The 56618-nt window shown below is 71.9% G+C and carries 48 protein-coding genes and 3 tRNA genes (1 of these 51 only partly in view); 32 read left to right on the forward strand and 19 right to left on the reverse strand.

The features are described 5' to 3' along the window. The first annotated feature begins 1172 nt into the window (after positions 1–1172). From dnaN to ACGFS9_RS10010, 8 genes are all read left to right on the forward strand, one after another. Positions 1173–2303, forward strand: coding sequence for a DNA polymerase III subunit beta (gene dnaN / locus ACGFS9_RS09975; RefSeq protein ID WP_393251895.1), 1131 nt, complete (start codon positions 1173–1175; stop codon positions 2301–2303). Positions 2304–2499: 196 nt separating this feature from the next. Further along, positions 2500–3375 carry a phosphogluconate dehydrogenase (NAD(+)-dependent, decarboxylating) gene (gene gnd / locus ACGFS9_RS09980; protein WP_393251896.1) on the forward strand — a complete coding sequence of 292 codons (876 nt, stop codon included), beginning with the start codon at positions 2500–2502 and terminating at the stop codon, positions 3373–3375. Between the two features lie 129 nt (positions 3376–3504). Next, entirely contained in the window at positions 3505–4629 is a 1125-nt protein-coding gene (gene recF / locus ACGFS9_RS09985) for a DNA replication/repair protein RecF (RefSeq protein WP_393251898.1), read from the forward strand. Continuing rightward, on the forward strand, positions 4626–5201 hold the full coding sequence (locus ACGFS9_RS09990; RefSeq protein ID WP_393251899.1) for a DUF721 domain-containing protein: 576 nt from the start codon (positions 4626–4628) through the stop codon (positions 5199–5201). Before recF ends, ACGFS9_RS09990 begins: the two co-directional genes overlap by 4 nt. A 596-nt stretch (positions 5202–5797) precedes the next feature. Next, positions 5798–7861, forward strand: coding sequence for a DNA topoisomerase (ATP-hydrolyzing) subunit B (gyrB, locus tag ACGFS9_RS09995; RefSeq protein ID WP_393251901.1), 2064 nt, complete (start codon positions 5798–5800; stop codon positions 7859–7861). A gap of 42 nt (positions 7862–7903) precedes the next feature. Beyond that, positions 7904–10498, forward strand: a complete 2595-nt coding sequence (gyrA, locus tag ACGFS9_RS10000) for a DNA gyrase subunit A (RefSeq protein ID WP_393251902.1) — start codon at positions 7904–7906, stop codon at positions 10496–10498. 19 nt (positions 10499–10517) lie between these two features. Next, entirely contained in the window at positions 10518–11237 is a 720-nt protein-coding gene (locus ACGFS9_RS10005) for a DUF3566 domain-containing protein (protein ID WP_393251904.1), read from the forward strand. Positions 11238–11337: 100 nt separating this feature from the next. Further along, a tRNA-Ile gene (locus ACGFS9_RS10010) sits at positions 11338–11411 on the forward strand. Between the two features lie 941 nt (positions 11412–12352). On the opposite strand, the gene ACGFS9_RS10015 is transcribed toward ACGFS9_RS10010, so the two are convergent. Continuing rightward, the gene (locus ACGFS9_RS10015; RefSeq protein ID WP_393251906.1) at positions 12353–12772 is read right to left on the reverse strand and encodes a DUF6344 domain-containing protein; all 420 of its coding nucleotides are present in this window, start codon (positions 12770–12772) and stop codon (positions 12353–12355) included. A 327-nt stretch (positions 12773–13099) separates the two neighbouring features. Between ACGFS9_RS10015 and ACGFS9_RS10020 the strand changes: the two genes are divergently transcribed. Both ACGFS9_RS10020 and ACGFS9_RS10025 read left to right on the forward strand, forming a co-directional pair. Next, entirely contained in the window at positions 13100–13228 is a 129-nt protein-coding gene (locus ACGFS9_RS10020) for a DLW-39 family protein (RefSeq protein ID WP_003999697.1), read from the forward strand. Between the two features lie 183 nt (positions 13229–13411). Next, on the forward strand, positions 13412–14917 hold the full coding sequence (locus ACGFS9_RS10025; protein WP_393251907.1) for a hypothetical protein: 1506 nt from the start codon (positions 13412–13414) through the stop codon (positions 14915–14917). A 214-nt stretch (positions 14918–15131) separates the two neighbouring features. On the opposite strand, the gene ACGFS9_RS10030 is transcribed toward ACGFS9_RS10025, so the two are convergent. Both ACGFS9_RS10030 and ACGFS9_RS10035 read right to left on the reverse strand, forming a co-directional pair. Beyond that, entirely contained in the window at positions 15132–16973 is a 1842-nt protein-coding gene (locus ACGFS9_RS10030; protein WP_393251909.1) for a protein kinase, read from the reverse strand. A 129-nt stretch (positions 16974–17102) separates the two neighbouring features. Then, a complete protein-coding gene (locus tag ACGFS9_RS10035; protein ID WP_393251911.1) occupies positions 17103–17651 on the reverse strand; it encodes a helix-turn-helix domain-containing protein in 549 nt (182 codons plus the stop codon). 181 nt (positions 17652–17832) lie between these two features. On the opposite strand from ACGFS9_RS10035, the gene ACGFS9_RS10040 reads away from it, so the two are divergent. Continuing rightward, a tRNA-Ala gene (locus ACGFS9_RS10040) sits at positions 17833–17905 on the forward strand. 600 nt (positions 17906–18505) lie between these two features. Here ACGFS9_RS10040 and ACGFS9_RS10045 read toward each other — a convergent pair. Beyond that, positions 18506–19207 carry a DUF5324 family protein gene (locus ACGFS9_RS10045; RefSeq protein ID WP_393252099.1) on the reverse strand — a complete coding sequence of 234 codons (702 nt, stop codon included), beginning with the start codon at positions 19205–19207 and terminating at the stop codon, positions 18506–18508. Positions 19208–19599: 392 nt separating this feature from the next. Here ACGFS9_RS10045 and ACGFS9_RS10050 point away from each other — a divergent pair, with 392 nt between their 5' ends. Together ACGFS9_RS10050 and ACGFS9_RS10055 are read left to right on the forward strand one after the other, a co-directional pair. Further along, positions 19600–20133 (forward strand): peptidylprolyl isomerase, encoded by a 534-nt coding sequence (locus tag ACGFS9_RS10050; protein WP_393251913.1) that lies wholly within the window; start codon positions 19600–19602, stop codon positions 20131–20133. Between the two features lie 212 nt (positions 20134–20345). After that, positions 20346–21254 (forward strand): rhomboid family intramembrane serine protease, encoded by a 909-nt coding sequence (locus ACGFS9_RS10055; protein WP_393251914.1) that lies wholly within the window; start codon positions 20346–20348, stop codon positions 21252–21254. 286 nt (positions 21255–21540) lie between these two features. Here ACGFS9_RS10055 and crgA read toward each other — a convergent pair whose 3' ends face one another. After that, entirely contained in the window at positions 21541–21795 is a 255-nt protein-coding gene (gene crgA / locus ACGFS9_RS10060; protein WP_393251915.1) for a cell division protein CrgA, read from the reverse strand. A 142-nt stretch (positions 21796–21937) separates the two neighbouring features. Here crgA and ACGFS9_RS10065 point away from each other — a divergent pair, with 142 nt between their 5' ends. From ACGFS9_RS10065 to ACGFS9_RS10090, 6 genes are all read left to right on the forward strand, one after another. Next, positions 21938–22717, forward strand: a complete 780-nt coding sequence (locus ACGFS9_RS10065) for a DUF881 domain-containing protein (RefSeq protein ID WP_393251916.1) — start codon at positions 21938–21940, stop codon at positions 22715–22717. A gap of 68 nt (positions 22718–22785) precedes the next feature. Further along, a complete protein-coding gene (locus ACGFS9_RS10070; RefSeq protein ID WP_393252101.1) occupies positions 22786–23547 on the forward strand; it encodes a class E sortase in 762 nt (253 codons plus the stop codon). Positions 23548–23578: 31 nt separating this feature from the next. Beyond that, positions 23579–23740 carry a hypothetical protein gene (locus tag ACGFS9_RS10075; protein ID WP_393251918.1) on the forward strand — a complete coding sequence of 54 codons (162 nt, stop codon included), beginning with the start codon at positions 23579–23581 and terminating at the stop codon, positions 23738–23740. Beyond that, positions 23737–24375 (forward strand): aminodeoxychorismate/anthranilate synthase component II, encoded by a 639-nt coding sequence (locus ACGFS9_RS10080; RefSeq protein WP_393251919.1) that lies wholly within the window; start codon positions 23737–23739, stop codon positions 24373–24375. The genes ACGFS9_RS10075 and ACGFS9_RS10080 overlap by 4 nt, the downstream gene beginning before the upstream one ends. Next, positions 24372–25658 (forward strand): class E sortase, encoded by a 1287-nt coding sequence (locus ACGFS9_RS10085; RefSeq protein ID WP_393251920.1) that lies wholly within the window; start codon positions 24372–24374, stop codon positions 25656–25658. The genes ACGFS9_RS10080 and ACGFS9_RS10085 overlap by 4 nt, the downstream gene beginning before the upstream one ends. A gap of 148 nt (positions 25659–25806) precedes the next feature. Then, positions 25807–26577, forward strand: coding sequence for a class E sortase (locus ACGFS9_RS10090; RefSeq protein WP_393251922.1), 771 nt, complete (start codon positions 25807–25809; stop codon positions 26575–26577). Between the two features lie 147 nt (positions 26578–26724). On the opposite strand, the gene pknB is transcribed toward ACGFS9_RS10090, so the two are convergent. From pknB to ACGFS9_RS10120, 6 genes are all read right to left on the reverse strand, one after another. After that, positions 26725–28719 carry a Stk1 family PASTA domain-containing Ser/Thr kinase gene (gene pknB, locus ACGFS9_RS10095; RefSeq protein ID WP_393251923.1) on the reverse strand — a complete coding sequence of 665 codons (1995 nt, stop codon included), beginning with the start codon at positions 28717–28719 and terminating at the stop codon, positions 26725–26727. A 170-nt stretch (positions 28720–28889) separates the two neighbouring features. Beyond that, positions 28890–30365 (reverse strand): peptidoglycan D,D-transpeptidase FtsI family protein, encoded by a 1476-nt coding sequence (locus ACGFS9_RS10100; protein WP_393251925.1) that lies wholly within the window; start codon positions 30363–30365, stop codon positions 28890–28892. Then, entirely contained in the window at positions 30362–31801 is a 1440-nt protein-coding gene (locus ACGFS9_RS10105; RefSeq protein ID WP_393251926.1) for an FtsW/RodA/SpoVE family cell cycle protein, read from the reverse strand. The genes ACGFS9_RS10100 and ACGFS9_RS10105 overlap by 4 nt, the downstream gene beginning before the upstream one ends. 26 nt (positions 31802–31827) lie before the next feature. Then, positions 31828–33351 carry a Stp1/IreP family PP2C-type Ser/Thr phosphatase gene (locus ACGFS9_RS10110; protein ID WP_393251928.1) on the reverse strand — a complete coding sequence of 508 codons (1524 nt, stop codon included), beginning with the start codon at positions 33349–33351 and terminating at the stop codon, positions 31828–31830. A 128-nt stretch (positions 33352–33479) separates the two neighbouring features. Beyond that, a complete protein-coding gene (locus ACGFS9_RS10115) occupies positions 33480–34007 on the reverse strand; it encodes an FHA domain-containing protein (protein ID WP_393251930.1) in 528 nt (175 codons plus the stop codon). Between the two features lie 10 nt (positions 34008–34017). After that, positions 34018–34860 (reverse strand): FhaA domain-containing protein, encoded by an 843-nt coding sequence (locus ACGFS9_RS10120; RefSeq protein WP_393251931.1) that lies wholly within the window; start codon positions 34858–34860, stop codon positions 34018–34020. Between the two features lie 578 nt (positions 34861–35438). Here ACGFS9_RS10120 and ACGFS9_RS10125 point away from each other — a divergent pair. Beyond that, positions 35439–35522 (forward strand) — tRNA-Leu (locus ACGFS9_RS10125). 501 nt (positions 35523–36023) lie between these two features. Here the strand turns inward: ACGFS9_RS10125 and ACGFS9_RS10130 are convergent. Beyond that, positions 36024–36677 (reverse strand): FMN-dependent NADH-azoreductase, encoded by a 654-nt coding sequence (locus ACGFS9_RS10130; RefSeq protein WP_393251932.1) that lies wholly within the window; start codon positions 36675–36677, stop codon positions 36024–36026. A 300-nt stretch (positions 36678–36977) separates the two neighbouring features. Between ACGFS9_RS10130 and ACGFS9_RS10135 the strand changes: the two genes are divergently transcribed. The 4 genes from ACGFS9_RS10135 (at position 36978) to ACGFS9_RS10150 (ending at position 41084) form a co-directional block, all read left to right on the forward strand. After that, the gene (locus tag ACGFS9_RS10135) at positions 36978–37373 is read left to right on the forward strand and encodes a winged helix-turn-helix transcriptional regulator (protein ID WP_393251933.1); all 396 of its coding nucleotides are present in this window, start codon (positions 36978–36980) and stop codon (positions 37371–37373) included. Between the two features lie 536 nt (positions 37374–37909). Further along, a complete protein-coding gene (locus ACGFS9_RS10140; protein ID WP_393252103.1) occupies positions 37910–39331 on the forward strand; it encodes a DUF2252 domain-containing protein in 1422 nt (473 codons plus the stop codon). A gap of 148 nt (positions 39332–39479) precedes the next feature. Continuing rightward, entirely contained in the window at positions 39480–40544 is a 1065-nt protein-coding gene (locus ACGFS9_RS10145) for a hypothetical protein (protein ID WP_393251935.1), read from the forward strand. Positions 40545–40736: 192 nt separating this feature from the next. Continuing rightward, positions 40737–41084: a rhodanese-like domain-containing protein gene (locus tag ACGFS9_RS10150; protein ID WP_393251936.1), complete on the forward strand. Its 348-nt coding sequence runs from the start codon at positions 40737–40739 to the stop codon at positions 41082–41084. Between the two features lie 1018 nt (positions 41085–42102). On the opposite strand, the gene ACGFS9_RS10155 is transcribed toward ACGFS9_RS10150, so the two are convergent. From ACGFS9_RS10155 to paaA, 5 genes are read right to left on the reverse strand one after another with little or no spacing between them, the layout of a single operon-like run. After that, positions 42103–43167 (reverse strand): 2Fe-2S iron-sulfur cluster-binding protein, encoded by a 1065-nt coding sequence (locus ACGFS9_RS10155; protein ID WP_393251938.1) that lies wholly within the window; start codon positions 43165–43167, stop codon positions 42103–42105. Continuing rightward, positions 43167–43700, reverse strand: coding sequence for a 1,2-phenylacetyl-CoA epoxidase subunit PaaD (gene paaD, locus ACGFS9_RS10160; RefSeq protein WP_393251939.1), 534 nt, complete (start codon positions 43698–43700; stop codon positions 43167–43169). Before paaD ends, ACGFS9_RS10155 begins: the two co-directional genes overlap by 1 nt. Then, positions 43694–44413, reverse strand: a complete 720-nt coding sequence (paaC, locus tag ACGFS9_RS10165; RefSeq protein ID WP_393251940.1) for a 1,2-phenylacetyl-CoA epoxidase subunit PaaC — start codon at positions 44411–44413, stop codon at positions 43694–43696. Before paaC ends, paaD begins: the two co-directional genes overlap by 7 nt. Further along, positions 44410–44697, reverse strand: coding sequence for a 1,2-phenylacetyl-CoA epoxidase subunit PaaB (gene paaB / locus ACGFS9_RS10170; RefSeq protein ID WP_339130486.1), 288 nt, complete (start codon positions 44695–44697; stop codon positions 44410–44412). The genes paaC and paaB overlap by 4 nt, the downstream gene beginning before the upstream one ends. Beyond that, complete coding sequence (gene paaA / locus ACGFS9_RS10175; protein ID WP_393251942.1) at positions 44694–45734, reverse strand: 1,2-phenylacetyl-CoA epoxidase subunit PaaA; 1041 nt, start codon at positions 45732–45734, stop codon at positions 44694–44696. Before paaA ends, paaB begins: the two co-directional genes overlap by 4 nt. Before the next feature lie 263 nt (positions 45735–45997). On the opposite strand from paaA, the gene ACGFS9_RS10180 reads away from it, so the two are divergent. Genes ACGFS9_RS10180 through ACGFS9_RS10190 form a run of 3 tightly spaced genes read left to right on the forward strand, consistent with a single transcriptional unit; the run spans position 45998 to position 49091 of the window. Continuing rightward, positions 45998–47116 carry a DUF5819 family protein gene (locus ACGFS9_RS10180; RefSeq protein ID WP_393251944.1) on the forward strand — a complete coding sequence of 373 codons (1119 nt, stop codon included), beginning with the start codon at positions 45998–46000 and terminating at the stop codon, positions 47114–47116. Continuing rightward, on the forward strand, positions 47113–48345 hold the full coding sequence (locus tag ACGFS9_RS10185; protein ID WP_393251945.1) for an HTTM domain-containing protein: 1233 nt from the start codon (positions 47113–47115) through the stop codon (positions 48343–48345). The genes ACGFS9_RS10180 and ACGFS9_RS10185 overlap by 4 nt, the downstream gene beginning before the upstream one ends. After that, positions 48342–49091 (forward strand): TrmH family RNA methyltransferase, encoded by a 750-nt coding sequence (locus tag ACGFS9_RS10190; RefSeq protein ID WP_393251948.1) that lies wholly within the window; start codon positions 48342–48344, stop codon positions 49089–49091. Before ACGFS9_RS10185 ends, ACGFS9_RS10190 begins: the two co-directional genes overlap by 4 nt. A gap of 220 nt (positions 49092–49311) precedes the next feature. Here the strand turns inward: ACGFS9_RS10190 and paaN are convergent, their stop codons facing one another. Then, positions 49312–51024 (reverse strand): phenylacetic acid degradation protein PaaN, encoded by a 1713-nt coding sequence (gene paaN, locus ACGFS9_RS10195; protein ID WP_393251950.1) that lies wholly within the window; start codon positions 51022–51024, stop codon positions 49312–49314. Positions 51025–51172: 148 nt separating this feature from the next. On the opposite strand from paaN, the gene ACGFS9_RS10200 reads away from it, so the two are divergent. Further along, a complete protein-coding gene (locus tag ACGFS9_RS10200) occupies positions 51173–52687 on the forward strand; it encodes a 3-hydroxyacyl-CoA dehydrogenase (RefSeq protein WP_393251952.1) in 1515 nt (504 codons plus the stop codon). Further along, entirely contained in the window at positions 52684–53271 is a 588-nt protein-coding gene (locus ACGFS9_RS10205) for a TetR/AcrR family transcriptional regulator (protein WP_393251953.1), read from the forward strand. Before ACGFS9_RS10200 ends, ACGFS9_RS10205 begins: the two co-directional genes overlap by 4 nt. Positions 53272–53299: 28 nt before the next feature. On the opposite strand, the gene ACGFS9_RS10210 is transcribed toward ACGFS9_RS10205, so the two are convergent. Then, positions 53300–53800 carry an Lrp/AsnC family transcriptional regulator gene (locus ACGFS9_RS10210; protein ID WP_393251954.1) on the reverse strand — a complete coding sequence of 167 codons (501 nt, stop codon included), beginning with the start codon at positions 53798–53800 and terminating at the stop codon, positions 53300–53302. A 171-nt stretch (positions 53801–53971) separates the two neighbouring features. On the opposite strand from ACGFS9_RS10210, the gene pdhA reads away from it, so the two are divergent. The 3 genes in view from pdhA to ACGFS9_RS10225 are tightly spaced (each overlapping or abutting the next) and all read left to right on the forward strand, a layout consistent with a single transcriptional unit that may run on beyond the window. Beyond that, positions 53972–55141, forward strand: a complete 1170-nt coding sequence (pdhA, locus tag ACGFS9_RS10215) for a pyruvate dehydrogenase (acetyl-transferring) E1 component subunit alpha (RefSeq protein ID WP_393251956.1) — start codon at positions 53972–53974, stop codon at positions 55139–55141. Continuing rightward, complete coding sequence (locus tag ACGFS9_RS10220; RefSeq protein ID WP_393251958.1) at positions 55138–56142, forward strand: alpha-ketoacid dehydrogenase subunit beta; 1005 nt, start codon at positions 55138–55140, stop codon at positions 56140–56142. Before pdhA ends, ACGFS9_RS10220 begins: the two co-directional genes overlap by 4 nt. Further along, positions 56142–56618 carry the 5' portion of a dihydrolipoamide acetyltransferase family protein gene (locus ACGFS9_RS10225; RefSeq protein ID WP_393251960.1) on the forward strand. 1062 nt of this gene lie beyond the right edge of the window, so 477 of the gene's 1539 nt are visible here — the first part of the coding sequence; the start codon lies at positions 56142–56144; its stop codon lies beyond the right edge, outside the window. The genes ACGFS9_RS10220 and ACGFS9_RS10225 overlap by 1 nt, the downstream gene beginning before the upstream one ends.

Below are 56618 nucleotides of genomic sequence, written 5' to 3' on the forward strand. Positions count from 1 at the left end.
CACCCGGGGAGGACGGGGGGGGGGGGGCGGGCCCCGCGCCCGCCGGGGGGGCCCCCCGGGGGGGGGCCCGGCCCCCCCCCCCCCCACCCCTCGGTGCTCGGCGGCTCGCTCAGGCGGGCCGGCGTCGCCGTTCCCCGCCCGCCCCTCGTTCGCCGCGTCCGGCAGAGGGCGCGGCCCCCGTGCGTCCGGGCGCCCGGGTCCCCGTCCGGGTGGGCGGCCCCGCCGACCGCGTCGCCTCCGACCGGTCCCGCCGGGCGTCCCGGGACCGTGCCACGGCGCGAGTGACGGTTCCCCACGTGCCGCGGAAGCGCTCTCGTGTGCGGCCGGAAGCGCCCTGAAGCCGCTTCCGAAGGCGCCTCACCCCTCGATCACCGCTACCGGGGCGACACCTTCTGTTCGAATCTTCGCGGGGTTACGGCCACTCTCCACAGATTCGGTGACTTTCTGGCGTCCACATCCTGGGGACCGGGAAGTTGTCCCTATCGTGTCCACAGGCGGGCCTGTTGAAGGACCATCAGACCAGGTCAGCCACCTGTGGATTCGTGGACAAAGACTTTCCACAGACTGTGGACGACGAATGGATCCACAGGGTGTGCATCGAGTTGTCCACCGGCGGCCCACAGATGCGAGCCTGTTGTCCCCAGCGATCTCCAACTTCTCCACACCTCTGTCCACTGTTCGGCAAGGTGACGCGACATCTCACCGGGTCGAGTGAAAGGCGTCACACCAAGGTGCCGGATTGGGCTGTGGGGAACGGGGGTAAAGCTGGGGACGACGCTGGGGAGAAGTGGCCCCCGGCTGTGCATCGTGTGTGCAGAACTTTTCCCCGTCCACAGAGACGCCGGGTTGTCCACCGCCCCCACCCACAGGGCCGGTGGACAAAAAACCGCCTCTGAGCTGCGAAAACGGGGTTATCCACGGTATCCACAGGGCCTACTACTAAGACCAACTAGAGAGAGCCTGGGAACCGTTTCGAAGACGGGGCTGTGCACAACTCGCTCTCCGAGGCTCGACTGCCGCTCGGCACGACTTGACCCCGAGGGGCACCGACTGTCAGCGCGGTGCGTCAGACTGGTCCCCGGTGTCCTTCCCCTCACAGGACCGAACGACACCGAGTCAGACGACGAAGGCCAGCAGGGCGAGAGCGCCGGCAACAGACGGAGGCGGCAACGGTGAAGATCCGGGTGGAACGCGACGTACTCGCGGAGGCAGTGGCCTGGGCGGCACGCAGCCTCCCGGCCCGTCCGCCGGCGCCTGTGCTCGCCGGCCTCCTTCTGAAGGCCGAGGAGGGCGCGCTGAGCCTCTCCAGCTTCGACTACGAGGTCTCGGCGCGGGTCTCGGTGGACGCCGAGGTCGACGAGGAGGGCACCGTCCTCGTCTCCGGCCGGCTCCTCGCCGACATCTGCCGCGCCCTGCCCAACCGGCCGGTGGAGATCTCCACAGACGGTGTACGGGCGACCGTGGTCTGCGGCTCGTCGCGCTTCACCCTCCACACACTGCCTGTGGAGGAGTACCCGGCCCTTCCGCAGATGCCGTCGGCGACGGGCACCGTCCCGGGCGAGGTCTTCGCCTCCGCCGCCGCCCAGGTGGCCATCGCCGCGGGCCGCGACGACACGCTCCCCGTGCTCACCGGTGTGCGGATCGAGATCGAGGGCGACACGGTCACCCTGGCGTCCACCGACCGGTACCGCTTCGCCGTCCGCGAGTTCCTGTGGAAGCCCGAGAACCCCGAGGCGTCCGCGGTGGCCCTGGTGCCCGCCAAGACCCTGCTCGACACCGCCAAGGCCCTCACCAGCGGCGACAGCGTCATCCTGGCGCTCTCCGGCTCCGGCGCCGGCGAGGGGCTCATCGGCTTCGAGGGGGCCGGGCGGCGGACGACCACCCGGCTGCTCGAGGGCGATCTGCCGAAGTACCGCTCGCTGTTCCCGACGGAGTTCAACTCGATCGCCGTCATCGAGACCGCGCCGTTCGTGGAGGCCGTCAAGCGCGTCGCCCTGGTGGCCGAGCGGAACACCCCGGTGCGCCTCAGCTTCGAGCAGGGCGTGCTGATCCTGGAGGCCGGCTCCAGCGACGACGCACAGGCTGTGGAAAGGGTCGACGCCCAGCTGGAGGGCGACGACGTCTCGATCGCCTTCAACCCGACGTTCCTGCTCGACGGCCTGAGCGCCATCGACTCCCCGGTCGCCCAGCTGTCCTTCACCACCTCCACCAAGCCCGCCCTGCTGAGCGGCAAGCCGGCCCTGGACGCCGAGGCGGACGAGGCCTACAAGTACCTGATCATGCCGGTCCGCCTCTCGGGCTGACGGCCCCGGCCCGCCGGTCCCACCGGACCGGCGGGGCGCGCACCACGGACGGAGTACACGTCTGAGCGGCTCTGCCCCCAAATGCGCAGGTGTTCCCCGGGTGCCCGAAAGGCGTGGGTGCTACCCCCGGGTCTAGGCTCGGACCCGGGTACGAGAGTGCCCCCACGCCACGTCGCAACCCCTAAGGAACCAACTGATGGAGCTCGGTCTCGTCGGCCTCGGCAAGATGGGCGGCAACATGCGCGAGCGGATCCGCCGCGCCGGCCACACCGTCATCGGATACGACCGCAACCCGGACCTCGCGGACGTCAACAGCCTGGAAGACCTGGTGGGCAGGCTCAAGGGCCCGCGTGTGGTGTGGGTGATGGTCCCCGCCGGCGCCGCGACCCAGTCCACCATCGACGAACTCGCGGCCCTGCTGGAGCCGGGCGACGTCGTCGTGGACGGCGGCAACTCGCGCTGGACGGACGACGAGAAGCACGCCGTCGAGCTGGGCATCAAGGGTATCGGCTTCGTCGACTGCGGTGTCTCCGGCGGCGTCTGGGGCCTGGAGAACGGCTACGCCCTGATGTACGGGGGCACCCCCGAGAACGTCGCCAAGGTGCAGCCCGTCTTCGACGCGCTCAAGCCGGAGGGCGACTTCGGCGCGGTGCACGCGGGCAAGGTCGGCGCGGGCCACTTCGCGAAGATGGTCCACAACGGCATCGAGTACGCCATGATGCAGGCGTACGCCGAGGGCTGGGAGCTGCTGGAGAAGGCCGACTCCGTGACGGACGTGCGGGAGGTCTTCCGCTCCTGGCAGGAGGGCACGGTCATCCGCTCCTGGCTGCTCGACCTCGCCGTGAACGCGCTGGACGAGGACGAGCACCTGGAGAAGCTCAAGGGCTACGCACAGGACTCCGGCGAGGGCCGGTGGACGGTGGAGGCCGCCATCGACCACGCGGTGCCGCTCCCCGCGATCACCGCGTCGCTCTTCGCCCGCTTCGCCTCGCGGCAGGACGACTCGCCGCAGATGAAGATGATCGCGGCGCTGCGCAACCAGTTCGGCGGCCACGCGGTCGAGAAGGCCTGATCGACGCCCCGGGCCGCGCGCCCGGGGCGGCCCGGCTGTCCACGGCCGGGGATGGACCCGGGGTCCGGGGCGACCCGGCCCCGGGAGGGAAACCGGAAACACCACGCTGGGGGAGGTCGGCGAACGACCATGCACGTCACGCACCTGTCGCTGGCCGACTTCCGCTCGTACGCCCGGGTCGAGGTTCCGCTCGATCCGGGCGTCACCGCGTTCGTCGGCCCCAACGGCCAGGGCAAGACGAACCTGGTCGAGGCCGTCGGCTACCTCGCCACCCTCGGCAGCCACCGCGTCTCCTCGGACGCCCCCCTGGTCCGGATGGGGGCCGAGCGCGCGATCGTCCGGGCCGACGTCCGCCAGGGAGAGCGCCGGCAGCTCGTCGAACTGGAGCTGAACCCGGGCAAGGCCAACCGCGCCCGGATCAACCGGTCCTCGCAGGTCAGGCCGCGCGACGTGCTCGGCATCGTGCGGACCGTGCTGTTCGCGCCCGAGGACCTCGCCCTGGTCAAGGGCGATCCCGGCGAGCGGCGCCGCTTCCTCGACGAGCTGATCACCGCGCGCTCCCCGCGCATGGCGGGCGTCCGCTCCGACTACGACCGCGTGCTCAAGCAGCGCAACACCCTGCTGAAGTCGGCCGCGCTGGCCCGCCGGCACGGCGGACGCACCCTGGACCTGTCGACGCTCGACGTCTGGGACCAGCACCTCGCACGCGTGGGTGCCGAACTGCTCGCCCGGCGCCTGGACCTGGTCGCGGCCCTCCAGCCGCTGGCCGACAAGGCCTACGAGCAGCTCGCGCCCGGCGGCGGGCCTCTGTCCCTGGAGTACAAGGCATCCTCGCCCGGCATGACGGGCCACACGCGCGAGGAACTCCACGCCCAGCTCGTCACCGCCCTGGAGGAGTCCCGCCCGTCCGAGATCGAGCGCGGGGTGACCCTCGTGGGACCGCACCGCGACGACCTGGTGCTCAAGCTCGGCCGGCTCCCCGCCAAGGGGTACGCCTCCCACGGCGAGTCCTGGTCCTACGCGCTCGCGCTCCGCCTCGCCTCCTACGACCTGCTGCGGGCCGAGGGCAACGAACCGGTGCTGGTCCTCGACGACGTGTTCGCCGAACTCGACAGCCGGCGCCGGGAGCGGCTCGCGGAACTCGTCGCCGACGGCGAGCAGGTGCTGGTGACGGCCGCGGTGGACGACGACGTGCCCGGGGTCCTGGCCGGCACGCGGTACGCGGTGTCCGAGGGCACGGTCGAGCGCGTATGACGGAGAACACACCGGGAACGGGTGCCGGGGGCGGGTCCGGCGACGGCACGCGCGCGAGGGCGCCCGAACCCTCCGGCGTCGACCTCGCGCGGGTGGCGCTGCGCGCCGCCAAGGAGCAGGCCCGCGCGCGCGGGGACGCGGCACAGCAGCGGAAGCAGGCCCGCCGCGGTGGTGGCCTGCGCTCCGGCGCGGCGGCCGACGGCCGTGACCCCATGGCGCTCGGCGCGGCCATCAACCGGCTGCTCACCGAGCGCGGCTGGGAGACCCCCGCCGCCGTGGGCGGTGTGATGGGGCGCTGGCCGCAGATCGTCGGCGAGGACCTGGCCAAGCACTGCGTCCCGCTGCGCTACGACGAGGACCCGGCCGAGCGGGTGCTGACCGTGCAGTGCGACTCCACCGCCTGGGCGACGCAGTTGCGGCTGCTGGCCCCCCAGCTCGTCGCGCGGCTGAACCAGGACCTCGGCCACGGCGCCGTGCGGCTGATCAAGGTGCTGGGGCCGGGAGGCCCCGAGCGCCGGTACGGCCCGCTGCGGGCTCCCGGCAGCAAGGGTCCCGGCGACACCTACGGATGAGCCGCGCGCGGTGGGCGCTGGGTTCGGCGGTCCGCCGCCCGCCGCCCCACGGCTGCCTCCCGACCGTCCCGCGGTTCGCCTCGCGCCCCGTCCATCCCGGCCGTCCGCCGTCGCCGTGCGGGGTGCGCCGCCGGGCCGGCGCACCCCGCACGGACCGGACGTCGTGCCGCGCGTCCCGCGCGGTGATCGGTGAGATCCGGCGTCTTCCCTGTTCAGAGGGGTGCCCGGCGGACCGGGAGACCCGTTTCCGGCACCGCGGACGACCGATCCTGCCGTGATCGCCGGGGCGCCGGCGGCAACCGGATGCGGTTGCGAAGAGCGACCTGACTTCCCAGTAGCCAAGGGTTGACACCTGGAAGCGCTGAGTGCCGCTGTGAGCCTCTTTGGGCCCGGGTCCGTATATGGGGAGTCGGCCGAGTCCGGTTCAGGGCGGCACATGCGGACTCAGGTACCGGCAAACCCCCATCACTGTCGGCGCTACCGGTAGACTGGAGGCTAATCCCGCCCCACTTGTGGGACGCACCGAGCAACGCTGACTCAGGCTTACCAACGCAACATGCCGCAGCCGCTCCGGCCACCCGCCGGCAGTCCGGCTCGTGCTGTGCCAGAAAGGGCGCTTCGTGGCCGATTCCGGCAACCCCAACGAGAACATCCCGTCCACCGACGCCGGCGTCGGCACCGAGGCCACGGCCTCGTACGACGCCAGCGCCATCACCGTCCTCGAGGGTCTGGACGCGGTCCGCAAGCGACCCGGCATGTACATCGGCTCGACCGGTGAGCGCGGACTCCACCACCTCGTGTACGAGGTGGTGGACAACTCGGTCGACGAGGCGCTCGCCGGCCACGCCGACACGATCGACGTCACGATCCTCCCGGACGGCGGCGTCCGCGTCGTCGACAACGGCCGGGGCATCCCCGTGGGCATCGTCGCGTCCGAGGGCAAGCCGGCCCTGGAGGTCGTGCTGACCGTGCTGCACGCGGGCGGCAAGTTCGGCGGCGGCGGGTACGCGGTCTCCGGTGGTCTGCACGGCGTCGGCGTCTCCGTCGTGAACGCCCTGTCGAGCAAGGTCGCCGTCGAGGTCAGGACGGACGGCCACCGGCACACCCAGGACTACAAGATGGGCGTGCCGACCGCCCCGCTGGTCCGGCACGAGGCCACGGAGGAGACGGGCACCTCGGTCACCTTCTGGGCCGACCCCGACATCTTCGAGACCACGGACTACTCCTTCGAGACCCTCTCGCGGCGTTTCCAGGAGATGGCGTTCCTGAACAAGGGCCTGACGATCAGGCTCACCGACGAGCGCGAGTCGGCCAAGGCCACCGCGGGCGCGGACGAGGCGGGCGCGGACGAGAAGGACGAGGTCAAGTCCGTCACGTACCACTACGAGGGCGGCATCGTCGACTTCGTGAAGTACCTCAACTCCCGCAAGGGAGAGGCGGTGCACCCCACCGTCATCGACCTGGAGGCGGAGGACAAGGACAAGAGCCTGTCCCTTGAGGTCGCGATGCAGTGGAACAGCGGGTACAGCGAGGGCGTCTACTCCTTCGCCAACATCATCCACACGCACGAGGGCGGTACGCACGAGGAGGGCTTCCGTGCGGCGCTGACCTCGCTCATCAACAAGTACGCGCGGGACAAGAAGCTGCTCCGCGAGAAGGACGACAACCTCACGGGCGACGACATCCGCGAGGGTCTGACGGCGATCATCTCGGTCAAGCTGAGCGAGCCGCAGTTCGAGGGCCAGACCAAGACCAAGCTGGGCAACACGGAGGCGAAGACCTTCGTCCAGCGCGCGGTCTACGAGCACCTCAACGACTGGCTGGACCGCAATCCGAACGAGGCCGTGGACATCATCCGGAAGTCCATCCAGGCGGCCACCGCGCGGGTGGCGGCCCGCAAGGCGCGTGACCTCACCCGCCGCAAGGGCCTGCTGGAGTCGGCGTCCCTGCCGGGCAAGCTGTCCGACTGCCAGTCGAACGATCCCACCAAGTGCGAGATCTTCATCGTCGAGGGTGACTCCGCCGGCGGCTCGGCCAAGTCCGGCCGCAACCCGCAGTACCAGGCCATCCTCCCGATCCGGGGCAAGATCCTCAACGTCGAGAAGGCGCGGATCGACAAGATCCTGCAGAACCAGGAGATCCAGGCGCTGATCTCCGCCTTCGGCACCGGGGTCCACGAGGACTTCGACATCGAGAAGCTGCGCTATCACAAGATCATCCTGATGGCGGACGCCGATGTCGACGGCCAGCACATCAACACGCTGCTGCTGACCTTCCTGTTCCGCTTCATGCGGCCGCTGGTCGAGGCCGGTCACGTGTTCCTGTCCCGCCCGCCGCTCTACAAGATCAAGTGGGGCCGCGACGACTTCGAGTACGCGTACTCGGACCGTGAGCGGGACGCGCTGATCGAGCTGGGCCGGCAGAACGGCAAGCGCGTCAAGGACGACTCGGTCCAGCGCTTCAAGGGTCTCGGCGAGATGAACGCCGAGGAACTGCGCATCACGACCATGGACCAGGAGCACCGCGTCCTCGGCCAGGTCACCCTCGACGACGCCGCCCAGGCCGACGACCTGTTCTCGGTCCTGATGGGCGAGGACGTCGAGGCCCGCCGCGCGTTCATCCAGCGCAACGCCAAGGACGTCCGCTTCCTCGACATCTGAGTCGGTCTCAGCTGACCGCGTCAGAAAGGATCTTCACCAGCAATGGCCGACGAGAACACCCCCAGCACGCCCGCAGAGGCCGGCGAGACCGTCCTGCGCGTCGAGCCCGTCGGGCTCGAGACCGAGATGCAGCGCTCGTACCTCGACTACGCGATGTCCGTCATCGTGTCGCGCGCGCTGCCCGACGTGCGGGACGGCCTCAAGCCCGTCCACCGCCGCGTCCTGTACGCCATGTACGACGGCGGGTACCGGCCCGAGAAGGGCTTCTACAAGTGCGCCCGCGTCGTCGGCGACGTCATGGGCAACTACCACCCGCACGGCGACTCCTCGATCTACGACGCGCTGGTCCGCCTGGCGCAGCCGTGGTCGATGCGGATGCCCCTGGTGGACTCCAACGGCAACTTCGGTTCCCCGGGCAACGACCCGGCCGCCGCCATGCGGTACACCGAGTGCAAGATGGCGCCGCTGTCCATGGAGATGGTCCGTGACATCGACGAGGAGACCGTCGATTTCACCGACAACTACGACGGGCGCTCCCAGGAGCCGACCGTCCTGCCCTCCCGCTTCCCGAACCTGCTGATCAACGGCTCCGCCGGCATCGCGGTCGGCATGGCGACCAACATCCCGCCGCACAACCTGCGCGAGGTCGCGGCCGGGGCGCAGTGGTACCTGGAGAACCCCGAGGCCTCCCACGAGGAACTCCTCGACGCCCTCATCGAGCGCATCAAGGGCCCGGACTTCCCCACGGGCGCCCTCGTCGTCGGCCGCAAGGGCATCGAGGAGGCATACCGCACGGGCCGCGGCTCCATCACCATGCGGGCGGTCGTCGCGGTCGAGGAGATCCAGAACCGCCAGTGCCTGGTGGTCACCGAGCTCCCCTACCAGGTCAACCCCGACAACCTGGCCCAGAAGATCGCCGACCTCGTCAAGGACGGCAAGATCGGCGGCATCGCGGACGTCCGGGACGAGACGAGTTCCCGGACCGGCCAGCGCCTCGTGATCGTGCTCAAGCGGGACGCGGTCGCCAAGGTCGTCCTGAACAACCTCTACAAGCACACCGACCTCCAGACGAACTTCGGCGCGAACATGCTGGCGCTCGTCGACGGGGTGCCGCGCACGCTCTCGCTGGACGCGTTCATCCGCCACTGGGTCGCGCACCAGATCGAGGTCATCGTCCGCAGGACGAAGTTCCGGCTGCGCAAGGCCGAGGAGCGGGCGCACATCCTGCGCGGCCTGCTGAAGGCCCTGGACGCCATCGACGAGGTCATCGCCCTCATCCGGCGCAGTGACACCGTGGAGATCGCGCGTGAGGGCCTGATGGGCCTCCTGGAGATCGACGAGATCCAGGCGAACGCGATCCTGGAGATGCAGCTTCGCCGGCTGGCCGCCCTGGAGCGCCAGAAGATCATCCAGGAGCACGACGAGCTCCAGGCGAAGATCCGCGAGTACAACGCGATCCTCGCGTCGCCGGTGCGCCAGCGCGAGATCATCAGCGAGGAGCTCGCCGCGATCGTCGAGAAGTTCGGCGACGACCGCCGTTCCAAGCTGGTGCCGTTCGACGGCGACATGTCCATCGAGGACCTGATCGCCGAAGAGGACATCGTCGTCACCATCACGCGCGGCGGCTACATCAAGCGGACGAAGACCGAGGACTACCGCTCGCAGAAGCGCGGCGGCAAGGGCGTCCGCGGCACCAAGCTGAAGCAGGACGACATCGTCGACCACTTCTTCGTGTCGACCACGCACCACTGGCTGCTGTTCTTCACCAACAAGGGCCGCGTCTACCGGGCCAAGGCGTACGAACTCCCGGACGCCGGGCGGGAGGCCCGCGGCCAGCACGTCGCCAACCTGCTGGCCTTCCAGCCGGACGAGGCGATCGCCGAGATCCTCGCCATCCGCGACTACGAGGCGGCCCCGTATCTGGTGCTCGCCACCAAGGGCGGACTGGTCAAGAAGACGCCTCTCAAGGATTACGATTCGCCCCGCTCGGGCGGTGTCATCGCGATCAATCTCCGTGAGACGGAGGACGGATCCGATGACGAACTGATCGGAGCCGAGCTGGTCTCGGCCGAGGATGATCTGCTGCTGATCAGCAAGAAGGCACAGTCGATCAGGTTTACGGCCACGGACGACGCTCTGCGACCGATGGGGCGTGCGACCTCGGGCGTCAAGGGCATGAGTTTCCGCGAGAGCGACGAGCTGCTCTCGATGAATGTTGTTCGACCCGGTACGTTCGTGTTCACTGCCACAGACGGTGGGTACGCGAAGCGGACCAACGTCGACGAGTACCGCGTCCAGGGTCGCGGTGGCCTGGGCATCAAGGCCGCCAAGATCGTGGAGGACCGCGGCTCGCTCGTCGGTGCGCTGGTGGTCGAGGAGACCGACGAGATCCTCGCCATCACACTGTCCGGCGGTGTGATTCGTACGCGAGTCAACGAGGTCAGGGAGACGGGCCGTGACACCATGGGCGTCCAACTGATCAACCTGGGCAAGCGCGATGCCGTCGTCGGCATCGCACGTAACGCCGAGGCCGGTCGTGAGGCGGAGGAGGTCGACGGCGCAGTAGCCGTCGACGACGTCGCCGAGGGCGTGGAGGCCGTCGGCACGGAAGAGGGCGATCCGTCCTCGGCCGAGTAGCGCGAGGAGTGAGTTCATCGTGAGCGGAGCCACGGGCGCCGGATCGACCGGTACGGACACGGACGGCGGCCGTGGCACCGCCAGGGATGCGGACGACTCCCATGACTCTCATGGATCCCAGGGGGGAACTGTGACGGACACCCGAGGCCGGCAGGCCCAGCATCACGCGGGCGGGCAGGCGGCCCCGGTCGGGGCGCCCTCGGCGCCGGGCGCGGCGTCGGCGGGACCGGCGGCGCCGGGCTCCCCGCTGCCGGGCGAGCGGAACGGGCAGCAGTCGGCCCAGCCCTACCACCCGCCGCAGGCGTACCCGGCACAGGCGCCCGCGGGCGCCGTCCGCCGGCCGCGCACCGGCGCCCGCACCACGCCCCGTACCCGCAAGGCGAGGCTGCGGGTGGCCAAGGCCGACCCGTGGTCGGTGATGAAGGTCAGCTTCCTGCTGTCCATCGCGCTCGGCATCTGCACGATCGTGGCCGCGACCGTGCTGTGGATGGTCATGGACGCCATGGGCGTCTTCTCGACCGTCGGCGGCACGATCTCCGAGGCGACGGGCTCCAACGAGTCGAACGGCTTCGACCTCCAGTCGTTCCTCTCCCTGCCGCACGTCCTGATGTTCACGTCCGTCATCGCGGTCATCGACGTCGTCCTCGCGACGGCTCTCGCGACCCTCGGCGCGTTCATCTACAACCTCTCCGCCGGCTTCGTCGGCGGTGTCGAGCTGACCCTCGCGGAGGACGAGTGAGGGCCCGCTCGAACGCCCGCTGACCATCGATTTTGGGACTGGCCACGTCGTGCGCTAATCTTCAGAGGTCAGCGCGCGGGACACACACCCACAGCGCGGCGGGGCTATAGCTCAGTTGGTTAGAGCGCATCCCTGATAAGGATGAGGCCACAGGTTCAAATCCTGTTAGCCCCACAGCATCAAGACCCCCAGCCGGTACCGGTTGGGGGTCTTTGCGTTGTCTGGGCGGCGGGGTGCCGTGCCCCGGTGGGCCGGGGGGAGCGTCGGCGGTGGTCCGGGTTCGGGGGAGCGAATGGGAGGGGGCGTGGGAGGCCGTGCCGGAGGGCCTCGTTCGCCCCGATGCCGGTGTGGCTCCAGAAGTCCGGGAGCGACGCCCGTGGGCCCGCGCTGTGAGGCGCGGAGCCTCGGGGCGGCGGTCTCCCCGGCGGGTCGGGGCGAGGTGGTGTGCCCGGCCGGACGACGACGTGAAAGGCCCGGCAACTCGTGGGAGTCGCCGGGCCTTTGCCCTGGGTGCTTTGTACGCAAGTTCGCCGCTACGTCAGGGGCTCTGTGCAGAGTGCTCGTGCCGGGTCCGGCCGAAGCCGGGGCAAGGGCGGCAGGTGCCGCGCCGGGCCGTGCCGGGTGGTGGTCGGTGGCGCCGTCGGCCTGTCCGGTCGTACCGGGCCCGCCGGACGGCACCGCGAGGTGCCGAGGGATGCGGGACGGCGGTGACGGCCGCCGCGGGTGATGCGGAGAACGACTACGGCAGGCGTGAACACCGGGGTGAGGGTCCCGGGTTCCGCGGAGGTGCAGGCAGGGGCACGGAGGGGCGGAAGGGCGTCCGGACCCGGTGGCATGCCGGATCTCGCGTCCGGGTTCCCATGCACGGTTCGCTGGGGTTCCCGCTCGGTCCACGGTCGGGTTCCCTGTACGGGTGCGGTGCGCGAGGTCCGCGGCCGGGGTCCGTGCCGGGGCCTGTGGCGGCCCGTGGCTCGTCTCCGTTCCGGGGTTTCGTGCGGTTCCGTGCCCGGGTCGGTGCTCTGGTGCTGCGGCTGCTTCCCACGCCGCGTTCGCGGTCCGGTCCCCGCACGGCCGCGTGCTCCGTACGGTGTTCCGCGTGTTCGTGCTCGCGCCGGTCAGCGCTGGAGGGGGAGGGAAGCGGTGAGCTCGGGCGCCATCGGGTCCGCGACGGGACCGGTGAGGGCCGCGGGCTCGGAACAGGGGGGTTCGGCGGTGCTCCCGGCCTCGGTGAGGGCGGCGCCGTCCGCCGCGTCCTCCTCGGCCGGCGCGCGGTGGCGGCAGCTCGGCGAGGAACCGTGGGCCTCGGCGCGGATCCGTTGCTTCATCGTCGGTGGCAGCGCCCGGTTGAGGACCGGCGCCCAGGGGGCGACCGCCTGCGTGGCGGCGACCGCCTCGGTGTTGCCGGCCGCGGCGGCCTGCGGTACTGCGGCGGACGCGGCGGCCGCGGTGGTCGTGATCAGTCCGAGCGTCGTGCACAGAGCCAGGAACGCGGTGACGACCGCGGTCCAGAGCTTCATGACCTTGTTCTGCGTCATGGCCCCTCACTTTCAGGTCAGGCGATTTGCGTACTTTCCTCATGATGTGTATGCCGACCGTGAAGTGGTGGACCGACGCCCGTGGCGCGTTGATGTTCAGATGAACACCACCCGGATGGCCGCAAAGGCCCGGGAAGATCCCTGAATTGCGGAGAATGTCACGTCCTGTTACGAGTGGCGACCCTCCGGTCAGGGCGGCTCGCCCGGGCCGTACTGGTCTCCCCGGGGCCGGAGTTGAGGGCCGATCCAGGTCACCGATCGGTATCGGCCGGTGTGTATAGTCGGGCGCCAGAGGTCCCCTACGTCAACGAAAGACGAGGTCGCGCGGTGAAGAAGCTTCTCCTGGTCGCACTGGCCGCCATCGGCGGGCTCCTCGTGTACCGCCAGATCCAGGCGGATCGCGCCGAGCAGGATCTGTGGACGGAGGCGACCGACTCCGTGCCCACGGGTTCGTGAGTCCCGACACCGGTCTCAGAGCAGACCCCGGCCGCCCCGCGGCCGGGGTCCTGTGTTTTCCGGGGCGCCCGCGGGCCTGCGGGGCCGGGGCGCGGGGCGCCGGGACCACCTGATGGCCGTACGGCCGTTCCCTTTCGGCCGCTCCCCGGGATAGCCCGGTGCCGCGGTGGCCGAGGAGGCAGGATGGGCCACGCCAGGGGGCTTTTCGACGAGGGGTGGCGCGTCATGGGGGTGCGCACGCCGAACAGGCGGGCGGGGAACGGGCGCCGCGGGGCGCTCACGGTCGCGTCGGCGGCCGTGCTGTGGTCGGCCCTCGCTCCGCACGGCTGGGCCGCACAGGGCGCGCCGGACCCGTACTCCTTCGCCCCCGGCTCCGCCGGTGTCCGGGGAGCCGAGGACACCACCGGCTCCGTACGCCTCGAAGCGGGGCACACGTACCGGAGTTCCATCGGGCCCCCGGGGCGCGGCGGCAGGCTCTACTACCGTCTCGAACTCGACGCCGACTCCACCGCGTACGTCTCCGCCACCGCGGTCCCCCGGCCGGGGGCGAGCGTCTCCTATGCGGACGGTCTCAAGGTCTCCCTCCAGGACGGCGACGGCCGCAGCTGCTCCCCCTCCGGCAGCGCCCACTTCGGCGCCACCCAGAGTCCGCACCCCATCGCCGCGTCGGCGGCCCGGGAGACGGGTGGGAAGCGGTACGCCTGTCAGGCGGCCGGCACGTACTTCGTGGTCGTCGAACGCAGTGGAGCGGGCACGTCGTCCGGGGGTGCGTCGGACAGGTCGCCCACGGCCGATCCGTCCGGCTCGGCCGCGCGGGCCTGGGACCTGGAACTCGCCTATGTGTCGGAACCCGGGCTGAGGAAGGCGCCGGCCGCCACGCGTGCCCCGGAGGCATGGGACTCCGCCTCCCCGGAGGCGCTCACGGGAACGCCGCGGCGGCGCGGCGGGGGCGCGGGCTTCCACGGCGCGACCCCCCTCGGCCAGGGCGTGTGGGGGGACCGCGTCAGCCCGGGAGAGACCCGCTTCTACAAGGTCCCCGTCGACTGGGGCCAGCAGTTCCACGCCACCGCCGAACTGGGGAGTTCGCCGGGGGGCGACGGTTATGTGGGAACCGCCCTCGCCGTGTCCCTCTACAACCCCGTGCGCGGCTTCGTCGACGATGTCGGCGCGGGATACGACGGGCGGCAGCGGACCGCCGCGCTCGCCTCGCTCCCTCCCGTCGCCTACGAGAACCGGTACGCGCTCAGCGACCGCGTGAGCGGTATGCGCTTCGCGGGGTCCTACTACCTCGTGGTCCACCTCGCCGAGCAGGTCGCCGACCGCTTCGGCGACGGACCGTTCGGGCTGACCCTGCGGGTGCGCGTGAGCGGATCGCCACGGCCCGGGCCCGCCTACGCCGGGCGGGCCGACCCACCGGACGTGTTCGACGCCGAGGCGGAGGCCGCCCGTGCGGCGGGAGGGCGGACGGGCGCCCGGGCCGGCGACGGCGGGCGTCTCCTCATGAAACTGCTGGCCGTGGGCGGTATCGGTGCGGGCAGCCTGCTGGTCCTGACGCTCGGAGCGTGGACCGTGGCCGCGCGGCGAGGGCCGCTGCCCGCCTACGGGCTCGCGTCGACGGACGCCGAGGCGGACACGGCACCGGCTTCGCGTCGCGCGGTGCGGAACCACGAGGCCTCGCGGAACGGGTGACTCGTTCCGCCTGTCGGCCCGCCGCCGGGAAACCCCGCGCCCGTCGCTCTCGGCGCGCCACGGAGCCCGCGCGCCGTTCGCCCGTCGTGCGCGGGGAACTGCCGTGCCGTGCGCCACGAGCCCGGGTGGGCCGCGTACTCCGGCGGCGGGCGACAGAGGTGACGTCCCTCCCGGGACACCGGGGCCGGCGCCGTGGGGGTGGTCCGGTCGGCCGTCAGATCCGGGACAGCGCCCAGAAACCCACGGCGAAGCAGGCCAGCGCCAGCACCAGCATCGACATCGCGACCCGCGCGGGCGGCCCCGGGCGCGGCCGGGCTCTCCCGCCTCGTCGCCGCCCCGCCGGGGGCGCGACCCGGGTGTACGGAGCCTGAGCGGACCGAGAGGTGTACGGGGCCGTGGGGGTGGGCGGGTCCTGCGGCGCCGGGACGGCCCGGGGATCGGGCCGACGGGCCGCCGGAGGCGCGGGACGCGGGGAGGCGGGCACCTGCTGCGAGGCGGACGGCGGAGCGAGAGGGGGGAGCGGCGCCGAGACGCGGGGCGCGGGGGACGGGGGCTCGCCCGCGGTCCGGTGGACCTCGGGCGGACGCTCCCCCGACCGGTCGGCAGCGTGCGGGTGCGGGAGTTGCGCGCCGCCCTCGTACGGAGACGGCGCCGGGGCGGCGTTCGTACCGGAGGGCCTGGGCGGGGGCAGGTGGAAGCTGCCGGTCTCGGACATTGCGGTCGAGGGCGTGGACGAGGCGGGTGCGGAGTCCGCGGCGCCGCGCGTCCCGGGGCGGGGCCCCGGGACGCGCTGGGAGGGAGCGGGGTGCGCGTCCGCGGTGCGTCCGCCGCCGAGGTGGGGTGCGGCCCCGCTGTCGGGGTCGGGCCGGACCGGAACGCCGTCGGAGACGGAGCCGTCGGCTGCGGGGTGCGGGAGCGGCGGGTTCGACCGGAACGCGGGGCCGCCGCCGGCTGTGCCGTCGTCCGTGTCGTTGTGGCTGCCCGGTCCGGTGCCGGTGGGTGTGTCGGGCCCGCTGTCCGGTGGCTCGTGCTCCGTGCCGCCTGTGGCGCCGCCGGCGCTCCGGCGGGCGCTCTCGCGCGGGCTCGGACCGAGGTGCGCCGCCGTGCTGTCCGGGTGCCCGGGGGAGTGCACGGCTGCCGGGTTCCCGCCGGGCGGCACCGCGGGCGAACCCTTTTCGAGAGGACCCTGCGGGCCGAAGCCCCGGGGCAGCGGGCCGAGTTGGTCGAACACCTCGACCAGCTCGTCGTCGGGGCCGGGGCCGGGAAGCAGTTCGGCCGCTGCCGCGAGCGCCTTACGGGCCCCGGTGGCGGTTCGAAAGCGCGCGTCGGGGTCCGGCTGGAGGAGGGCCGCCACCACCTGCCACAGGGGCTCGGGTATGCCGCGGGGAGCCGGGGGCGTGCCGTGTTCGGCGAAGTACTCGATCAGGGCCTTGGCGTCGGGCTTCGCTCCCTCCAGCAGGTAGAGGGCGACCAGACCGGCTGCGAACAGGTCCGCGGGGAAGTCGGGTTCGGAGCCGAGCAGCTGCTCCGGGGCGAGGTAGCCGGGGGTTCCCACCACGTAGTCGGTCTCGGTGAGGCGCGGCTCGCCCAGCCGCATCGCGATGCCGAAGTCCGACAGCCGCAGTCGGGGGCGGCCCGTCCCGGTGGCTTCGAGCAGCACGTTGGCGGGTTTGACGTCGCGGTGCACGACTCCCTCCGCGTGGACGGCGGCGAGGCCCGCGAGAAGCTGGTCGAGCAGGGTGAGGACGAAGTCGGGGGGCAGCGGGCCGTAGTCGTTGACCAGGTGCACGAGCGAGCCTCCGGCGACCAGGTCCATGGTGAACAGGACCTTGTCGTCGTCGGCGGCCCAGCTCGCCGGCGCCAGCACGTGCGGATGGTCGATCCGCAGCGCCTGTTCCCGCACGAAGCGCAACAGGGCGTGCGCGTCGCTCTGCTGGAGCACCTTGGCGGCGACGTAACGGCGCCGCCGGTGGTCCCAGGCGCGCCAGACGGCGCCGACTCCCCCGCGCCCGATCGGGTCGACCAGTTCGTACCGGCCGGCGAAGACCTCACCCATGGTCGTGCGTCGCTCCCCTTCGGCGCCGGCTCCGGAGACCTCCTGCGAGGTGCCCGGCTGCCGGACGTGCGGCGGCTTGAAGGTCCTACGGGCCCCCCGCGGCCGGGTGTTCGGCGGCCGGGCGACTGCTCAGTTCTGGTGGGACTGGTAGTGCGCCACCGCGTCGGAGGTGCGGCCCGCGCCGTAGACCCGGAGGAACTCTGCCAGCTCCGGGTGGGTCGGGGCGAGGGTGTCCGCAGCGTCGATGATGTCTCCCGCGGCGGCCACCGACCGCAGCAGGGACTGGATCTCGCGGACCACGCGCCGGACCGTCGGCGCTCCCGAACTGGTCGTGGACTGCGTGGTGTTGCTCAGCACCGATCCCCCCTGGGACTTCTTGATCTCGTCCATCCGCTCGGTCGCCTCGGCGGCGCTGACGCTGCCGTCGGCGACCTGACCCGCCAGATCCTGGAGGAGTTGCACCCGTTGGACCACCGCCGGGTTGCCGATCTTGGCCCGCTGGCCGCTCATCAGCTGCGACAGCATGGGCGCGGAGAGCCCCAGCACCCCGGCAAGACGGGCCTGGTTCAGGCCCAGGTCCTCTATGAGCCTACGGAAGAGCGCCCCCAACGGCTCCCCGTACCAGTTCCGCTGCAGCTCGCGGGCTCTCGCGGTTGCTTCCTGCTGTGCGGCGTCCATCGCGTCTCCCCATCGCTTCCCCAAGTACCGTGGTTCGCTGTCGCGAACCACGTCGAGCATCTTACGGAGAGTGGTCGCCCACGGGGACCCCCTATCTTTTTGCGAGATCCCGGGGATGACCCGGTACTCTGGTCTCGGCGCCCGTCGGCAGGTGGTTCCTGTGGTCGGACGCTCCTCTTACGGGGCCTTAGCTCAGTTGGTAGAGCGCTGTCTTTGCATGGCAGATGTCAGGGGTTCGACTCCCCTAGGCTCCACATCCGGACCGGCCGGACGCCTTCAAGGCGTCGGCCGGTCCCCTGTGCGGCCGCCGCCCGTCGCGGTCCCCGCTCCGCCCGCCGACGGCTGATCGCCCGCCCTTGTCGCCCGGGTCGGCCGAGGCGGCCCGGCCCGCGCCGAAGAGTCCCCCGTCCCGGTGGGGCGGGCAGCCGACACGGAACGCAGGGGCCTGAGGAAAGCGGGGGGATCGGGAGACGCCCTGCGCTCGGGTTCTCGGGCCCGGCGGTTCGATCCCTTTGCATGCGTTGCACTTCTTTGCGCAAAGGGGTGGTGCCGGTGGGCTGCGCGGAGGCTCCGTGCGGGTGTCGAGGGGGCGGTGGCGCCGGCGGTTCCGGGAGAGCGCCCCCTGTGTGAGCTGGTGCGCAGGAGTTCGCGTAGTCGGGTGGGCGCAGCGTGTCAACGACATCTCCACGGATGCTGCACAGGAAGACCGTTGCAAACGTCACCGCGACCGGAGCGGGCGCAGTCGGCCCGGGCGGGCCTTCGCGCGCCCGGCGCATGTTCCACGTGAAACAACGCCGCGGGGCGGAAGACCCTCAGGTCTTCCGCCCCGCGGCGAGGAGATGCGTCGGTCGGTCTCAGCGCAGGTCGTCGCGCTCGGCCGCCTCTTCCTGGGCCTCCTTGACCTGCACCTCGGGGTCCAGGTCCGACTGGCCGCTGCCGTCGACCGAGGTCAGGCGGCCGGCCTCGGGAACCTCGGTCGCTGCCGGCGGCTCCACCAGCCAGTCGGGGTTGGCCTGCTTGTCCCACCACTTCCAGACGGCGAAGGCTCCGCCCACGACGATGCCCAGCACGGCCATTCCCTTGACGAGACGACCGGCCCGGGCCCGACGCTCGTGCTTGCGGACCAGTCGCTGGATCTCCTTGGGCGTGACCTGTCCGCGCAGCGCGGCGATGGCCGCGACGCCGCGGGCGGCGGCCTCCTCGCCGACCGGCTGGGCAGCCGCCACGGCCTGCTCGATCTTCGGCCGGGAGTAGACGGCGGCCTGCCGTGCCGCCTTCCGGGTGCGGAAGGCAGCCTCCTGCGCCGCATGGTCGACCTTGGGCGGAACGTGCGTCAGCGCTTGCTCAAGGCGCGGGGCGAGATGGGCGTCGTACTGCACGCGGGCCTGCTCGGCGGCCTGCGCCACCTTCGGTGCGAGCCGGACGCGAGCCTCGGTCGCGTAGTACGCGGCCCTGTCCTTGGCGGTGTCGGCGTAGGGCGCCACCACTTCCGCGGCGTGCAGCACGCTGTCCTTCGCCGAGCCGGTCGCGGCGCGCACGCTGTCGATGCGGGTCACGGGTTCCTCCTCCTCGGTGGCGTACGTCGGGGGTTCGGGTACCCCCAAAGACACACAGTTCACCTTTCCACCCCTAGGGGGATCATGCCCGCCCGACAGGGCCGCGGCATGCGAGGACGGGCATCCGGGTCACGGGCGCAGAGTCCCGGGGGTGGCGGATCCGCCTCGGCCGGTCAGGTGTCGATCACAGAGATAGCGGAAAAATTCGGGCAACGGGAGCTTGTGGTCGACAATGCCACGGATCGCCGTGCCCCGCCCCCGTCCCGGCGGTACTCGCTCCCGATTTCCTCGTCCCGTTGCCCGGATGGTCGCCCGGGGGTGGCGGACGGGCTCCGGGGGCCCCACGCCGTGCGAGGATCGGGCAGTCAAGAGAAGGCAACGGAAGGCAGATCGTGGCCGAGCAGCTTTACGCCACCCTGAAGACCAACCAAGGCGACATCGAGATCCGGCTCCTGCCGAACCACGCGCCCAAGACGGTCCGCAACTTCGTCGAGCTCGCCCAGGGAGAGCGTGAGTGGACCGACCCGGCGACGGGCAAGCCGTCCCGGGAGAAGCTGTACGACGGCACGGTCTTCCACCGGGTGATCAGCGGCTTCATGATCCAGGGCGGCGATCCTCTCGGCAACGGCACCGGCGGCCCCGGCTACCGGTTCGAGGACGAGTTCCACCCGGACCTCTCCTTCAACAAGCCCTACCTGCTCGCCATGGCCAACGCCGGTCCGGGGACCAACGGCTCGCAGTTCTTCATCACGGTCTCCCCGACGGCCTGGCTGACCCGCAAGCACACCATCTTCGGCGAGGTCACGGACGCGGCCAGCCAGAAGATCGTGGACACCATCGCCTCGGCGCAGACCAACCCGCGGACCGATCGTCCGGTCAACGACGTCGTCATCGAGTCGGTCGTCGTCGAGACCCGCGAAGGCTGAGGCGTCCGGACCCGGCTCCGCCGCACGCGCCCGACCGGACCCGCTCCCGCCGGTCCCGGGGGCCGTGCCGTGGATGCGACGGTCCCGGCAGGGCCGGTTCCCCCCGGGGAACCAAACGCCCCGTTCATCCGTAAGGATGGACGGGGCCGCGCGCTGCGTGCACGGACCGGTGTGAGCGCGGGCGAGCCGCCGTAGGAGATTGAGGGGACCCCATGGACCAGCCGCCCGGCAGCCCGCAGGGGCCGCGGGACCAGGGCTCGCAGGACGCCCACGCCCTGCCCACCTGCTATCGGCACCCGGACCGCGAGACCGGTATCCGCTGCACGCGGTGCGAGCGTCCGATCTGCCCCGAGTGCATGGTCAGCGCCTCCGTCGGCTTCCAGTGCCCGGACTGCATCCGCGGCGGATCGGGCACGGGTCATGCGCCGTCCGCCAACCAGCCCCGGACGCTCGCGGGCGGCACCATCGCCCGGGACCCGCGGCTGGTCACCAAGGTGCTGATCGGCCTGAACGTGGCCCTGTACGTGGTTCAGCAAGCGGCGGGCGACGCGTTCACCGACCGGTTCACCCTCTTCGGCCGCGCCTTCCTCGCAGGCGAGATCCAGGGGGTGGCCGAGGGCCAGTGGTACCGGATGCTGACGTCGATGTTCCTGCACGCCAGTCCGGTCCACATCATCTTCAACATGCTCAGCCTGTGGTGGCTCGGCGGTCCGCTGGAGGCGGCCCTCGGCCGCGCCCGCTACCTCGCGCTCTACTTCGTCTCGGGCCTGGCGGGCAGTGCCCTCTGCTATCTGCTCGCGGCGCCCAACCAGCCCTCGCTCGGCGCCTCCGGCGCGATCTTCGGCCTCTTCGGCGCGACGGCGGTCCTGATGCGCCGGCTCAACTACGACCTGCGTCCGATCATCGCGCTGCTGGTGATCAACCTGATCTTCACGTTCAACCCCGGCTTCAACATCGCCTGGCAGGCGCACATCGGCGGTCTGGTCGCCGGCGTGGTGGTCGGCTACGCGATGGTCCACGCCCCGCGCGAGCGACGGAACCTCGTCCAGTACGGGGTCTGCGCACTGCTGCTGCTGGTCGTCGTGGGAACGACGCTGCTCAGGACCGCTCAGCTCACCTGAGGACACCCCGACCTCAGGTGAGTGGCACTGTTGTCCACAGACGGTGGCGGATCTTGTGCAGGGTGTGGGGGAACAGCTGTGCCCCCTGTCATCGACCTGAGTTTCCGCAGGTCGGACAGGGGGCGAACAGGTTTCCGGATCGCGGTAGGTCAGTCACACCGGCGTCAACCATCGATGGGTTATCCACAGATCGTCTTTCTTTTCCACCTGTGGACAACTGCTGTGGATAACTCGGTGGAAAGGTGTGGGCAAAGCTGCCCGACTGCTCATCCGCGGGGTGAAGCGGTCACTTCCACTGCGTGGAGACACCGAATCCGGCCGCGATGAAGCCGAAGCCGACCACGATGTTCCAGTTGTCGAGCGCGTCGATCGGCAGGGAGCCGTCCGTCACATAGAAGACGACGATCCAGGCGAGACCGATGAGGAACATGGCCAGCATGACCGGGGCGACCCAGGTGTTGCTGGTCAGCTTGATGGCGGACGCCTGCTTCGCCGGGGGCGGCGTGTAGTCGGCCTTCTTGCGGATACGTGACTTCGGCACGAGGGTCTCTCCTGTCGATGCGCTGCGTGGCCGCGCAGGGAACTGGGGCGGGCTCCGGGGCAGCGTACAAGGGGACACTGAGCGCTCCCCCGGGCGTCCGTTAGCGTAGTGCTTCCGCGGCGCCTAAGGAGATAAGGGTACGTTGAGCAATTCCGCCGACTCCCCCGGGACGGGTTCCACTCCTCCGGGTAAGCGCCGTTTCCGGCCCGTACGCGTTCTCACGGCGGGCGTCTTCGCGCTGGCCGGGCTCATCTTCTTCACGAGCTTCGACACGGCCAAGGGGACGAACATCCGTACGGATGCCTCCCTGCTGAAACTCTCCGACCTCATTCAGGAGCGCAGCCACAAGAACGCGACGCTGGACGAGTCCAACGGCGCCCTGCGGGACGACGTGGACTCGCTCGCCGGCCGGGAGAACGGCAGCACCGAGGCCGAGGACGCCAAACTCGCCGCCCTGGAGCGGCACGCGGGCACCAAGACGCTCAAGGGCAGGGCCGTGACGGTCACCCTCGACGACGCCCCGCCGAACGCGACGGCCAAGCTGCCCGGCTATCCCGAGCCCCAGCCCGACTACCTCGTCATCCACCAGCAGGACCTCCAGGCGGTGGTGAACGCCCTCTGGCAGGGGGGTGCCGAGGGCATCAAGGTCATGGACCAGCGGCTGATCTCCACCAGTGCCGTGCGCTGCGTCGGCAACACCCTGATCCTCCAGGGCCGCGTCTACTCCCCTCCCTACAAGATCACCGCTATCGGTGACCCGACGAAGCTCAAGGACGCGCTCGCCGCCTCACCGGCGATCCAGAACTACCAGGTGTACGTCAACGTCTACGGACTCGGCTGGAAGGTCGAGGACGACGGGGCGGTGACGCTGCCCGGCTACTCGGGCACAGTGGATCTCCACTACGCGAAGCCCGTCGAGTAGCGCCGCCTCACCGCGGAGCGGCGGGCGAAGCCTGTCGAAGGAACTGCCACCGGGGGGACCGCGTGTCGGTGCGAGTGGTCGTCAGAACCGTCAGTGAGCTGTGCGTCACCGTGGGCACCGTGATCGTGCTCTTCGTGGTCTACCTGCTGTTCTGGACCGGGGTCGAGGCCGACAACGCGATGGACCATCAGATCGCCGTCCTCCGCGAGCGGTGGGCCCGGGAGGCGGCCACCCCCGACCGGACCGCGCCGGGGGACACCGCGGCCACCCCGCCCCCGTCCGGCTCCCCCGCGTCCCCGCCAGGCCCGGCCGGCTCCGGCGCCGCCGGGTCCGCCGTCCCGGAGGAGCCGGGGCCCTACGCCTACGGGAGGCCGTTCGCCGTCATGTACGTCCCACGACTCGGTTTCACGTGGAACAAGCCCGTCCTCGAAGGCACCGCCCCGGACGTCCTGGAGAACGGGCTGGGCCACTACCGCGGCACCGCCCAGCTCGGGCAGGAGGGGAACTTCTCCGTCGCCGGCCACCGGCGCACCCACGGCGACCCGTTCAAGGACTTTCCCCGGCTGCGGCGCGGGGACGCGGTGGTGCTGACCGACGGCACGACCTGGTTCACGTATCGGATCGACAAAGGCCCCTACAAAACCGTGCCCTCCGACATTGAGGTGATCGACCCCGTGCCACGTAAGTCGGGGTATACGCGCCCGGGGCGCTACCTGACGCTGACCACGTGCGATCCCGAGTGGGGCCACAGCCACCGCCTGATCCTCTGGGCCCACCTCGATTCCACGCAGCCCGTGGAGGCAGGGAAACCGGCGGCTCTGCGCCGTTAGTCTGTTGGCGTACGGCGACGGAAGGGACGGCATGTACGGCTGGATCTGGCGGCATCTGCCGGGGAGTGTCTGGGTGAGGGCCGTGGTCGCCCTCGTGCTCGTTCTGGCCGTGGTCTACGTGCTCTTCCAGTACGTCTTTCCCTGGGCCGAACCGCTGCTGCCCTTCAACGATGTGACGGTGGACAACCAGTGAGCACGCGCATCCTCGTCGTGGACAACTACGACAGCTTCGTCTTCAACCTGGTCCAGTACCTGTACCAGTTGGGCGCCGAATGCGAGGTGCTGCGCAACGACGAGGTGTCGACCGCGCACGCGCAGGACGGCTTCGACGGCGTTCTGCTGTCGCCGGGGCCGGGCGCTCCCGAGCAGGCCGGCGTCTGCGTCGACATGGTGCGTCACTGCGCCGCCACCGGTGTCCCCGTCTTCGGGGTCTGTCTCGGCATGCAGTCCATGCAGGTGGCCTACGGAGGAGTGGTCGGCCGGGCCCCCGAGCTGCTGCACGGCAAGACCTCGCTCGTGGAGCACCAGGGCCAGGGCGTCTTCGCCGGTCTGCCGTCGCCGTTCACCGCGACCCGCTACCACTCCCTGGCCGCCGAGCCGGAGACCGTCCCCGACGTGCTGGAGGTCACGGCCCGCACACACGACGGCATCGTGATGGGCCTGCGTCACCGGGACCTGCCGGTCGAGGGCGTGCAGTTCCACCCGGAGTCGGTGCTCACCGAGCACGGCCACCGGATGCTCGCCAACTGGCTCCAGGAGTGCGGGGACAAGGTCGCCGTGGCGAGGTCGGCGGGGCTCGCCCCGGTGGTGGGCAGGGCCACGGCGTGACCGCGCTGCGCCCCGAGCGCGACAGCTCCCCCTACGGCGGCGAGGCCGCGTACGGGGGCGCCGACGCGTTCGAGGGCGCGGGTACCGGCGGCTTCGGCCACCCGGGTTCCTTCCCTGCCGCGGCCGGCGGACCCGTCGACCCGCTCGCGGGTTCCGCGCCCGGTCAGGGCGGCCGGGGCCGGAACGAGGGACGCCCGCAGGGCCCGGGTCGGGGCGGAGACGCCCAGACCCGGACGTACGGCCAGGGCCGGGTCCAGGCCCCCGTGCACGGGCAGGCGGGCTTCGCGCCCGAGTGGTCGGCCGCGCCGCCGCCATCGGGCACGGCGCACACCATCCCGTCCGCTGCCGCGCCGTACGGGGAGACCGTCGCCGCCCTGCCGGTCGACGACGAGACCGTCGCGCTGCGACGCGCGGATCTGCCGGGGACCGGCGAGCGGGGTGAGGCGCCGTCCCCCGCTCCCGGCGGCCGGGCGGCCCGCCGCAAGGCGGCCAGGCGCCGCGGACGGCACGGAACCGCCCAGGGGGCACAGGAGTCCCAGGCGCCGGCTCGCGGGGCCGCTGAGGCCCCTCTGAGCCGGATGGAGGCCCGGCGGGCGGCACGGGCGCGCAAGCCCGGTGCGGCCGTCGTCCTCAGCAGGCTGGTCGGCGAGGTGTTCATCACCACCGGCGTGCTGATGCTGCTCTTCGTCACCTACCAGCTCTGGTGGTCCAACGTCCGGGCCCATCAGCAGGCGGGCAGCACCGCGCACCACCTCCAGCAGGACTGGGCGGACGGCAAGCGGAACCCGGGCACGTTCTCGCCGGGCCAGGGCTTCGCCATCCTGCACATCCCGAAGCTCGACGTCGTCGCGCCGATCGCCGAGGGCATCAGCAAGACCAAGGTGCTGGACCGCGGCATGGTCGGCCACTACGGCGAGGGCGACCTCAAGACGGCGATGCCCGACGCCAGGACGGGCAACTTCGCTCTGGCGGGGCACCGCAACACCCACGGTGAGCCGTTCCGCTACATCAACCGGCTCCAGCCGGGCGACGAGATCGTGGTGGAGACGCAGGACGACTACTACGTCTACACGATGACCTCGATCCTTCCGGTCACCAGCCCGAGCAACACCAGCGTGCTCGATCCGGTGCCCCGCGGATCGGGCTTCACGGGGCCCGGCCGCTACATCACACTGACCACCTGCACACCGGAGTTCACCAGCAAGTACCGGATGATCGTCTGGGGCAAGATGGTCGAGGACCGGCCACGCAGCAAGGGAAAACCGGACGCGCTGGTCGGGTGACGGCCCGGCCGGCTCGGACGACCGCACCGCGGGAGCGGCCACGGCACGCAGCGTGCGCGCCGTACGTCCGCGGAACAAGGGCGGGGACACGTACGCGCACCACGTACGTGAGGATCAGCGGGACAGAACACGACGGGGCGGATGAACAGTGGCAGCGAGAACCGACCACGACGAGCGCGCCGCATCGGACGCCCGGCCCCCCGCCGCCGGCGGCGGGGCCGCCAGGGGCGGCCGGCGCATGGGACGCGGTGCGATGGCGGTCAGCCTCCTCGGCGAACTCCTGATCACCACGGGGCTGGTGCTCGGACTCTTCGTCGTCTACTCGCTGTGGTGGACGAACGTCGTCGCCGACCGGGCCGCGCACCAGCAGGGCGACAAGGTCCGTGACGACTGGGCCCGGGGCCGCGGTCCCGGCGGTCCGGGCGCCCTGGACACCAAGGCCGGCATCGGCTTCCTGCACGTCCCGGCGATGAAGAACGGCGAGGTCCTCGTCGAGAAGGGCACGGCGACGAGCATCCTGAACGACGGGGTCGCCGGCTACTACACGGACCCGGTCAAGGCCACGCTCCCGACGGCCGGCAAGAACGGCAACTTCACGCTCGCCGCCCACCGGGACGGCCACGGCGCCAAGTTCCACAACATCGACAAGGTCCGCGAGGGCGACGCGATCGTCTTCGAGACCAAGGACAAGTGGTACGTCTACCGGGTCTTCGGCATCCTCCCGGAGACCTCGAAGTACAACGTCCAGGTCCTCGGGAAGATCCCCGAGCAGTCGGGGAAGACCAAGCCCGGGCACTACATCACGCTGACCACCTGCACGCCGGTGTACACCTCGCGCTACCGGTACGTGGTGTGGGGCGAGCTGGAGCGGGTGGACGAGGTCGACGGCGACCGGACGCCGCCGAAGGAACTGCGCTGACCCCTCGCCGCCCCCGGGCGCACGCGGGGGCGGTGGTGCCGGGGGACGGACCGGAGCGTGCCCACCCGGCGTGCGGAGAACACCCGAAGGGCCCGGTACTCCGCGGAGTACCGGGCCCTTCGGGTGTCCTGTCGGGCCGGCGACCTGCTAGTTGCCGCCGATGAACCCGCCGCCGCCGTTGTTGCCGCCGTTGTTGCCCCCGCCGCCCAGGTTGACGCTGGTGAGCGTGACGGTCGTGTTGTCGGGGCTGTCGACCGGGCTGTTGCCGTTCGGGTCCTGGCGGATGACCGTGGCGCCGTCGCTGCCGTCACTGCCCGGGGCGAACTGGATGTTGTTGAAGCCCGCCTGCTGAAGGATCTGCTTCGCTTCCTTCACCTTCTTGCCGACGACGCCCGGCACGGTGGCCTGCTGCTTGGCCTTGCCGATCTGGATCGTCACCTTCGATCCCGGGTCGACCTTGTCGCCGGCCGGCGGGGTGGTCGCGACGACCTTGCCGACCAGGTTCTGGTCGTCGGTCTCGACCTCGGTGCAGTCGCCCACGAGGTTGCTCGCCGTCATCTGCGCCTTGGCCTGGTCGCAGTTCTTGCCGGAGACGTCGGGGACCGTGGACTGCTTCTTCTCCCGGGCGACGGTCAGGGTGATCGTCGACCCCTTCTGCACCTCCGCGCCGAGTTCCGGGTCCTGCTCCAGGACGGTCCCGGCCTCCTCGGTGGACTCCTTCGACTTCGTCTTGACGTTGAACTCGTACTTGTCGCCTTCGAGGATGTCCTTGGCCTTCGCCAGCTGCTCGCCGGTGACGCTCGGAACGGCCACCTTCGGCGCTCCGGTCGACACGACCACGTCGATCGTGTCGCCCTTCTTCACCGTGGAGCCGACGGCCGGGTCCTGCTCGCAGACGTTGCCCTTGGGCTCCTTCTCGCACGGCTTGCGCGTGGGGGAGAGCTTCAGATCGCGGTTGTCCGCCATCTTCTGGGCGTCCTCGTACTTCTGGCTGACGAAGTTGGGCACCTCGAAGGACTTGTCGCTGCCCGCCCCGTTGCCCCCGACCAGGTACTTCCCGATCAGGATCGCGCCGATCAGCACGAGGACGCCGGCGACGACCAGGAGGATCGTCGAGGTGTTGTTCTTCTTCTGGCGACGGCGGTCCGGTCGGTCGTCGTAGCCGTAGCCGCCGTCGTCCGGGTTCATCGGCGGCAGCATCGAGGTGGGCTGCGCGTCCGAGGAGCGCAGGGCCGTGGTCGCCTGGTCGTCGCCGTACCCGCCGTAGCCGACGGACCCCATGGCGGCGGACGCCGCGACGGGCTGGCCGTCGAGACACGCCTCGATGTCCGCGCGCATCTCGTCGGCGGACTGGTAGCGGTAGTCCGGGTCCTTGACCAGGGCCTTCAGCACGATCGCGTCCATCTCGGGCGTGATCTCGGGGTCGAAGACCGACGGGGGCTGCGGCTCCTCGCGGACGTGCTGGTAGGCCACGGCCACCGGGGAGTCGCCCACGAACGGCGGGCGCACGGTGAGCAGCTCGTACAGCAGGCAGCCCGTGGAGTAGAGGTCGGAGCGGGCGTCGACCTGCTCCCCCTTGGCCTGCTCCGGGGAGAGGTACTGGGCGGTGCCGATGACCGCGGCCGTCTGCGTCATCGTCATGCCGGAGTCGCCCATGGCGCGGGCGATGCCGAAGTCCATGACCTTGACCTGGCCGTTCCGCGTCAGCATGACGTTGGCCGGCTTGATGTCACGGTGGACGATGCCCGCGCGGTGCGAGTACTCGAGCGCCTGGAGGATGCCGATGGTCATCTCCATCGACCGCTCGGGCAGCAGCCGGCGGCCGGAGTGCAGCAGTTCGCGCAGCGTGGACCCGTCGACGTACTCCATCACGATGTACGGGATGGAGGTGTTGTCGATGTAGTCCTCACCCGTGTCGTACACGGCGACGATCGCGGGATGGTTGAGCGAGGCGGCCGACTGGGCCTCCCGGCGGAACCGAGCCTGGAACGACGGGTCACGCGCGAGATCGGCCCGCAGCGTCTTCACCGCCACCGTGCGCCCGAGCCGGGTGTCATGCGCGAGGTAGACCTCCGCCATGCCACCACGGCCGAGCACGTGGCTCAGCTCGTACCGGCCGCCGAGGCGACGCGGCTCTTCCATAGCTACCTACCAGCCCTCTCCGTCGGTCCCGACCGCACCTGTGTGTGGTCCGGCGGTGTGCCGTCCGGGCATACCGTACCCGGATCGCCTTTCGTGACCTGGCCAAGACCGTCACCCGTGACAGGACCGGTATCGCAACGTGCACCGATGTGAAGGGGACGTGAGCGGGGTCACTTCTTGCTGTCGATGACTGCCTTCATCACGTCCCTTGCGATGGGAGCGGCGAGACCGCCGCCGGAGATGTCGTCACGGTTGGCGCTGCCGTCCTCGACGACCACGGCCACCGCCACCGGCGAGCTGCCGTCCGAGAGCTTGGCGTAGGAGATGAACCAGGCGTACGGCTTCTCGCTGTTGTCGACGCCGTGCTGGGCGGTACCCGTCTTGCCGCCGACCGTGTAGCCGGGGATCGCGGCCCGGGTTCCGGTACCGCCGGGCTTGATCACCGTCTCCATCATCGACTGGAGGACCTGGGCGTTCTTCTCGCTGAGCGGCTGGCTCAGCTTCTCGGGGTCCGTGTGCTCGATGACGTCGAGGTTGTGCGTGCTCAGCTCGCTGACCATGTACGGCTTCATCAGGGTGCCGTCGTTGGCGACCGCGGAGGCGACCATCGCCATCTGCAGCGGGGTGGCGGCGGTGTTGAACTGGCCGATGGAGGAGAGCGCGGTCTGCGACTTGTTCATGTCGTCGGAGAAGACCGACGAGCTGGAGCGGACCGGGGTGAACTGCTCGGAACCGAAGCCGAACTTCTCGGCCTGCTCCAGCATCTTGTCGTTGCCGAGGTCGGAGCCGATCTTGCCGAACACCGTGTTGCAGGACACCTGGAGCGCGGTGCGCAGGGTGGCGTTCTTGCAGGGCAGGTTGCCCTCGTTGGGCAGCTCGGTGGTGGTGCCCGGCATGGTCCACGGGTCGGGCGAGTCCGTCTTGGTGTCCGCGTCCGGGACGAGCCCGTTCTCCAGCGCCGCGGCGGCCGTGACGACCTTGAAGGTCGAACCCGGCGGATAGGTCTCGCGCAGCGCCCGGTTGAGCATCGGGTCGTCGGGGTTGTTGCTCTTCTGGAGCTTCTGCCACGCCTTGGAGTCGGTGCTCGTGGAGTTGCCGGCGAAGGTCGACGGGTCGTAGGACGGCGTGGAGGCCAGCGCCAGGATCGCGCCCGTCTTGGGGTCGATCGCGGCGACGGCGCCCTTCTTGTTCCCCAGCCCCTGGAAGGCGGCCTTCTGCGCGGCGCCGTTCAGGGTCGTGACGACGTTGCCGCCCTGCCGCTTCTTGCCCGTGATCATGTCGAGCGTGTTGCGGAAGAAGAGGCGGTCGTCGTTGCCGGTGAGGATGCCGTCGTCGATCTTCTCCAGCTGGTTGGCGCCGAAGGCCTGCGAGGCGTAGCCCGTGACCGGCGCCCACATCGCGCCGTCCTTGTAGGTGCGCTTGTACTCGTAGTCGCCCGTCTTGGCCTTCACGGAGCCGGTGATGGGGCGGCCGTCGACGATGATGTCGCCGCGCGGGGTGGCGTAGCGCTCGATGTTCACCCGGCGGTTGGCCGTGTCGGTGCGCAGCTCGTCCGCCTTGACGTACTGGAGCCAGTTGTCGCGGACGAGCAGGGCGAGGACGAGCAGCCCGCAGAAGATCGCGATCCGGCGCAGGGGCTTGTTCACGGTCGGACCACCTGGGTCATCTCGGCGTCGGGGTTGGGTGCGGGAGCGGGGGCGGGCCGGCGTGCGGTGTCGCTGATGCGGATCAGGATGCCGACGAGCGCCCAGTTGGCGATGACGGAGGAACCTCCGTACGCGAGGAAGGGCATCGTCATACCGGTCAGCGGGATCAGGCCCATCACACCGCCGGCGACCACGAAGACCTGGAGCGCGAAGGCTCCGGAGAGGCCGACCGCGAGGAGCTTGCCGAACGGGTCGCGGGCGGCGAGGGCCGTGCGGACACCGCGCTCGACGATCAGGCCGTACAGGACCAGGATCGCCATGACACCGGCGAGGCCCATCTCCTCGCCGAAGGTCGCGAGGATGAAGTCGGAGTTCGCGGCGAACCGGATGAGCTCGGAGTGGCCCTGGCCGAGGCCGGTGCCGAGGGTGCCGCCGGAACCGAACGCCCACAGGGCCTGCATGGCCTGCTCGGAGTGGACTCCGGGGGCGCCGGACTGGCTGAGCTTGTACTCGTGCATCGGGTCGAGCCACGCCTGGACGCGCTGCTGGACGTGGGGTTCGAAGGTGGCCACGCCGACCGCTCCCGCCGCGGACATCAGCAGACCGAAGACGATCCAGCTGGTCCGCTCGGTGGCGACGTACAGCATGACGACGAACATGCCGAAGAACAGCAGCGACGTACCGAGGTCGGTCTCGAACACCAGGATGAGGATCGAGATGAACCAGACGACCAGGATCGGGCCGAGGTCGCGGCCGCGCGGCAGGTAGAGCCCCATGAAGCGGCGGCTGGCGAGCGCGAGCGCGTCCCGCTTCACCATCAGGTAGCCGGCGAAGAAGATCGCCAGGACGATCTTCGCGAACTCACCGGGCTGGATGGAGAAGCTGCCGACGTGGATCCAGATCTTGGCGCCGTAGATGTTCGCGCCGAGGCCGGGGACCAGCGGCAGGAGCAGCAGCACCAGGGCGCCGACCATGGAGATGTAGGTGTAGCGCTGGAGGACGCGGTGGTCCTTCAGGAAGACCAGCACGACCACGAACAGTGCGATGCCGAGCGCGGTGTACATCAGCTGCCGGGGTGCGGCGGTGCCCGCCTGCTTGATCTGCTGGAGCAGTTTGGACTGGTCGAGGCGCCAGATGACGACCAGACCGAGCCCGTTGAGCAGGGTGGCCACCGGCAGCAGCAGCGGGTCGGCGTACGGCGCGAACTTGCGTACGACGATGTGGGCGACGGCGGCCAGCAGACCGAGGCCCAGGCCGTAGCTCAGCAGCCCGGCGGGCACCTGGTCGTCGATGGCGAGGCCCACGTTGGCGTAGGCGAACACCGGGATGACGACGGCGAACACCAGCAAGGCCAGTTCGGTGTTGCGTCGGCTCGGTGCGCCGATCGATCCGATCGTGGACGTGTGGTGCGTCGGCGTGTTCGTACTGCTGCTCATCGTGTGACAGGGCCCCTCACGGCTTCTTACTGCTTACCGCACAGCGAGACCAGCTTCTGCTCCTCGTCGGAGAGGCTGGGGCCGGGTGTGGGAGTGGGTGCGGTCGTGGACTGGGAGGACGACGGTGCCGGGCTCGACGAGGTCGGGCTCGGCGTGGACGTGGCCTTGGACGTCAGGGAGGTCTTCGTGGTTCCCGTGGTCTCGGTGGCGCTGGGCTTGGCGTTGCTGTCGGCGGCGCGGCGCTGCGCGTCCTTCTTGCACGCGGACGCCTGGACGGACAGCTCGTCGATCTTCGACCGCGCGTCCGTCAGGCCGCCCTCGGCGATGGTCTCCTCGACCTGCTTGCGCTGGTAGGGCGGCAGGTACTTGAGTTCGATCTCGGGGTGGTCCTTCTTCAGCTTCGAGAGCGAGACCCAGGCGAGGTCCTGGCTGATGCCCTGGTAGAGGGCGACGTGGTCGTCCTTGGTGCCGACGTAGTACTGGGTCTGCGTCCAGCGGTAACCGCCGTAGAGGCCACCGCCGATGACGGCCAGCGCCAGGACCGTGTAGAAGGATCGCTTCAGCCACCTGCGGCCCTTGCGCGGCTTGACGAAGTCCTCGTCGGTGTAGTCGCCGAAGCCGTCGGTGGGCACGTAGCCGGTGGTGTCGTTGCCGTCGGGCGGCCCGAACTCGCCGCCGCCCTGCCCGGGGACCTGCCGGCCGAGGCTGGAGGCGCGGCCCGCGGGGGTCTGCATGGCGCCGTTGTCGTGCAGCTGGTGCTGGTTCTCGGCGACCGCGCCGACCACGACCGGGGTGTCGGAGAGCTGGGCGGCCAGGGTGTCACCGGAGTCGATGTCGAGGACGTCGGCCACGATGACGGTGATGTTGTCCGGTCCGCCGCCGCGCAGCGCGAGCTGGATGAGCTCCTGGACGGTCTCCTGCGGGCCCTGGTAGCTGGCGAGGGTCTCCTCCATCGTCTGGTGGGAGACGACGCCGCTGAGGCCGTCGGAGCAGATCAAGTAGCGGTCGCCGGCGCGGACTTCGCGGATGGACAGGTCCGGTTCGACGTGGTCGCCACTGCCCAGCGCACGCATCAGCAGCGAGCGCTGCGGGTGGGTGGTGGCCTCCTCCTCGGTGATCCGCCCCTCGTCGACCAGGCGCTGCACCCAGGTGTGGTCCTGGGTGATCTGGGTGAGGACGCCGTCGCGCAGCAGGTAGGCCCGGGAGTCGCCGACGTGGACGAGGCCGAGTCGCTGGCCCGTCCACAGCAGGGCGGTGAGCGTGGTGCCCATGCCCTCCAGCTGCGGGTCCTCCTCGACCATGACCCGGAGCTGGTCGTTGGCGCGCTGCACGGCGGTGCCGAGCGAGGTGAGGATGTCGGACCCGGGCACGTCGTCGTCGAGCGCGACGATGGTGGAGATCACCTCGGAGCTGGCGACCTCGCCGGCGGCCTGGCCGCCCATCCCGTCGGCGATCGCGAGCAGCCGGGGCCCGGCGTAGCCGGAGTCCTCGTTGCCCTCGCGGATCATGCCTTTGTGCGATCCGGCGGCGAAGCGCAGTGACAGACTCATGCGCACCTCGCCCGTCGGCTCCGGGTACATCCGCACGGTGCCCACCCTCCGGTCGGGAGCGCGCCGGCGTCCACCACGTGGACCGCCGCCGCGTGCTCGCTCCGCTCGCGCTCATTCATGACGTGGCACTACTTCCGCAGCTCGATGACTGTCTTGCCGATGCGGATCGGCGCGCCCAGCGGAATGGGCGTCGGTGTCGTGAGCCGGTTCCGGTCGAGGTACGTGCCGTTCGTGGAGCCGAGGTCCTCGACGATCCACTGGCCGTCCCGGTCCGGGTAGATCCTGGCATGCCTGCTCGACGCGTAGTCGTCGTCCAGCACGATGGTGCTGTCGTGGGCACGGCCCAGGGTGATGGTCTGCCCCTGGAGGGCGACCGTCGTGCCCGTGAGGGTGCCCTCCGAGACCACCAGCTTGGACGGGGCGCCCCGACGCTGCCGGCCGCCGCCACCGCTGGGCGGCGGCTGCTGCTGGCGCTGCTGCGGGGGCGCGGCCTGACGCGCGGCGGCCTGAGGCCGCCCGGCCTCCCGGCGCGAGCCGCGCTGCGTGACGCGCGTTCCGAACAGGTCGCTGCGGATGACCTGCACGGCCACGATCACGAACAGCCACAGTACGGCCAGGAAACCCAGCCGCATGACCGTGAGGGTCAGCTCTGACATTGCCCCCGCTTCACCCTTCGGCTTGCCGGTAAATGATGGTGGTGCTGCCCACGACGATCCGCGAGCCGTCGCGGAGCGTAGCGCGGGTGGTGTGCTGCCCGTCCACCACGATGCCGTTGGTGGACCCGAGATCCTGGATCGTCGAGGGCGTTCCGGTCCGGATCTCACAGTGCCGGCGCGATACGCCGGGGTCGTCGATCCGCACGTCGGCTTCGGTGCTGCGGCCCAGCACCAGCGTCGAGCGGGAGATCTGATGGCGGGTGCCGTTGATCTCCACCCAGTGCCGCATACGGGCTCCACCCGCCGGTCCGGCGGGAGGCCGGGTCCCCGCGGACGCGGCGCCCGGCCGGCCGCCGGGCGGCGGCGCGGACGGCATGGGGGGAGCTGCCGCGGGCGGGTAGCCGTAGCCGCCCTGCGCCCCGCGGGGTGCCGCCGGGGCCGGGCCGGCGGGGGCCCGCTCCGGGGACTGCTGGTTGGCGGAGGAGGCGAGGGTGCGGCTGCGCACCCGGTACAGCCCGGTGTCGAGGTCGTCCGCCTTCTCCAGGTGGACCTTGATCGGTCCCATGAAGGTGTAGCGCTGCTGCTTGGCGTAGTCGCGGACCATGCCCGCGAGCTCGTCGCCCAGCTGGCCGGAGTACGGGCTGAGGCGCTCGAAGTCGGGCGTGCTCAGTTCGACGATGAAGTCGTTGGGGACGACCGTCCGGTCGCGGTTCCAGATCGTGGCGTTGTTGTCGCATTCGCGTTGCAGCGCGCCGGCGATCTCCACGGGCTGGACCTCGGACTTGAACACCTTGGCGAAGGTGCCGTTGACCAGACCTTCGAGACGCTGCTCGAACTTCTTCAGGACTCCCATGGGGCACCTCCTCCTGCGTAGCCGTCCTGGTACAGCTTGCTGTCGTCTGCCTGATCCTGCTGGCCTTGCTGGTACTGCTTACTGATCGTATCCACGCGTCGGGAAATCGGCTGGTTCCCCCTGTCGGCCCGGTCGACAGGTTGTCGACGCCTTCGGAAGTCCCCTCCGCACGTTCCCTGAGGGGGACCTCTTCGAACTCTTCCCGCTTCTGCTCCTGCCATGGATCGTAGAGGCGCCCCGCGACCAGTGTCCCGCACCTGACTGTGCGGCCCGTCCTGCTCCCGGAGAGATGCGCCTGACCGGTACGAGGTTGATACGTGAACCGGTTCTGTCCGAGACGGCTGAGGCGGAACGGTGTCCTTGTGACGGGCCGGGGCGGCGCCGTGAGCAGGGATGCGAGGGGTACGGGCCGCGCGCCGCACGGGAAGCGGGCCCGGCGGGCGTCGCACGTGGGGGCGGGAGAGGCGGGCGCCGGGGGCCGGGGAAAGGGATGTGAGGGCACCCCCGACAGCGTGCTAATCTTCTGGATGTCGGCAGGCGCTCGCACCACTCAGTGGGAGACGGACGACACACCCAATGCGCGGGTGGCGGAATAGGCAGACGCGCTGGATTCAGGTTCCAGTGCCCGAAAGGGCGTGGGGGTTCAACTCCCCCCTCGCGCACAGCGGAAAGCCCCGCAGGTCTTCGGACCTGCGGGGCTTTCGCGTTCTCCGGAGTCTTGCGACCGGGTCGCCGTGCTGCGGACGGCCCGCCGGTACCGGGCCGTCCGGCGTTCGCCGGGTGATGGACCGTCACCGCCGATCCGGCCCGGTGCCCCACAGGGGGCGGGAGGTGGCGCGGGCGAGGTGTGATGATGCTCTCAGATGCCCGGCAGCGTCCTTGCCGCTGCCGCTGCCGCTGCCGCTGCCGCCATCGCCGCGTCAGCCGTCGCCGCGGTCGTGCGGCTCCCGGTGAGCGGGCGCCGGTGGGTGGGGGAAGCGGCCGTGGGCCTGCGCGGGGCCCGGCGGGCGAGTGGAGGCGAAGCGGGCGCCGTGCCGCCGCGGGGCCGGCTCCTCAGCCACCTGCGGGCGCGCGACGCCGGTGCCGGCCGCCGGGGCGCCGCTGGGCCGGCCGGTCCCGGCCGTCGCCCGTCACGCCGCGGCAGCCGGTCCCGGCGCCAGGTCTCAGGCGGCGAGGCGCCGCGCGACGTCCTTCGCCTTGGTGGACGCGTCCTGGAGGGCCTTGTCGCGGGAGGCTTCGAACAGCGGGACCAGTTCGGTCATCGTCGGGTTGTTCGGGGCCATCGTGAGTTCCGGGACGATGAAGTCGACCTCCAGGCCGAGCATGTCGCCCAGGACGGCCTCCAGGTAGTTCTGCACGTACTCGTACCCCGCGCGGGGGGTGCCCGGCGCGTAGGAGCCGCCGCGACTGGCGACGACGGTCACCGGGGTGCCCTTGATCTTCGAGTCCTCGGCCATGGCGGTGCGGCCGATCAGCACCACCTGGTCGAGCCACGCCTTGAGGGTCGAGGGGATCGAGAAGTTGTACATCGGGGCGCCGATCAGGATCGCGTCCGCGTTCTCCACTTCCTCGATGAGCCGTACGCGCGCGGCGAAGGCCGCCGCCTGCTCCGGGCTGTGGGCGTCCGGCGCGGCGAATCCGGCGGTGTGCGCCTCCGCGGTGATGTGCGGGACGGGCTCGGCGGCGAGGTCGCGGTAGACGACCTCGCCCTCGGGGTGCTGCTCCTGCCAGGCCGTGCGGAACGCGTCGGTCACGGTGCGCGAGGCGGAAGCGGCGCCCGGGAGGACGGACGAGTCGATGTGCAGAAGGGTGGCCATGGTGATCTCCAAGGGGCAAGGGGGCGGGGTGGGGCGGGTGGAGCCCGCAGGCCCGTGGGTGGGCCGTGGGGCGGAGCCGGTGGGGCTCCCGGTGTCCGGACCGGGCGGCCGGTGAGGCCGGAAGCGGAAGCACTCCCGGACGGATCGGAGGGATCGGAGGGATCGGACGGCTCCGGGGCAGGGCGGCATCCGCGTACGGCGACGCGATGCCTCGGAGGGCTTCTCATTCGTACCTAACTAGAGATAACACAGCTACTTACTTTTTTTCATCCCCTTGTGGGGACGCAGTACGCTGGAGGCATGGCAGAACCGGGAAGCCACGACGCGGGGCCGTGCCGGAAGGTGGACGACGGCATGACGCGTGTCTTCGCGCTGCTCGGAAAGCGCTGGACGGGCCTGGTGGTCGCGGTGCTGATGCAACACCCGGTCCACTTCGCCGAGTTGCGCCGCGCGATCCCCGGCATCAGCGAGCGGATGCTCTCCGACCGGCTCACCGAACTCGCCGTGGCCGGACTCGTCGTGCGCGAGGTCAGCGAGGGGCCCCCGCTGCGGGTCGCCTACCGGCTGACGGAGGCCGGCGCGGCGCTGGAGCCCGCGCTCAAGGAACTGGGCACCTGGGCGGAGACGTATCTGCCCGGCGACGGCCCCTGTCGCGGGGGAGCCGCGGAAGCCGGCCGGAGCCTGACCGGCCCGTGACGCCGTCCGTTCCGGATCTCACCGACGCCTCCGACCGCGCCTCCGACCGCGCCTCCGGCTTCCGTCCCGCCTGCGGCTGTCTGACCCAGGGCGCCCCCGCACGTCGATCTCGGGCACCCCGCACGTCTGTGCCGGTGGCCGCGATGCCTTCCGATGCCGTGCCGAGCGGGGTACGGGAGGTCCCGGCAGGGGGTCCGGTGCGTTCGGGACCGACACCCGCGACGGCCGACGGAGCGGGCCGCGGAGTTTTCCACAGGGTCTGACGCGTTCTGCCGACCGGCTGTACGGTCGGCACGAGTTGATGTTCGTGCGCGGGGGAGGCGGTCGTGGTGGCCGAGGTCGGTACAGCAGGAGCGGAGCGGCAGGCCGAGCAGGACGGGCGACCCGGAGTCGTTCCGCCCGCCGGGCTTACGGTGCGGTCCGCCGAATCCGCGGAGCGGGACGGCGGCGGGCGGTCCGACGAGATCGGTGCCTCTTCGGAGGGGGAGCCCTCGCCGGGCATGCCCTCGATCGAGGAGGCACCGTTGGCCGAGGTGATGTCCGCCGCCGAGCGCCCGGAGGACGAGGCGTACGGCAGCCGCGGCTTCGGCGTCCCGGGGTTCGCGGCCTGGCCGGTGAAGGCGTCGGCCAAGGCCGAGGGGAAGGCGCTGCGCGAGCGGGTGCCGCGTTCCGCGCACGCCGAGCTGACGACGGACGACGGCCGGCCCGGCGCCGTGTCCGCGGTCGAGGAGTCCAACCGCGGCCGCCTCGCCGGACTCACCCCGATACGGGTCGGCAGGATGGCCGCCACCCCCTTCGCCTTCCTGCGCGGATCCGCCGGCCTGATGGCGTACGACCTGGCCCGCACGCCCATGACCGGGATCTCCGCGCAGATCTGCGGTGACGCCCACGCGGCGAACTTCGGCCTCTACGGCGACGCGCGCGGCAGGCTCGTCATCGACCTGAACGACTTCGACGAGACCGTGCACGGCCCCTGGGAATGGGACCTCAAGCGGCTCGCCACCTCGCTCGTGCTGGCCGGGCGGGAGGCGGGCGCCGACGAGGACACCTGCCGCGCAGCCGCCCACGACACCGTGGGCGCGTATCGCCGGACCATGCGGCTGCTGGCGAAGATGCCGGTGCTCGACGCCTGGAACGCCATCGCGGACGAGGAACTGGTCTCCCACGCCGACGCCCACGATCTGCTCGGCACCCTGGAGCGCGTCTCGGAGAAGGCGCGGGCCAACACCAGCGGCCGGTTCGCCGCCAAGTCGACGGAGGCCGCGGAGGGGGGCGGGCGCCGCTTCGTGGACGCTCCGCCGGTGCTGCGGCGGGTGCCCGACGCCGAGGCGGCGGCGGTCGCCGCGTCCCTCGAGCACTACCTGACCACCCTGCCGGAGGACCGTCTGCCGCTCCTCGCCCGCCACGCGGTGCAGGACGTCGCCTTCCGCGTCGTCGGCACGGGCAGCGTCGGCACCCGCTCGTACGCCGTGCTGCTGCTCGACCACCGGGGCGAGGCGCTCGTGCTCCAGGTGAAGGAGGCCAGGCCCTCGGTGCTGCTGCCGCATCTGGCGACGGCCGGTCTCCGGGCGCCCCAGGTCGCGCACGAGGGGCGGCGCGTCGTCCTCGGCCAGAAGCGGATGCAGGTCGTCAGCGACATCCTGCTCGGCTGGACCACGGTCGAGGGACGGGCCTTCCAGGTGCGCCAGTTCCGCAACCGCAAGGGAAGCGTGGACCCCGCCGCGCTCGCCGCCGACCAGATGGACGACTACGGCCGCATGACCGGTGCTCTGCTGGCGCGTGCCCACAGCCACAGCGTCGATCCGCGCCTCGTGGCCGGCTACTGCGGGAAGAACGAGGAGCTGGACGAGGCCGTCGCCTCGTTCGCCGTCGCCTACGCCGATCGCACCGAGGCGGACCACGCGGCTCTGGTGGAGGCCGTCAGAGCCGGTCGGATCGCCTGTGAAGCGGGGGTGTGACCCGCCGGGGCCGCCCGGTGGCCGGTGGCCGTGACGCAGGCGGGAGGATCGGGTCGGTCGGGGTCGCCGGGGTCGCCGCGGCCGGTCGGGTGGACGGACAGGCGGGGAAGACCGTGAGCGGCGGGGGAGCGTGGCCTACGCTGGTCGGGTGACGACCCCGGAAGCCGACCAGAGCCAGTCCGAGCCCACCATCGAGGAGGGCCGGACACCCGCCGGCGCCCCGAACGGCGCTCCGCGGGGCGGGGCCTCCCCCGACGCGGGCGGAGGCGGCGACCTGTCGGGCGAGGCGGCCATCGGGGAGACCGATGGCGGCACCGGGTCCGCCTCCGGGACCGCGGCTGCGGGGTCCGCGGCCGAGGGGCCTGCGGACGACGCCGACGGACGGGACGGGAGCCCGGCCGGCGCCCCCGCGGCCGGCCGCGACCAGGACGACCGGCCCGAAGCGCGGCTCGAACGGGCGGTCCGGACCGCCGAGCAGGCGTTGATCGAGTACGAGATCGCCGTCGAGACCTTCCGCGTCGAGGTCGACAACTTCTCCCGGCTGCACCATCAGAAGCTCGGCCCGATGTACGCGCGGCTCGACGAGCTGGACGCGCAGATCGCCGAGGCCCGTGCGGCCCGCACCGGTGACGCGGAGGACCTCCGCAAGGCGGAGGAGGCCCGTGCGCGGGTCATGCCCATGCCCGGTGTCGAGGAGCTGCTGCACGGCTGGATGGACTCGGAGGGGCTGTTCCCCGAGGCCGTGGCGATGCTGACCGAGCAGCCCGTGCGGCCCCCGCAGCGGGTGCGCCCCAGTGAGGAGGCCCGCAAGCTCTTCCGCGAGCTGGTGCGCAAGGCCCACCCGGACCTGGCCCAGGACGAGGAGGAGCGCAAGCGGCGGGACGAGTTCATCGCCCGGGTGAACGCCGCGTACGCCCGGGGCGACGAGGCCCTGCTGCGCGAGCTGGCCGAGGAGTGGGCCGCCGGTCCCGCGCCCGAGGCGTGGAGGCCGAGCCGCAGTGAGGAGCTCTACGCCCGGCTCGAATGGCTGGCCCAGCGCAAGGAGATGCTCACCCTCGTCGCCCGCGAACTGGAGGAGAGCGCCATCGGCGCCATGCTCAAGCTGGCTCCGGAGGACCCGGACCGCCTGCTGGAGGAGATCGCCGAACAGCTCCTGACCCAGGTCGGCGAGCGGGAGAACGAACTGGCCGAGCTGATCGCCGGGACCCCGTGAGCCGTTGAGCCCGTGAGCCGGTGAGGTCCGGCCTACCCATGGCCGGCAACCGGACCGTCGCCCGGATGTGACGGGCGGAGCGGCCTACGGCGTCCCGTCCGGTCGCCGTGCCGCGGGTGGTGTGCGGCGGTGGGTCCGCGGGCCCGAGCGGTGTGTGCCGTGTCCTCGGCCCGGTCGGGTAGCGTCGGCGTCATGAGTTTCGGAGCTGGTGTGCCCACCGTCGGGGTCGACGACCTCGCTGTCGACGACTTCCTGCTGGACGTCCGGGAGGACGACGAGTGGGAGGCGGGTCATGCCGAGGGGGCACTGCACATCCCCATGAGCGGGTTCGTGGCGCGCTACGGCGAACTGACCGACGCCGCGCCGCGGGACGGCCGGGTCAACGTGATCTGCCGCTCCGGCGGCCGTTCCGCCCAGGTCACCCAGTACCTGGTGCAGCAGGGCATCGACGCGGTGAACGTCGACGGTGGCATGCACAGCTGGGAGGCGGCGGGCCGCCCGGTCGTCAACGCCAAGGGCGAGTCCGGCTTCGTGCTGTAGACACCGGGCCCGCGGCCCGGCCGCGCAATGGACGTGCCGGAGGCCGGAGACATCCGGCGGCACAACCGGCGTGCGGGAGACCGGAGGCACTCGGCCGCGGCCGGGCGGCGCAATGGACGTGCCTGAGGCCGGAGACGCCTGGCGGCACAACCGGCGTGCTTGAGGCCGGAGACACCCGGTCGGGGCCGGGCTGCGCAATGGACGTGCTTGAGGCCGGAGACACTCGGCCGCGCACGCGGCGTGCCTGGGGCCGGAGACGCCCGGTGGCGCACCCGGCGTGCGGGAGACCGGAGGCACCGCACCCCGCCGCGCACCCGGCGCGCGGGAGACCGGAGGCACCCGGTCGCGGCCCGACCGCGCAATGGAGGTGCCGGAGGCCGGAGACGCCCGGTGGCACACCCGGCGTGGGGGAGACCGGAGGCACTCGGCCGCGGCCGGGCGGCGCAACGGGCGTGCTTGAGGCCGGAGACACTCGGCCGCGCACGCGGCGTGCCTGGGGCCGGAGACACTCGGCCGCGCACGCGGCGTGCCTGGGGCCGGAGACACTCGGCCGCGCACTCGGCGTGCCTGGGGCCGGAGACACTCGGCCGTGCAAGGGACGTGCCGGAGACCAGGCATCGAGGGTTGCCGGGGCACCTCCTCCGGAGGGCCGGGCGTCGAGGGGCCGGGCGGTCAGCCCTCCGGAGGCAGCGAGCCAGCCCGCTGGGCACGGTGCCGCCTCTGCCGGATCGCGCGGGGATCGTGGCCACCGGCGGTTGGGAGCGCCCGGGGGTGGGCGAGGCGCGCACCCCCGGCAGGCAGGGGTGGGGGCGCCGGGCGGGCCCCCACCCGGGCTGATCGGCGACGGACGCCCCGCCTGACCTGACGGTGCGTCACCGTGTAGCGCGGTCCGGCAGACTCGAAGGGAACGGCCGGAGTCGGGGCGGCGGTTGGGATGCGCCGGGGAGAGGCCGGAGGGCGCGCCCCCGGCACGCAGGGGCGCGGTCGTGCCGGGCGGCCCGCCGGGGGGTGGCGTGCCTCAGCGGTCGAAGTCCACCTCGACCCGTTCCGTGGACGGGTGGGACTGGCAGGCCAGCACGTACCCCGCCTCCGTCTCCTCCGGTTCCAGTGCGAAGTTGCGGTCCATCCGCACCTCGCCGGAGACCAGGAAGGCGCGGCAGGTTCCGCACACCCCGCCCTTGCAGGCGTAAGGGGCGTCGGGGCGGTTGCGCAGCACGGTGTCCAGCAGGGACTCGCCGTCCTGGACGGGCCAGGTGCCGCCGCGTCCGTCGAGGCGGGCGGTGACGGTGCTGTGCGCGGGTGCCGGAACGATCGTGGCGGTCGGGGTGCCCGCGTCCACGTGGAAGATCTCCTGGTGGATCAGGCTCCGTGAGACTCCGAGCCCGCGCAGCGCGTGCTCGGCGCCCTCCACGAGACCCATCGGCCCGCACAGGAACCATCCCGCCACCTCTCCCACCGGGAGCATCGCCGGGAGCAGGCCGGCCAGCCGCTCCCGGTCGAGACGTCCGGACGGCAGGCCGGCCTGCTGCTCCTCGCGGGAGAGGACCGTCACGAGTTGGAAGCGCTGCGGATAGCGGTCCTTGAGGTCCGCGACCTCCTCCAGGAACATCGTCGACGCCGAGGTGCGGTCGCTGCGGATGAGGCAGAACCGGGCATCGGGACGGCGGGCGAGGAGGGTCGAGACGATCGACAGCACCGGGGTGATGCCGCTGCCGCCCACCACGCCGGCGTACAGGCCGGCCGACGGCTCCAGCGTGAACCGCCCGGCCGGTGTCATCACCTCGATCTCGTCCCCGACGGCGATCTCCTTGAGCGCGTGGGTCGAGAACACACCGCCGTCGACCAGCCGCACCCCCACGCGCAGGGTGGCGGGCGCCTCGCCGTCGGGGGCGGGTGCCGGGGAGCAGATCGAGTAGGTGCGCCGGACCTCCGCGCCGTCGATCGTGCGGCGCAGGGCCAGGTGCTGGCCGGCCGCGTGCCGGAAGTCCTCGCGCAGGGCGGCGGGCACCGCGAAGGTCAGGGCCACGGAGTCGTCGGTGATCCGGTCGACCGCGGCCACCGGGAGCGGGTGGAAGCGGGCCATCACAACTCCTTGAAGTGGTCGAACGGTTCGCGGCACGACAGACAGCGGCGCAGCGCCTTGCACGCGGTGGACGAGAAGCGGCTGAGCAGTTCCGTGTCTGCCGATCCGCACGCCGGGCAGCGGACGGGCTCCGGGGCCGCCTCGGCGTCGGCGACGCGGGTCGCGCCCAGGGAGAGCGGAACCGGGCCGGCGGACCGGCCGCCCCGTGGCGGCGCGATCCCGAACTCCCGCAGTTTGCGGCGGCCTTCGTCGGAGATGTCGTCGGTGGACCAGGCGGGACTCAGCACGGTCCGTACGGACACCTCCCGCATGCCGTGCTCGCGCAGGACCCGCTCGATGTCGGTGGACATGGCCTCGACGGCGGGGCAGCCGGTGTAGGTCGGGGTGAGCTCCACCTCGACGGCGTCCTCGCCCCGCACGTGCACCGCGCGGACCACGCCCAGCTCGTCCAGCGTGAGGACGGGCAGCTCGGGGTCGGGGACGGAGCCGGCCAGCCTGCGCAGCTCCTCCTCCAGTGCGGTGGCCGTCACCATGACGCCCCCGGGTGGCTGCGGTGCAGGTGCTGCATCTCGGCGAGCATCCGGCCGAAGGACTCGGTGTGGACTCCCTGCCGTCCGGCGCCGGCGGTCCAGGCGCCGGCCGTCGGTCCCTCGGGGACGGACAGGGTGGCGCGGTGCAGCACGTCCGTCACGGACTCCAGCCAGGCGGTCCGGAGGCTGTCGCCGTCGACGTCGACGCCCTCCACGGGCTGGAACATCTCGCCGGTGAACCGCCACAGCGCCCGGCACGCCCGGTCCATCCGCTCGTGGCTGACGTCCGTGCCGTCGCCGAGGCGGAGCGTCCACTGCTCGGCGTGGTCCTGGTGGTAGGCGACCTCCTTGACGGCCTTCGCGGCGAGGGCGGCGAACTCGCCGTCCCCGGAGGCCAGCTGCGTGTACAGGAGCCGCTGGTACGTGGAGAAGTAGAGCTGCCGGGCGATGGTGTGGGCGAAGTCGCCGTTCGGCTGCTCGACCAGCTGGAGGTTGCGGAAGGCGCGTTCCTCGCGCAGGTACGCCAGCCGGTCCTCGTCGCCCGCGAGCGAGAGCAGCACCCTGGCCTGGCCGAGCAGGTCCAGCGCGATGTTGGCCAGCGCGACTTCCTCTTCGAGGACGGGCGCGTGGCCCGCCCACTCCCCCAGCCGGTGCGAGAGCACCAGGGCGTCGTCGCCGAGGGCCAGCGCGGCGGCGGTGTCGACGGTGGTCGTCACAGGTGCTTCACCCCTTCCGGGATCTCGTAGAACGTCGGGTGGCGGTAGGGCTTGTCGGCGGAGGGCTCGAAGAACGGGTCCTTCTCGTCGGGTGAGGAGGCCGTGACGGCCGCCGACGGGACGACCCAGATCGAGACGCCCTCGCCGCGCCGGGTGTACAGGTCGCGGGCGTTGCGCAGCGCCAGTTCGGCGTCCGGCGCGTGCAGGCTGCCGGCGTGGGTGTGCGAGAGTCCGCGGCGCGAGCGCACGAAGACCTCCCACAGGGGCCACTCGGTGTTCGTCATGCTCGGGTCGCTCCTGTCTCACCGGGCGTGCTCGCGGCGACGCCGGTTCCGCTCGGGTGCTTCTTCGCGTGGGCCGCGGCTGCCTCGCGGACCCAGGCGCCTTCCTCGTGGGCGGTCCTGCGCTGGGTGATCCGCTGCTCGTTGCACGGGCCGTTGCCCTTGAGGACCTCGCGGAACTCCGCCCAGTCGATGGCGCCGAAGTCGTGCTGTCCGCGCTCCTCGTTCCAGACGATCTCCGGGTCGGGGAGGGTCAGTCCGAGGGACTCGGCCTGCGGAACGCAGATGTCGACGAAGCGCCGGCGCAGTTCGTCGTTCGAGTGGCGCTTGATCTTCCAGGCCATCGACTGGGCGGAGTGCGCGGACTCGTCGTCGGGCGGGCCGAACATCATCAGCGAGGGCCACCACCACCGGTCCACCGCGTCCTGTGCCATCGCGTGCTGCTCGGCGGTGCCCCGGCTGAGGGCCAGCAGCAGTTCGTAGCCCTGGCGCTGGTGGAAGGACTCCTCCTTGCACACGCGGACCATGGCGCGCGCGTACGGGCCGTACGAGCAGCGGCACAGGGGGACCTGGTTGGTGATCGCGGCGCCGTCCACCAGCCAGCCGATGGCGCCGACGTCGGCCCAGGTCAGCGTCGGGTAGTTGAAGATCGAGGAGTACTTCTGGCGGCCGGAGTGGAGCTTGTCCAGCAGTTCGTCGCGGCTCACCCCGAGCGTCTCTGCCGCGCTGTACAGGTACAGGCCGTGGCCGGCCTCGTCCTGCACCTTCGCCATCAGGATCGCCTTGCGCCGCAGAGAGGGGGCGCGGGTGATCCAGTTGGCCTCCGGCTGCATGCCGATGATCTCGGAGTGGGCGTGCTGCGCGATCTGCCGGATCAGGGTTGACCGGTAGGCGTCGGGCATCCAGTCGCGCGGCTCGATGCGTTCGTCCGCCGCCACCGCGGCGTCGAATACCGCCTCGTACGCCGCTGTGCGGGCCGCCTCCTCGGCGGATTCGTCCGCCTGTGTACGGGCCGTGTGGTGCGCTGCTGCTGTCGCCATGCGGTCCCCCTCACCCTCTCGCTCCCGACCGACCGATCGTTCGGTTCACTCGCCACCATGGTCGGTCGCGCGCCGTAAGGTGTCAACCGCTGTGGACGACCTCGTGGGCGTCCGCGAGGCCGGTGTGACCCATGGGACTGTGCCGGGCGGCCGGTGCCGATTACGGTTCGCTTGCGAAACACCGTGGTGAGGCTCGCCGCGGCGGTACGGTGCCCGCGACCCGAGCGCCGGCAGTCGGGTTCGGGATCGTGAATCGGGGCGGAATGGACGCGAACGACGAGGGCTCGCCCACCGGGCCCGGCCGCCCGGAATCCGCTCGCCCGGAACCGGGGCCCGGACCCGGTGCGTCCGGTGACGGCCCGCCCGGCGTTCGGGCGGCGGCGCCGCGGCAGGTGCCCCGGCGGGAGGGGGCCGATCCGTCCGCGACCGGTCGGGACGTGCCCGGCGACGGCGCCCGCACCGGTCACGAGGCGTCCGGGATACCCCCCGCCCGCCCGCCGGGTCCGAGGGCCGGCGGGACCGAGACCGGCCGGGGCGACGGCCCGCCCGCCGCCGACCGGCCGCCCGGCCACCTTCCGCCGCCGGCCGCCCCCGGCCCGCAGCCGGCCGACGCCCCGCAGCCGGCCGAAGCCCCGCGGGCGGCCGGGCCGGCCCACGTCGACCCGGCGGCGCCCCGCAACGCCCCCGCGGACGGGGCCGCCCGGCCCGTCTCCCGGGCGCAGGGGGGCCTCGCCGCGCTGTCCCTGCCCGGCCAGCTCGCCGCGGCCCTCGCGCTCGCCGTGGTGGCCGTCGCCGTCTGCGCGCACCTCGGCATGGTCTTCCTGCACGTGGCCCCCTCGAACACGGTGACCAAGCAGCACGGCCGCGTGATCGACGAGTGGATCTACCCCGAGTTCGAGCAGAACTGGAAGCTCTTCGCGCCCGACCCGCTGCAGCAGAACGTGGCCGTCCAGGTCCGCGCCCTGGTCCGGGCCGCGGACGGGGTCAGCAGCGAGACGGGCTGGTACGACCTGTCGGCACTCGACGGCCGCGCCATCGACGCGAATCCGCTGCCGAGTCACACCGAGCAGAACGAGCTGCGGCGCGCCTGGGACCTGTACGTCAACACGCACGACGCGGAGAACCGGCCCGCCGGGCTGCGCGGTGACCTCTCCGAGCACTACCTCCGCCGCATCGCCGCGCAGCGCCTCGCCCGGGCACACGCCGGCGGCGCCGGCGCCGTCGTCGAACGCGTCCAGCTCCGCTCCCGTACGACCAACGTGCCGCCGCCCCGGTGGAGCGACGAGAAAGCCTCCGTCCGGCCCGTCGTGCGCGAACTGCCCTGGTGGCCGGTCCCCGCGGCCGACCGGGTCGGCGGTCCGACGGAGGCGGGAGCCCGATGATCCGGTTCACCCCGACGCTCTCGCGCGGCATCGCGCAGGTCACGGACACGGCGCACGGCCCCTGGCAGAGCGCCGTCGTCCGTATCGGCTTCGCCGCCACGTGGCTGCTGTTCCTGCTGTGGGAGTACCCCGTCCGGCAGGAGATGTACGGGCCCGGCGGACCCTGGAGCTGGGATCTCGCCCGACGGCTCGTCGCGAGCAACCACGCCTTCACGATCCTGCTGTGGTCCGACAGCCAGGTGTGGTTCGAGATCGTCTACGCCTTCGCCGTCCTCTCCAGCGCCCTGCTGCTGGTGGGCTGGCGCAGCCGGACGATGTCGGTCCTCTTCATGATCGGTGTGCTCTCCCTGCAGAACCGCAGCGTCTTCATGGGCGACGGCGGCGACAACGTCCTCCACCTCATGGCGATCTACCTGGTGTTCATCCGCTGCGGCCGGGTCTGGTCCCTGGACGCCCGCCGCGAGCGCCGCGCGCGTGAGGCACGCGCGCGGGGCGAGCGGGCCGGGCCGGACCGGGCCGGCCCGGTGCTGTGGGGGGTGCTCGGCGTCCTGCTGGCGACCGCGACGGGAGCCGGACGCGTCGACGGCGGTCTGCTGGGCGGCTGGCTCACGGTCTTCTGGGGGCTCTGGGCGGCCCAGGGGCTGTGGTGGGCGGCCGTGCGGTACGCGCGGACCGCGGAGCCCCGCGCCCTGCTGGAGATCGTCGGCAACCTCCTGCACAACGCCGCCCTGCTGGTCGTCATGGCCGAGGCGTGCCTGATCTACGCGACCGCCGGCTGGTACAAGATCCAGGGCTCGCGCTGGCAGGACGGCACCGCCGTCTACTACCCGCTGCACCTGGACTACTTCTCGCCCTGGCCCGCTCTGTCCGGGGCGCTGTCCGCCCACGGCACCCTCGTCGCGCTGATCACCTACGGCACGGTGATCATGCAGGTGGCCTTCCCCTTCACCCTGCTCAACCGGCGGGCCAAGAACGTCCTGCTGGTGGCGATGATGACCGAGCACGCGGTGATCGCGGTGGTGCTCGGCCTGCCGTTCTTCTCGCTCGCGATGATCGCCGCCGACGCGGTGTTCCTGCCCACGTCGTTCCTGCGGCGCCTCGGCCGGTGGGCGGCACGCGCGCGGGGGCGCCTGACTCCGGCCGGGGGCCGGACGGTGCCGGGCCCCCGGGAGGCCGAGCCCGGTGTCCCGGAGGGGGCCGAGCCGACGCACGTAGGCTTCACCGCATGAACGACCCCGTACGCGTCTGGCGCCGGCTCTCCGAGGACCACGTCCTGCTGGACGGCTTCCACGCCCTCAAGCACGCCGTGCGCTTCGGGGCGGACATCCCGGTCGCCGTCACCACCGACCGGCGGGCGGTGCTGGACCTGGCGGCCGATCTCGCCCCCGACGTCCTGACGGCGGTCGACTGTCTGCTGGCCGAGGTCCCCGCGGCGGCGTTCGCGAGCCTCGTGCCGCGTCCGCACCCCACGTCGGTGGCGGCGCTGGCCGTGCGTCCCCCGCGGTCCGGGAACCTGGAGGCGCTGGCCCGCACCCCGCGCACCGCGCCCGTCGTCGTTCTCGACGATCCGCGCAACCTGGGCAACGCGGGTGCGGTGATCCGGCTGGCGGCGGGCTTCGGCGCGACCGGCGTGGTCACCACGGGCACCCTCGACCCCTGGCATCCCACGGTCGTCCGCGGCGGCGCGGGGCTGCACTTCGCGACGGCCGTGGAACGCGTGACGCCGGACGGACTGCCGCCGGGGCCGGTGTTCGCGCTCGACCCGGCGGGCGAGGACATCCGCCGGGCGAAGCTCCCCGACGACGCGGTGCTCGCCTTCGGCTCGGAGCGCAGCGGGCTGTCGGCCGCACTGCGCGCCCGGGCCGACCACCTGGTGGCCCTGCCGATGCGCCCCCAGGTCTCCAGTTACAACCTCGCGACCAGTGTGGCCATGACGCTGTTCCACTGGAGCGCGACCGGGGGCGCGGCCGGCTGAGGCGTGGTGCGCACGTCCCGTCGGCCGCGCGACGTCCTGCCCGCACGCTCGCCGCACCGGGCGAGAACCCGCGTACGACCCGCATGTGGGCTTCCGCCCGGAACGCCGAGAGGACGCATCCGAGACCGTGCGTCCCGCCCTCCGGCGCGAACGGCGGGACGCACGACAGGCCCCGGCGTCCTGTCTGCCCGGGGCCACCGGCCGGGCCGCCCCGGACGGCTCACGCCTCCCGGCGCACCTCGACGACACGGAAGCGGTTGGCGACGAACGCGCCGTCGCACAGGGCGGCGTTGGCCGCGGCGTTGCCGCCCGATCCGTGGAAGTCCGAGAAGGCGGCCGTCTGGTTGACGTACACCCCGCCCGTCAGGTTCAGGGAGAGCTGGGCGCACTCCTCCAGGCACGCCTCGCGCACCTCGCGCTCGACGTCCTCGTCGGTGGTGTACGCGCCGACGGTCATCGCGCCCTTGTCCCTGATCGTGCGCCGCAGCAACTCCACGGCGTCCGCGGCCGAGTCGACGGCGACGGCGAACGAGACCGGGCCGAAGCACTCGCTCATGAAGGCGGCCTCGTCGGCGGAGTCCGCGCCGTCCCAGTACTTGCGCGCGCCGTCGAGCTTCACGATCACCGGCGTGCGCACGACGGCGTCCGGGAACTCCGGGTTCTCGACCTGCCGCGAGGCCAGGGCGACCTCACCGAGTCCGGCCGCCGCCTCCAGGCGGGCCTTCACGTCCGGGTTCACGACGGCGCCCAGCAGCGCGTTCGCGCGCGCGTCGTCGCCGAGGAGCCCGCCGACCGCCTTCGCGAGGTCGCCGGCCACCTCGTCGTAGGACTTGGGGCCCTCGTCCGTGCGGATGCCGTCGCGGGGAATCAGCAGGTTCTGCGGCGTGGTGCACATCTGGCCGCTGTAGAGCGAGAGGGAGAACGCCAGGTTGGACAGCATCCCCTTGTAGTCGGCGGTCGACTCGACGACCACCGTGTTCACGCCGGCCTTCTCCGTGTAGACCTGCGCCTGGCGGGCGTTGGACTCCAGCCAGTCGCCGAAGGCGGTGGAGCCCGTGTAGTCGATGATCCGGATCTCCGGACGGGTGGCCAGCGACTTCGCGATGCCCTCGCCGGGGCGCTCGGCGGCCAGCGCCACCAGGTTCGGGTCGAAGCCCGCCTCGGTGAGCACCTCGCGCGCGACCTGCACCGTGAGCGCCAGCGGCAGCACCGCGCGGGGGTGGGGCTTGACCAGGACGGCGTTGCCGGTGGCCAGGGAGGCGAACAGGCCCGGGTAGCCGTTCCACGTCGGGAAGGTGTTGCAGCCGATCATCAGCGCGATGCCCCGCGGGACCGGCACGAAGTCCTTGGTCAGCGCGAGCGGGTCGCGCTTGCCCTGCGGCTTGGTCCACTCCGCGGTGTCGGGGGTGCGGACCTGCTCCACGTAGGCGTACGCCACGGCTTCCAGGCCGCGGTCCTGCGCGTGGGGGCCGCCCGCCTGGAACGCCATCATGAACGCCTGGCCGCTGGTGTGCATGACCGCGTGCGCGAACTCGTGGGTGCGGTCGCTGATCCGCTTGAGGATCTCCCGGCACACCACGGCGCGGATCTCCGCCCCCGCGTCGCGCCAGGCGCGCTGCCCGGCGCGCATGGCGGGCAGCAGGACGTCCGCGTCCACGTGCGGATAGCTCACGCCCAGCTCGATGCCGTACGGCGAGACCTCGCCGCCGACCCAGTCGTCCGTGCCGGGCTGTCCCAGGTCCAGACGGTTGCCGAGCAGGGCGTCGAAGGCGGCCTTGCCCTCGGCCATGCCCAGGCTGCCGTGCTTGCCGTACGCCTTGGGGTGCTCGGGGTGCGGGGACCAGTACGCGCGGGTACGGATGGCTTCCAACGCCTGGTCCAGGGTGGGCCGGTGCTGGGCGATCAGCTGGTGCGCGGTGAGTTCGGCGGCCATCAGGGACCAACTCCTCGTCTCAGGAGCTCGTCGTCGAGCTCGCGAGCTGGGCAGGAAGGGACAGTCAGGGTTAGAGTAACCGAACGATCGGTCGGGACAAGGGGGTCCGCCGCATCTGTGGAAAACGCCGTGCGGGAGGATCGCGCACATGACAGCACTCGACCTCAGCAGCCCCGTGGCAGTCGTCGGAACCGGCACCATGGGCCAGGGCATCGCCCAGGTCGCGCTGGTGGCGGGCCACCCCGTGCGGCTCTACGACGCCGCGCCCGGACGCGCCGAGGCGGCGGCCGAGGCGATCGGCTCGCGGCTCGACCGGCTCGTCGCCAAGGACCGGCTCTCCGGCGCCGCCCGGGACGCCGCACGGGCCAGGCTCCGGCCGGCCGCCGCTCTCTCCGACCTCGCGGACTGCGTGCTCGTCGTCGAGGCGGTCCTCGAACAACTCGACGCGAAACAGAAGCTGTTCGGCGATCTGGAGGAGATCGTCGACGACGACTGCCTGCTCGCGACCAACACCTCCTCCCTCTCCGTCACGGCCATCGGCGGCGCCCTGCGCAACCCGGGCCGCCTGGTCGGACTGCACTTCTTCAACCCCGCACCGCTGCTCCCCCTCGTCGAGGTCGTGTCCGGGTTCGCCACCGACGTCACGTCGGCCACGCGCGCGTACGAGACGGCCCGGGCCTGGGGCAAGACGCCTGTCGCCTGCGCGGACACCCCCGGCTTCATCGTGAACCGGATCGCGCGGCCCTTCTACGCCGAGGCGTTCGCGGTGCACGAGGCGCAGGCCGCCGACCCCGCCACCATCGACGCGGTGCTGCGCGAGTCGGGCGGCTTCCGGATGGGCGCCTTCGAGCTGACCGACCTGATCGGCCAGGACGTCAACGAGTCCGTCACGCACTCCGTGTGGCGGTCCTTCTTCGACGACGTCCGGTTCACCCCCTCGCTCGCCCAGCGGCGGCTTGTGGAGTCGGGCCGGCTCGGCCGCAAGACCGGCCACGGCTGGTACGACTACGGGGACGGCGCGGAGGCGGCCGAGCCGCACACCGCCGAGAAGGCCGCGCCGCCGGCCTACGTGGTCGTCGAGGGGGACCTGGGGCCCGCCGGCGACCTCGTCGACCTGATCCGCGAGGCGGGTGTCCCCGTCCGCGACGAGGAGGAGGACCACGGCACCCGCCTGGTCCTGCCGAGCGGCGGCCAGCTCGTCCTCGCCGACGGCCAGACCTCCGTGGAGTTCCGCGACGTCGTCTACTTCGACCTCGCGCTCGACTACCGCAAGGCGACCCGGATCGCTCTGTCGGCGTCCCAGGACACCGCCGCGCGCACGCTGTCCGAGGCGATCGGCCTGTTCCAGGCGCTCGGCAAGGACGTCAGCGTGATCGGGGACTGCCCCGGCATGATCGTCGCCCGCACCGTCGCCCGGATCGTCGACCTCGCGCACGACGCCGTCGCCAAGGGGGTCGCCACCGAGGAGGACGTCGACACCGCGATGCGCCTCGGCGTTAACTACCCCCTGGGCCCCTTCGAGTGGAGCCGCAGGCTCGGCACGAACTGGTCCTACGACCTCCTCGACGAGCTGCACGTCCGCGACCCCTCGGGGCGCTACGCGCCGTCCCTGGCGCTCTACCGGCACGCGTACGCCACCGAGAAGCGCGAGGGCACCTCATGACCACCGCCAAGCGCGACACCTACACCCCGGAGACCCTGCTCTCCGTCGCCGTCCGCGTCTTCAACGACCGCGGGTACGACGGAACCTCCATGGAGCACCTCTCCCGGGCGGCCGGCATCTCCAAGTCGTCGATCTACCACCATGTGGCCGGCAAGGAGGAACTGCTGCGGCGCGCCGTGAGCCGGGCGCTGGACGGCCTCTTCGGGATTCTCGACGAGGACCGCGCGCGCGGGGGGCGGGCCGTGGAGCGCCTGGAGTACGTCGTGCGCCGCATGGTGGAGGTCCTCACCGCGGAACTGCCCTATGTGACGCTGCTGCTGCGGGTGCGCGGCAACACGGACACCGAGCGGTGGGCCCTGGAGCGGCGCCGCGAGTTCGACCACCAGGTCGCCGAGCTCCTGAGGGCCGCCGCGGCCGAGGGGGACGTCCGCGGCGACGTGGAGGTCCGGCTCGCGACCCGGCTGGTGTTCGGGATGATCAACTCGCTCGTGGAGTGGTACCGGCCGGACGCGCGGGGCATGGGCGCGCGGGAGGTCGCCGACGCCGTGGTGCTGCTGGTCTTCGGGGGGCTCCGCAGGGAGTGAGGGCGGCGCGCCGCGCGATGGCCGGCGCTCAGCTCTCCGGCTCCAGGTCCTCCTCCTCGAAGACGAGCAGCGTCCTGCTGCTGAGCACCTCCGGGATGGCCTGGAGGCGGGTGAGCACCAGTTCGCGCAGCGCCCTGTTGTCGGGGGTGTGGACCAGGAGCAGCACGTCGAAGTCCCCGCCCACCAGGGCGATGTGGGAGGCGCCGGGCAGCACGCGCAGCTGCTCGCGGACGGTGCGCCAGGAGTTCTGCACGATCGTCAGCGTGATGTACGCCGAGGTGCCGTGGCCGGCGCGTTCGTGGTCGACGCGCGCCCCGAAGCCGCGGATGACCCCGTCCTCGACGAGACGGTTGATCCGCGCGTAGGCGTTCGCCCGCGAGACGTGGACCCGCTCGGCCACGGACCGTATCGAGGCGCGGCCGTCCGCCTGGAGCATCCGCAGGATGTCGCGGTCGATCGCGTCGAGGGGCCGGGCGGGTGGTGCGACCGGGCCGGGCTCCGGCGGCTCGGCCATTTGTTCAGGTGCCATGTCCCCCCGCCTCCCTACCATGGACGTACTGCATCCATCTCAGGCTGTGCAGAACCGTTTGTCCACAGCCTGGCGCCGCCTGTAGCCAAAATGTGCCGGCGACCGAACAATCGGTAGGTGAGGCGCATCACACCCGTGACGCCGAAGCCGCTCCCACGAGGAGGTGCCGTCATGACGGTCCTGGAGCAGCGAGGGGCCTACCGGCCCACGCCGCCGCCCGCCTGGCAGCCCCGCACCGACCCCGCGCCGCTGCTGCCGGACGCGCTGCCCCACCGCGTGCTCGGCACGGACGCGGCCGCGAAGGCCGACCCGGAGCTGCTGCGCCGGCTGCACAAGGAGCTGGTCCGCGGCCGCCGCTACAACACCCAGGCCACCGCGCTGACCAAGCAGGGCCGCCTGGCGGTCTACCCCTCCAGCACCGGTCAGGAGGCGTGCGAGGTCGCCGCGGCGCTCGTCCTGGAGGACCGCGACTGGCTCTTCCCGAGCTATCGCGACACCCTCGCCGCCGTGGCCCGGGGCCTGGACCCCGTGCAGGCCCTCACCCTGCTGCGCGGCGACTGGCACACCGGGTACGACCCGCGCGAACACCGCGTCGCCCCGCTCAGCACCCCCCTCGCCACCCAGCTCCCGCACGCCGTGGGCCTCGCGCACGCGGCCCGCCTCCAGGGCGACGACGTGGTCGCGCTCGCCCTGGTCGGCGACGGCGGCACCAGCGAGGGCGACTTCCACGAGGCGCTGAACTTCGCGGCCGTGTGGCAGGCACCGGTCGTCTTCCTCGTCCAGAACAACGGGTTCGCCATCTCGGTGCCGCTCGCCAAGCAGACCGCCGCCCCGTCGCTGGCCCACAAGGCCGTCGGCTACGGGATGCCGGGCCGCCTGGTCGACGGCAACGACGCCCCGGCCGTGCACCAGGTCCTCGGCGAGGCGGTCGCCCGCGCCCGCGCGGGAGGCGGCCCCACCCTGGTCGAGGCCGTGACCTACCGGATCGACGCGCACACCAACGCCGACGACGCCACCCGCTACCGCGGCGACACCGAGGTCGAGACCTGGCGCGGACACGACCCCGTCACCCTGCTCGAACGCGAGCTGGTCGAGCGCGGTCTGCTCGACGACACGGCCCTGAAGGCGGTACGCGACGACGCCGAGGCGATGGCCGCGGACCTGCGCGAGCGCATGAACCAGGACCCGGAGCCCGACCCCATGGACCTCTTCGAGCACGTGTACGCCCGGCCCACCCCGCAGCTGCTGGAGCAGCGGGAGCAGCTGCGGGCGGAGCTGGAGGCCGAGGCGGACGGACCGCACGGAGCGGGCCCGCACGGCCCGGAAGGAGCCGGGCGATGACCACGGTTGCCCTCAAGCCGGCCACCATGGCGCAGGCGCTCGGACGCGCCCTGCGCGACGCCATGGCCGCCGACCCCACGGTCCACGTCATGGGCGAGGACGTCGGCACCCTCGGCGGTGTCTTCCGCGTCACCGACGGGCTCGCCGCGGAGTTCGGCGAGGACCGCTGCACGGACACCCCGCTCGCCGAGGCGGGCATCCTCGGCGCCGCCGTCGGCATGGCCATGTACGGACTGCGCCCCGTCGTGGAGATGCAGTTCGACGCCTTCGCGTACCCGGCGTTCGAACAGCTCGTCTCGCACGTGGCGAAGATGCGCAACCGCACCCGCGGCGCGATGCCGCTGCCCATCACGATCCGCGTCCCCTACGGCGGCGGCATCGGCGGCGTGGAGCACCACAGCGACTCCTCCGAGGCGTACTACATGGCGACGCCCGGTCTGCACGTCGTGACCCCGGCCACCGTGCCCGACGCCTACGGGCTGCTGCGCGAGGCCATCGCCTCGGACGACCCGGTCGTCGTCCTGGAGCCCAAGCGGCTCTACTGGTCGAAGGACTCCTGGAACCCGGAGGAGCCGGCGGCGGTGGAACCCATCGGCCGCGCCGTGGTGCGCCGCCCGGGCCGCAGCGCCACCCTCATCACCTACGGGCCGTCCGTGCCCGTCTGCCTGGAGGCGGCCGAGGCGGCGCGGGCCGAGGGCTGGGACCTCGAAGTCGTCGACCTGCGCTCCCTGGTGCCGTTCGACGACGCGACCGTGGCGGCGTCGGTGCGCCGGACCGGCCGGGCGGTCGTCGTGCACGAGTCGGGCGGTTTCGGCGGCCCGGGCGGTGAGATCGCGGCCCGCGTGACGGAGCGCTGCTTCCACCACCTGGAGGCGCCGGTGCTGCGGGTCGCGGGGTTCGACATCCCGTACCCGCCGCCGATGCTGGAGCGGCACCATCTGCCCGGCGTCGACCGGATCCTGGACGCCGTGGGGCGGTTGCAGTGGGAGGCGGACAACTGATGGCGCAGGTGCTGGAGTTCAAGCTCCCCGACCTCGGCGAGGGGCTCACCGAGGCGGAGATCGTCCGCTGGCTGGTGGAGATCGGTGACGTCGTCGCCGTCGACCAGCCCGTCGTCGAGGTCGAGACCGCCAAGGCGATGGTCGAGGTGCCCTGCCCCTACGGCGGCGTGGTCACCGCCCGCTTCGGCGAGGAGGGTGCCGAACTGCCCGTCGGCGCGCCGTTGCTGACCGTCGCGGTGGGCGCGTCGGCCGCGGGCGGGGACACCGGCGACAGCACGGACGCCCCGGCCCCGGAGGCCGACGAGGGGTCCGGGAACGTGCTGGTGGGCTACGGAACGGGCGCGCCTCCCGCGCGACGCCGCCGGGTGCGGCCCGCGGGCGGCCCGGTGTCCGGCGGGCGGCAGGCCCCGGCCGAGCCCTCCCCGGCCGGGGCGCCGGCAGCCGGCCGGGTGCAGGAGCGGGTCGGTTCCCGGGTG

This window comes from Streptomyces sp. NPDC048566, assembly GCF_043199735.1.
GTDB lineage: Bacteria > Actinomycetota > Actinomycetes > Streptomycetales > Streptomycetaceae > Streptomyces.

Excerpts from the sequence above, each read along its gene's own strand:
- gnd (WP_393251896.1), top strand. The coding sequence starts at position 2,500 with ATGGAGCTCGGTCTCGTCGGCCTCGGCAAGATGGGCGGCAACATGCGC.
- recF (WP_393251898.1), top strand. The coding sequence starts at position 3,505 with ATGCACGTCACGCACCTGTCGCTGGCCGACTTCCGCTCGTACGCCCGG.
- ACGFS9_RS09990 (WP_393251899.1), top strand. The coding sequence starts at position 4,626 with ATGACGGAGAACACACCGGGAACGGGTGCCGGGGGCGGGTCCGGCGAC.
- gyrA (WP_393251902.1), top strand. The coding sequence starts at position 7,904 with ATGGCCGACGAGAACACCCCCAGCACGCCCGCAGAGGCCGGCGAGACC.
- ACGFS9_RS10015 (WP_393251906.1), bottom strand. The coding sequence starts at position 12,772 with ATGACGCAGAACAAGGTCATGAAGCTCTGGACCGCGGTCGTCACCGCG.
- ACGFS9_RS10025 (WP_393251907.1), top strand. The coding sequence starts at position 13,412 with ATGGGCCACGCCAGGGGGCTTTTCGACGAGGGGTGGCGCGTCATGGGG.
- ACGFS9_RS10030 (WP_393251909.1), bottom strand. The coding sequence starts at position 16,973 with ATGGGTGAGGTCTTCGCCGGCCGGTACGAACTGGTCGACCCGATCGGG.
- ACGFS9_RS10035 (WP_393251911.1), bottom strand. The coding sequence starts at position 17,651 with ATGGACGCCGCACAGCAGGAAGCAACCGCGAGAGCCCGCGAGCTGCAG.
- ACGFS9_RS10055 (WP_393251914.1), top strand. The coding sequence starts at position 20,346 with ATGGACCAGCCGCCCGGCAGCCCGCAGGGGCCGCGGGACCAGGGCTCG.
- ACGFS9_RS10075 (WP_393251918.1), top strand. The coding sequence starts at position 23,579 with ATGTACGGCTGGATCTGGCGGCATCTGCCGGGGAGTGTCTGGGTGAGG.
- pknB (WP_393251923.1), bottom strand. The coding sequence starts at position 28,719 with ATGGAAGAGCCGCGTCGCCTCGGCGGCCGGTACGAGCTGAGCCACGTG.
- ACGFS9_RS10105 (WP_393251926.1), bottom strand. The coding sequence starts at position 31,801 with ATGAGCAGCAGTACGAACACGCCGACGCACCACACGTCCACGATCGGA.
- ACGFS9_RS10110 (WP_393251928.1), bottom strand. The coding sequence starts at position 33,351 with ATGAGTCTGTCACTGCGCTTCGCCGCCGGATCGCACAAAGGCATGATC.
- ACGFS9_RS10115 (WP_393251930.1), bottom strand. The coding sequence starts at position 34,007 with ATGTCAGAGCTGACCCTCACGGTCATGCGGCTGGGTTTCCTGGCCGTA.
- ACGFS9_RS10120 (WP_393251931.1), bottom strand. The coding sequence starts at position 34,860 with ATGGGAGTCCTGAAGAAGTTCGAGCAGCGTCTCGAAGGTCTGGTCAAC.
- ACGFS9_RS10130 (WP_393251932.1), bottom strand. The coding sequence starts at position 36,677 with ATGGCCACCCTTCTGCACATCGACTCGTCCGTCCTCCCGGGCGCCGCT.
- ACGFS9_RS10135 (WP_393251933.1), top strand. The coding sequence starts at position 36,978 with ATGGCAGAACCGGGAAGCCACGACGCGGGGCCGTGCCGGAAGGTGGAC.
- ACGFS9_RS10140 (WP_393252103.1), top strand. The coding sequence starts at position 37,910 with ATGTCCGCCGCCGAGCGCCCGGAGGACGAGGCGTACGGCAGCCGCGGC.
- ACGFS9_RS10150 (WP_393251936.1), top strand. The coding sequence starts at position 40,737 with ATGAGTTTCGGAGCTGGTGTGCCCACCGTCGGGGTCGACGACCTCGCT.
- ACGFS9_RS10155 (WP_393251938.1), bottom strand. The coding sequence starts at position 43,167 with ATGGCCCGCTTCCACCCGCTCCCGGTGGCCGCGGTCGACCGGATCACC.
- paaD (WP_393251939.1), bottom strand. The coding sequence starts at position 43,700 with ATGGTGACGGCCACCGCACTGGAGGAGGAGCTGCGCAGGCTGGCCGGC.
- paaB (WP_339130486.1), bottom strand. The coding sequence starts at position 44,697 with ATGACGAACACCGAGTGGCCCCTGTGGGAGGTCTTCGTGCGCTCGCGC.
- paaA (WP_393251942.1), bottom strand. The coding sequence starts at position 45,734 with ATGGCGACAGCAGCAGCGCACCACACGGCCCGTACACAGGCGGACGAA.
- ACGFS9_RS10180 (WP_393251944.1), top strand. The coding sequence starts at position 45,998 with ATGGACGCGAACGACGAGGGCTCGCCCACCGGGCCCGGCCGCCCGGAA.
- ACGFS9_RS10185 (WP_393251945.1), top strand. The coding sequence starts at position 47,113 with ATGATCCGGTTCACCCCGACGCTCTCGCGCGGCATCGCGCAGGTCACG.
- ACGFS9_RS10190 (WP_393251948.1), top strand. The coding sequence starts at position 48,342 with ATGAACGACCCCGTACGCGTCTGGCGCCGGCTCTCCGAGGACCACGTC.
- paaN (WP_393251950.1), bottom strand. The coding sequence starts at position 51,024 with ATGGCCGCCGAACTCACCGCGCACCAGCTGATCGCCCAGCACCGGCCC.
- ACGFS9_RS10200 (WP_393251952.1), top strand. The coding sequence starts at position 51,173 with ATGACAGCACTCGACCTCAGCAGCCCCGTGGCAGTCGTCGGAACCGGC.
- ACGFS9_RS10205 (WP_393251953.1), top strand. The coding sequence starts at position 52,684 with ATGACCACCGCCAAGCGCGACACCTACACCCCGGAGACCCTGCTCTCC.
- ACGFS9_RS10210 (WP_393251954.1), bottom strand. The coding sequence starts at position 53,800 with ATGGCACCTGAACAAATGGCCGAGCCGCCGGAGCCCGGCCCGGTCGCA.
- pdhA (WP_393251956.1), top strand. The coding sequence starts at position 53,972 with ATGACGGTCCTGGAGCAGCGAGGGGCCTACCGGCCCACGCCGCCGCCC.
- ACGFS9_RS10220 (WP_393251958.1), top strand. The coding sequence starts at position 55,138 with ATGACCACGGTTGCCCTCAAGCCGGCCACCATGGCGCAGGCGCTCGGA.